Raw genomic sequence first — 54506 nt, forward strand, 5'->3', positions numbered from 1 at the left:
GTCGAGAAGATCTTCGAAGTGGTGCGCGAGATCTCGAAGGAGGGCATCACGGTGCTGCTGGTCGAGCAGAACGCGCGGCTCGCGCTGCAAGCGGCCGACCGCGGCTACGTGATGGATTCCGGCACGGTCACGATGGAAGGCGACGCCAAGCAGATGCTCGACGATCCGAAGGTGCGGGCTGCGTATCTGGGTGAGTAAATGAGCGGGCCCGGCGCGGCGGCGGATGCCGGCGTGCCGCGCAAGGGCTTTCGAAAGGCTGTCACGGGATACCGTGACAGCCTTTTTTTCGTGCGGCGCGCCCGGCGGCGAACTGCGCACGCGGATGCGACTCCATGCATTCGACCGTGACGCCGACCATGCGGTGCGGGACACGGTAGCACGAACGCCGTCCGCTACCTGCCGTCCACCAACCGTCACGCAGGCTGCGTAGCATGGTCGGTTCATCGGGACACGGAGAGCACCCATGAGTCTGGATTACGGTTTCGTGAAGGCGAAGGTGACGTCGGTGGCGCAGCTGAAAGGCTCGCCACACGGCAGCGAGATCCAGTATCACATCCACCTGACGCTCGCATTGCCGTCCGGCGACTGGGACGTCGCGATCAACGTCGGCACCAACGACGCGGACGACCTGCTGAACTACAAGCTCGTCTACGATTTCCATCATCCGGTCACGGCGACGCTCGCGGCCGCGGCCGAAGGCTATACCGATCTCACCGGGCAAACCGCGCTGCCGGCGCTCGACTATCTGCGCAGCGACATCCTGAACGAGACGGGCGCATGGCGTGCCAGCGCGGTGATGGACGGCACCGAGAACGCGGAGCCGATCCCGTCGCTGCTGCGACTCGTCAATGCCGCGCAGTCGCAGGGGCTCGACGTCGTCGTGTTCGGCCGCACGTATAGGGAGGGCAACGGCATCCACGACACGCACATGAACCAGGGTTCGACAGGCGCGAACTACCTGCATCGCGCGGGCAACGACCACAACGATCACAACGACGTTTGGCAGGACGGCGCGTTGATCGTGCGCGTGAGCGAGTCGCAGTGGGCCGCGTATTTCGCGGCGTTCGAGCAGCAGGCCGTGCCGACCGACGCGCTCGGCAATCCGCTGCCGGACGCGGGGCCGATCACGCGCTGAACGCGGCGGCTGCCGGCGGCGTCACGCGGCCGGCAGCGTCTTGCCGAACGAGATGCGTTCCTCGACGCGATAGCCGAGCGCCGCATAGAAGCGGCATGCATCGTCGTTGCCGGGCAGCACCTGCAGGTTGATCTTCAGGCAGCCGCGCGCGGCGAGCGCGCGTTCCGCATGCGCGATCAGCGCGCGGCCGATGCCGAGCCGCCGCGCGTCGTTCGACACGCCGAACGAGTAGAGCCAGCCGCGATGTCCGTCGAAACCCGCCATCAGCGTGCCGACGACCCGCGCGCCGCACGTCGCGACGAAGAACAGCTCCGGCTGCGTCGCGAGCTTCAGCTCGATCGAGCGCAGCGGATCGCGGTGCGGCGGCGCGCCGGCTTCGTCGTACTGCGGGAACGCATCGCGCCACACGGCCAGCACGGCATCGGTGTCGGTGCGTTCGAACGGGCGGATCGCGACAGCATCGGCGGCGGCATCCATCGCGGTGGTTTCCTTAGAGCGTGTCGAGGATCGACCGCAGCATCGCCATCATCTGGTCGATTTCCTCGGTCGTGACGTTCAGCGCGGGCATGAAGCGCAGCAGGTTCGGGCGCGCAGCGTTCAGCAGCAGGCCGTCGGGCTGCATGTCGCGGGCCTTCTCGACGATCTGCGGGCCGATGTCCTTGCCGAGCAGCAGCGCGCGCAGCAGGCCTTCGCCGCGTTCGCCCTCGAAGCCGCGTTCCTCCGACAGTTCGAGCAGCCTGCGCTTCAGGTATTCGGCGCGCTCGCGCACGCCTTCGAGGAAGCCGGGCGCGACGAGCTGCGAGATCACCGAATAGCCGACGGCCGTCATCAGCGGGTTGCCGTTGTACGTGCCGCCCTGGTCGCCGGCCTCGAACACCGCGACGTCGGCCTTCGACAGCAGCGCGCCGAGCGGTGCACCGCCGCCGATGCCCTTCGCGAGCGTCATGATGTCCGGCTCGATACCGGACAGCTCGTACGCGAACAGCGTGCCCGCGCGGCCGCACCCGCTTTGCACTTCGTCGACGATCAGCAGCAGGTCGTGCTGCTTCGTCAGCGCGCGCAGCGCCTGCATGAATTCGCGCGTCGCCGGGATCACGCCGCCTTCGCCCTGGATCGGCTCGAGCATCACCGCGACGGTCTTGTCGGTGATCAGCTTCTCGACGGAGTTGATGTCGTTCAGCTCGGCCTTCGGGAAGCCCGGCACCTGCGGTGCGTAGATCGTGTCCCAGCCCGGCTTGCCGCTGGCCGACATCGTCGCGAGCGTGCGGCCGTGGAAGCTGTGGTCGAACGTGATGATCTCGTACGCGCCGTTCTTGAACTTGCGGCCCCACTTGCGCGCGAGCTTGATCGCGCCTTCGTTCGCTTCCGCGCCGCTGTTCGTGAAGAACACCTTGTCGAATACGCTGTGCTGCGTGAGCAGGCCGGCGAGCTTCGCCATCGGTTCGTTGTAGAACGCGGGCGACGGGTTCAGCAGCTTCTCCGCCTGCGTCTTCAGCGCTTCGACGATGCCGTCGTTGCAGTGGCCGAGGCTGTTGACGGCCCAGCCCTGAATGAAGTCCAGATAGCGCTTGCCCGTGTGATCGTAGAGCCACGAACCCTTGCCGTGCGTAAACACGATGTCGGGGCGGTTCGTGATGTACATCAGCGAGTCGATCGGGTAATCGTTCAGGGGCATGGCAGCAGACTCCAGCGGACGTTGAAAGGTAAGCGGGCAATAAAAAAGCCACGGAAGGCCGTGGCTGGTGGGTCGAACAGCTTGTGCGTAACCGGTGAAGCGGAGGAGTAGGTTACGCGCGAGTCCGTGACGAGCCGGCGGCATCCGGGCGGAGCGGCGAGCGGCGACGTCGAAGTGCGGACAGGAAGCGGTTCATGTGCGCAAGCATAAGGCATCCCGCGCCCCACTGTAAACCGCCGCGATGCCACGGATGTGACACGGCGGCGCGCAGCGGGGCGCGCGGGCGCGCCCGGGGCTCAGACCGGATGCGCGAGATCGGCGGCGCTCGTGAACGAGTCCGCGTAGAACTCGTCGGCCGGCAGCGCGTGGTGCTGCGTGAAGTCGCGCTGTGCGGATTCGACCATCACCGGCGCGCCGCATGCGTACACCTGGTGGCCCGACAGATCGGGCAGGTCCTCGATCACCGCGCGATGGACGAAGCCGGTGCGGCCGGTCCACTGGTCGGCGTCGTCCGGCTCGGACAGCACCGGCACGTACTTGAAGTTCGGGATCTCGCGCGCCCATTGCTCGGCGAGCTCGCCGAGGTAGATGTCCTTCTTGCGGCGTGCGCCCCAGTAGAGCGTCATCGGACGCGTGATGCCCCGGTGCTTCACGTGCTCGACGATCGCCTTGATCGGCGCGAAGCCGGTGCCCGATGCGAGCAGCACGATCGGCTTGTCGGAGTCCTCGCGCAGGAAGAACGTGCCGAGCGGGCCTTCGAAGCGCAGGATGTCGCGTTCCTTCATCGCGCCGAACACGTGGTCGGTGAACTTGCCGCCCGGCATGTGGCGGATGTGCAGCTCGATCGGGCCTTCCTCGTGCGGCGCGTTCGCCATCGAGTAGCTGCGGCGCGAGCCGTCCTTCAGGATGAACTCGACGTACTGGCCCGCGAGGTATTGCAGGCGCTCGTTGGCCGGCAGCTGCAGCTTCACGACCATCACGTCGTCGGCGCGGCGCTCGAGCGCGGCGATCCGGCACGGCAGCTTCTTCACCTGCACGCCGTCGACACCGGCGATTTCACGCACGTCGATCTCGAGGTCGCATTGCGCCTTCGAGCAGCACAGCAGCGCGAGGCCGCGCGTGCGCTCGTCGTTGGACAGTGCCGACGCGGCGTGCGGGCCCTGTTCGATCTGGCCCGACACGATCTGGCCCTTGCAGGAGCCGCACGCGCCGTTCTTGCACCCGTACGGCAGATGGACGTTCTGGCGCAGCGCCGCCGCCAGCACGGTTTCGTCCGACTCGACCTGGAACTGCCGGCCGCTTTGCTTGAGAGTAACGTTGAATGCCATAGAACCAAATAGAACAAAATGTGGGGACCGTGCATATCGCGCACGGCAGCTACAATGCAAACCCGTTGCGCGCCGCGCAACGGTGGCTACTGATTTCGCAACCAACATGATCGCGACTCGAATCCTGCGCCGGCCGCGCGTCCTGATCGTCGGCTGCGGCGACGTCGGCCTGCGCTGCGTCGCGCAATGGCGCGATGCGCGCCGCAACCTGCGCATCGTCGCGCTGACGAGCCATCCGGGCCGCCGCGACGAACTGCGCGCGGCAGGCGCGACGCCGCTCGTCGGCGACCTCGATCGCCGGGCGACGCTCGGACGTATCGCGGGCCTCGCCCGCACGATCCTGCATCTCGCGCCGCCGCAATCCGACGGCCGCGACGATCGCCGCACCCGTGCGCTGATCGCCGCATTGTCCGTGCCTGCGCGGCGGCCGTCCGCACCGGCGGTGTCGTCGGTCGGCCGGCTCCGCACGCTGCGCGCCGCGACCCGACAGGCCGGCGTGCCGGTGCGGGAAGCGCGTATTGTACCCGACGCCCTTCGCGCGCCGACGCTCGTCTACGCCAGCACGACGGGCGTCTACGGCGACTGCGGCGGCGCGCGAATCGACGAAACGCAGCCGCTGCGCCCCGCGAATCCGCGCGCGTTCCGGCGCGTCTCGGCCGAGCGTCAGCTGCGGGCGGCGACGGTGCGCGGCGTGCTGTCCGCGCGCATCGTGCGCATTCCCGGCATCTACGCGGCGAACCGGCTGCCGCTCGCGCGGCTCGAGCGCGGCACGCCGGCACTCGACGCGGCCGACGACGTCTACACGAACCACATCCACGCCGACGATCTCGCGGCGATCCTGCGTCGTGCGGCCGTGCGGGGCAAGCCGGCGCGCGCCGTGCACGCGTCGGACGACAGCGAACTGCGGATGGGAGAGTATTTCGACCGGGTCGCGCAGGTGTTCGGCCTGCCGCCGCCGCCGCGGATCAGCCGCGCGGACGCCGAGCAGCAACTCGAGCCGGCGCTCCTGTCGTTCATGCGCGAGTCGCGGCGCCTGTCCAATGCGCGGCTCAAGGCCGAATTGTGCGTGACGTTGCGCTATCCGACCGTAGACGAATTCCTTCAAACGCTCGCGCCGCGCGGCGCGTCAGGTCAGCGCCGGTAACGCCTCGATCAGCAGGAAGCACAACAGCGCGCCGATCAGCGCGCCGATCAGGTTCGGATGGTATTTGTGCTTCATGTGCATCGCGGCCAGCAGCGCGCCGATCACGATGGCGCCCACGACCGCGAACGCGATCGTCACGTACGACAGTTCGAAAGAATGGTTGAAGTTCATGATGTCTCCCCTGCATTGCTGCTCGTACAGCTTGTGATTTCAGTATAGCGGGGGATCGGGCGGCCGCGACGCGGCCCGACATCGAACGATCGTGCGGATTTTCCCTTACAGGGTTTTGACGGGATTGCGCAGGGCTGAAAGGTCGTCTTCCCCGAGCCAGCGCCACGCGCCCGGCGCCAGGTCGTCCGGCAGCGTGAACCCGCCGATGCTTTCGCGGTGCAGCGCCTCGACGCGATTGCTCGCGGCCGCGACCATGCGTTTCACCTGATGATATTTGCCTTCGAGGACGGTCAGCGCGAGCGCGTGCGTGTCGCGCGCGTCGGCGGCGACCGCCGCGATCGGCTTCGGCTCGCCGTGGAGCTGCACGCCGGCGCGCAGCGCGTCCAGCTGCGTGTCGTCGAGCGGGTGGCGCACGGTGGCGACGTAGGTTTTCGGCACCTTGCGCTTCGGCGACGTGTACGCGTGCACGAACTGACCGTCGTCGGACAGCAGCAGCAGGCCCGTCGTGTCCTGGTCGAGGCGGCCGACGCATTGCACGCCGCGTGCGACGAGCGGCGCGGGCAGCAGGCTGAACACGCTCGCGTGGTGTTGCGGCTCGCGCGAACACTCGTAGCCGGCCGGCTTGTTGAGCGCGAGATACGCGCGGGCGTGGAACGGCCACGCGGTGTCGTCGACCGTGAACACGAGGCCGTCGGTGTCGAACGACGCGTCGGGGTCGGTCGCGCTCGCGCCCGCGACGGTGACGCGGCCCGTTTCGATCAGGCCGCGGCACTGGCGGCGCGAGCCGAAGCCCTGCGTGTAGAGAATGCTTTCGAGATCCATAGCGCGCGCATTCTATCAAGCCACGCGCCGGCACCGGCACGAACCCGCCCGCGCTGGTAAGCTGCCGGAGCGCCGCGCCGCACGTTTGTTCTTCACGGAAAGTGGACGTCGCATGCAAGGGGCGTACGGCTTCAGCGTGAAGTCGCGCCACGACGGCGGCACGCCCGTACCCGGGCTATCGCCGTCTCCATCCGACACGGAGTTCGCCGCATGAATCCGACGACGCTCGATGCACTCGCCGATTTCCCCCGTCAGCTCGAAGCCCATTTCGCCGCCGTGCCGGACGGCTACGCGCGCTGGACCCCCGACGACTGGAGCGGGATCCCGAGCGAGCATTTCTCGCCGCTCGGGCAGCTCTGCCACGTGCGCGACATCGAAATCGACGGCTACCACGTGCGGCTGCGGCGGATGCTCGACGAAGATCACCCGCTGCTCGTGTCGGTCGACGGCGATGCGCTCGCGCTCGAGCGCCGCTACGACGCCGCGTACGCGTCCGACGTGCTCGCGGCGATTCGCGACGCGCGGCGCGAGACGCTCGACCTCGTGTCGCGCCTCACGCCCGGGCAGTTTGCGCGCACCGGCGAGTTCGAAGGCTACGGCGCGCTGACCGTGCGCGGTCTCGTCCATTACCTGTGCAGCCACGACCAGCAGCATCTGGCCGGCATGCAGTGGCTGCTTGGCAAGATCGACGCGGCGCTGTACGCGCGCTGAACCGTACGGCCCGGCGGCCGTGCATCGTGTCGCGTCGAGCGGATTTCGTCGCGTTCGTCGGTGGGGCAGCCCACCGTTCCGGATGCCTGATTGGATCGTTTTTCTGGATAATTCATCCAGCCGTGCCCGGCTGACCGGCACGTCGCGCGTGCCTACACTCCTAGCTTCATTCAACGCAAACAGGAGTCAACCGTGGCTACTCATACGCTCGCAGACAAGGTCGTCCTGATCGCAGGCGGCGCCAAGAATCTCGGCGGGCTGATCGCCCGGGACCTGGCCGGCCACGGCGCGAAGGCGGTGGCGATTCACTACAACAGCGCGGCATCGCAGGCGCAGGCCGAAGAGACGGCCGCTGCCGTGCGCGCGGCCGGCGCGGAAGCCGCGACGTTCCAGGCCGACCTGACGACGGCCGCCGCGGTCGAGAAGCTGTTCGGCGATGCGAAGCAGCGCTTCGGCAAGATCGACATCGCGATCAATACCGTCGGCAAGGTGCTGAAGAAGCCGTTCACCGAAATCACCGAGGCCGAGTACGACGAGATGTTCGCGGTGAACAGCAAGTCGGCGTTCTTCTTCATCAAGGAAGCGGGGCGGCACCTCGAGGATCACGGCAAGCTCGTCACGCTCGTGACGTCGCTGCTCGGCGCGTTCACGCCGTTCTATGCAGCCTACGAAGGATCGAAGGCGCCGGTCGAGCACTTCACGCGCGCGGCGTCGAAGGAGTACGGCGCGCGCGGCATCTCGGTGACGGCGGTCGGGCCCGGCCCGATGGATACGCCGTTCTTCTACCCGGCCGAAGGTGCCGACGCGGTCGCGTATCACAAGACGGCCGCCGCGCTGTCGCCGTTCAGCAAGACGGGCCTCACCGACATCGAGGACGTCGTGCCGTTCATCCGTCATCTCGTGACCGACGGCTGGTGGATCACCGGGCAGACGATTCTGATCAACGGCGGCTATACGACCAAGTAACCGACGCGGTAACGGGCCGTGCCGGCGGTCGTCGTGTGCGCGGCGACCCGCAATGGACCGTTTGCATGGACAATGGACGGGCGCGCGGACACAACGCCGCGCGCCCGTTTCATCTGTGCCGCCGGAATCGGCCGCGACGCGCGGCGCCTGCCGGCCGCGGTCGTCCGAACCCACGTTCTCTGCCTGCCGATGGACAAGCTGGATCAGGTCAGAATCTTCCTTCAGGTTGCCGAGATGGGCAGCTTCATCAAGGCCGCCCACGCGCTCGACGTGCCGCGCGCGACCGTGTCGGCCGCCGTCCAGCAGCTCGAGACCGCGCTCGGCACGCGCCTGTTGCACCGTACGACGCGGCAGGTCCAGCTGACTGCCGACGGCGCGCTGCTGCTGGAGCGTGGCCGGCGCCTGCTCGCGGAAGCCGACGAGCTCGACCGGCTGTTCCGGCGTCGCGATCGCGACGTGATCGGGCGGCTGAACGTCGATGCGCCGAGCCGGATCGCGCGCCGCGTGATCGCCCCCGCGCTGCCGTCGCTGTTTCGCCGCTACCCGAAGCTGCAACTGTCGCTCGGCTCGACCGACCGCTCGATCGATCTCGTGCAGGAGGGTGTCGACTGCGCGATCCGGGTCGGGCGGCTCGCGGACAGCAGCCTCGTCGTGCGGCCGCTCGGGCAGTTCGCGCTGATCAACTGCGCGAGCCCCGACTACCTGCGCGAATGCGGCGTGCCCGAGCATCCCGATGCGCTTGCGCACGGGCACTGGGCGATCGGCTATGCGTCGCCGACGACCGGCCGCGAGCTCGGCTGGGAATACTGCGCGGACGGCGGGCGGCATACGCTGACGCTGCCGAGCCGCGTGATCGTCAACAACGCTGAAACCTATATCGCGAGCTGCATCGCAGGCATGGGGCTGATCCAGATTCCGCGCTTCGACGTCGTGCATCTGCTCGACAGCGGAGCGCTGGTCGAGGTGATGCCCGGCCATCGGGCCGCGCCGATGGACGTGTCGGCCGTATATCCGCATCGGCGGCACCGGTCGAGACGGCTCAACGCGTTCATCGAATGGTTCGGGGAGTTGATGGCGGATGCATTGAACGACACGGGCGCGGCCGGCAGCGGCGACTGAAAGCGGCGTCGTGGCCGCAACTGCGGGCCGCCCGCCATTCGCCGGCCGGTGACGCCGATCGATCGGCGTCGGTGCGACGCGGCATGCGCGGTACGTCCGGCACGTGCGGCCATCGCGTCGCGCACTCAGGCGGCGAACTGCCGCGTGCGCCCGGTCGCCCGCACCGCGTCGATCAGCGCGGCGCAGGCGCCGTCGGGCTTCGACGCGAACGCGTAAAAGCACGCGGCCGGCAACGCCGGCAGGCCGTCATTCGCCCCACATGCGCGCAGGCCGTCGCGCAGCTGGCTGCGCGCGAGCGCCGTGACCGCGAAGCCGGCCAGCGCGGCCGATATGCAGCCGGCCATGCTGGCGCTTTCGAACAGCACGCGAAACGGCCGCAGCGCGGCGGCGAGCGAGGACACCGCGGCTTCCCGGTACACGCACGGCTCCGGGAACAGCGCGAGCGGCACATCGCCTTCGGTGTCGATTGCCATATCCGACGCGAACGCCCATACCAGTGGTTCTTCCCACAGCAGTTCGCCCGGCGCGTCGACCTGCCTGCATTGCTTGCCGAACACGACGTCGAGCCGGCCCAGCGTCTGCTCGCGCAGCAGCGCCGCGGTGATCCCGACCTTCAGTTCGATCGATGTGCGCGGATGACTGTCGCGAAACGTGCGCAGCACCTGCGGCAACCATGCGCCCGCGAAATCCTCCGACGCGCCGACCCGCAGCCGGCCATGCGCCGGCGCGCCGCGCAGCCTCGCGCGCACTTCGCGCTCCATGTCGACGATGTTGCGCGCGTACGCGTACAGCGTGTCGCCGGCCGGCGTGAGCGCGATGCGGCGCGTCGTGCGCGCGAGCAGCACCGTGCCGGCCGCCTGCTCGAGCCGCTTGATGTGGCCGCTGACCGCGGACGGCGTCAGCGCGAGGCGCTCCGCGGCCGGCGCGAAGCCGCGGCTGTCGACGACTTCGAGGAAGGTACGCAACAGCGCGATGTCGAGCGCGGTCGACGCGGGATCGGTCAGCGGTTCCATCGGTTGATTCACCACGATACTTGAAGAATGAGTCATGATACGCCGCGAATCGTGATGAGAGACGGGCCTACCATCGGGCATTCAGGCTGACCAACCGGAGTGCACATGACCGCTTACCGCTATGCGACAACCGCGTCGCTCGAACTCGCCTATCTCGAATGGAACCCGCGCGGCGAACGCGTGGCCGTGCTGCTGCACGGCTGGCCGGACAGCCCGGTCGGCTGGGAGGCCGTGGCTCGAACGCTGGCCGCACGCGGCTACCGCGTGCTCGCGCCCGCGCTGCGCGGTTTCGCGCCGACCCGCTTTCGCGATCCCGCGACGCCGCGCAGCGGCCGGCTCGCAGCGCTTGGCCGCGACTTGCTCGAATTCATCGACGCGCTCGGCATCGAGCGGCCCGTGCTGGTCGGGCACGACTGGGGTGCGCGCGCGGTTGCGAACGCGTGCGGGTTGCGCGACGGCGCGGCCTCGCATCTGGTGATGCTGTCGGTGGGATACGGCACGAACGACCCGGCCCAGCCGTTGTCGCTGCCGCAGGCGCGCAACTACTGGTACCACTGGTTCCTGGCGACGCCGCGCGGCGAGCAGGCGCTGCGCGACGATCGCCGGGCGTTCGCGCGCCTGATGTGGGATACGTGGTCGCCGGCCGGTTGGTACGACGAACGCGACTTCGACGCGGCCGCGACTGCCTTCGACGGCCCGGACTGGATCGACGTGGTGCTGCACTCGTACCGTTATCGCTGGGGATTCGTCGACGGCGGGGCCGCATACGCGGAAGACGACGCGCAACTGATACCCGCACCGGTGCTGTCGGTGCCGACGCTCGTGCTGCACGGCGGCGCGGACGCCTGCACTGCACCGGAGACCTCTGCAGGGCGCGAGCGGTTCTTCACCGGCCGCTACGAGCGCGTCGTGCTGGACGGCGTCGGGCATTTTCCGCAGCGCGAGGCGCCGGCGGTCGTTGCCGACGCGATTCTGCGGTTCTGCGAGCGCGGTTGACGGGCCGGCCGGCGCGGCGCGCAAACGGCGCTCAACCGCCGACCCGGGGCGCGAGCAGATCGGCGAGCCCGATATTCCTGAACATTTCGCGGCGGATTCGATCGCCGATGCGGAACACTTCCTCCGCGCCGTCCTGCGACGGATCGACGAATACGCGGTAGGGGCGCTTGCCGGGCTGCGCCGCGACGAGCTCGACAATCGCCGTCGCGACGGCGCCGGCGTCGGCGTCCGCCGGTTCAAGCGCGGCGAGGCCGCTCAACGCCTGATCGGCGACGCCCGCGTACGGCCCGCTGTCGTAGGCAGCCTGCACGGCGGTATCGGCCGGCTTGCCCGCATGGAGGAAGTGATTCGTGCCGCGGGTGAACGCGCCCGGCACGACGATCGATGTTTCGATACCCCAGCGGGCGAGTTCGGCGGCGTAGGACACCGCGAGCGAGTCCATCGCGGCTTTCGCGGCGAAGTAAGGGGCAAGGAACGGCGGGGTGCCGCCGCGCGCCGACGACGACGAAACCCACACGAGCAGACCGCGGCCCTGACGGCGCAGGTGCGGCAGCGCCGCGCGGTTGACGCGCTGGGTCGACACGACGTTGACGTCGTAGAGCTGCGTGAGCTGCTCGGGCGTGAATGCTTCGGCCGGCCCGAACGCCATGTGGCCGGCGTTGTGAATGACGACGTCCAGACGATCGTTGTCGGCGATCACGCGGTCGATTGCTGCGCCGACCGATGCGTCGTCGCCGACGTCGAGTTCGAGGCTGCGCAGGTCGACGCCGTGTTCCTGCGCATAGGCAGCGATGGCGGCGACGCGCGGCGCATTGCGCCCGGCGCTCTCGCGCATCGATGCATAGACCGTGTGACCGGCGCGGGCGAGCGCCTGGGCCGTCAGCAAGCCGAAGCCGCTGGACGCGCCGGTGACGAGGACAACTTGCTTCATGAGCGATCTCCTGGAGGAAAGCGAGGCGGCTGCGAGCGGTCCGTCAGCACATCCCGCCGTTGGCGCGGAGGATCTGGCCGTTGATCCACGCGCCGTCCGGGCTGGCGAGGAAGGCGACGACGCGCGCGATGTCGTCGGGCTGGCCCAGCCGCTCGAGCGGGTTCAGCTTCGCGAGCCGATCGACCAGCTCGGGGCTCTTGCCCTGCAGGAACAGTTCGGTGGCGACCGGCCCCGGCGCGACGGCGTTCACGCGGACACCGCGCCCGCGCATTTCCTGCGCGAGTACCTGCGTGAGGCTTTCGACCGCCGCCTTGCTTGCCACGTACACGCCGTAAGTCGGCATGCGCATGCCGATCACGCTGGTCGACAGGTTGATGATGCGTCCGCCGTCGCGCACGCGCCTTGCCGCTTCGCGGCATACGTTGAACGCGCCTTTCACGTTGATGGCGATTGTTTCGTCGAAGAGCGCATCGTCGCAGTCGGCGATCGCCGCCAGCTTCATCACGCCCGCGGAATTGACCACCACATCCAGGCCGCCGAATGCCTCGTGGGCGGCGTCGAACAGCGCGGCCACGGCCGCCGGGTCGGCGACGTTCGCCTGCACGGCGACGGCATGGCCGCCGTCGGCGAGGATCGCATCGACGACTTCGCGGGCCGGCCCGGCGCCGCCGGCATAGTTGACGACGACCCGGAAGCCGTCCCGGGCGAGCTGGCGGGCGATTTCCGCACCGATGCCGCGCGACGAACCTGTGACGAGGGCGACCTGTTCCGATGTGCTCATTTCCTGCTCCTGATGAGGGTTGAATGCCGTTCCATCCGGCGACAGGACTAATGTAGGCTTCTTCGATCAATAAAAATAATGAATAATGGTCAGTCAATGAATGACTGGAAGTATGTCTTATGGGGTTCGACAGCAGGCTGCTCAGCGGTATCGGCGTGCTCTCCGCGGTGATCGAGGCCGGCACCTTCGCGCGGGCAGGCGAGGCGATGGGACTGACCCAACCGGCAGTGAGCCGCGCCGTCGCCCGACTGGAACAACGCGTCGGCATCCGCATCTTCAACCGGACGGCGCGTGCGATCACGTTGACCGACGAAGGGCGACGCTTTTACGAGGCGGTCGCGCCGCTGCTGGCCGGCATCGAGGAGGCGGCGCTCGACGCCGGCCAGTCGAAGGCGCGCGTGAGGGGGCGGCTGCGCGTGAACGTGGACGGCACGTTCGGCCACTACGTGCTCGCGCCGCGGATGGCGGAATTCCTCGACCGCTTTCCCGACCTGTCGGTCGAGATCAGCGCGCGGGATCGGATGGGCGACCTCGTCGCCGACGGATTCGATGTGGCAGTGCGCTTCGGCATCCCGGAGCCGTCGTCATATCGTGCGCGACTGCTGCTCGAGACGCGCGTGCTGACCTGCGCGTCGGCCGCGTACGTCGCGCGTCATGGCGAACCGCGACACCCGCGGGATCTCGCGGCCGGTCACCGGTGCGTGCTGATTCGCGATCCGGTGACGGGGCGACCGTACGAATGGGAATTTCATCGCGGCAAGGAAGTCGTGCCGGTCGACGTCGCCGGCAGACTGATGGTGAATGACACCGGCGGGTTGCTCGGCGCGTGCGTTGGCGGCGTCGGCATTGCGCAACTGCTGGAACTCTATGCCCGCGACGTCGTGGCCGAAGGGCGGTTGGTCCAGCTGCTGCCGGAATGGGCGGACGAGACGTTCCCGCTTTATGCGTATCACCATGCGTCGAACCTCGTTGCCGCGAAAGTGCGGGTGTTTCTGGAGTTCGTCCGCGAGTTGATGGCCTGAGTGCGTCGGGCGGCGGGGCGCCATCGGTTCACTCGGTGCGGTGCGGGATGCTGTCCGGGAACGGGTAGGGCGCGTGCGGCCCTGGCCAGTCGGGCACGGGCGGCTCGCGCAGCAGGTCGCATCCGCCCAGCATGATCGACAACAGCGCGGCAAGCACGCAGCGGCGGATCGGGCTCGAAAAGAAGACGCGCGTGGACATGAGCGGCCTCCGTGCTTGCGTGTCCTGATGCTTGGACCGCCGGGCAAGGGCGTGCGTTGCGGCGTGCGTGGCGCGCGCAACAAACAAAAAACCCGCGAAGCGGCGAGCTTGCGCGGGTTTCGACAGTGCAGCGCATTGACGCTGCGAAAGACTGGTGCCCAGGGCCGGAATCGAACCGGCACGCCTTGCGGCGGGGGATTTTGAGTCCCCTGCGTCTACCAATTTCACCACCTGGGCTTTGATCCTGGCCGCGCGTGCGATTCGTACGGATTGTGCGCGGCGAAACGCGAATTATGGCGGAAAACGGGGCACCGGGCAAGCTGTCCGGCGACCGCCCGTGCGTTACTGGCTCAGATAGACGAATCGGCCCTGCTTCACGATCCCCATCACGCTCGCGCGCTGATCGAGCCCCACGTGATCCTTGTCGCTGGTGTTGACGACGCCGTTCGGCACGACGAGTTCGTGCGCGCGTTCGAGTTCGCGCCGCAGCGCCGCGCGGAAGCCCGGCGTGCCGGGCTGCGCGGCCTTGAGCGCGCGGCCGACCGCGTCGGCGAGGCGCGGGTACACGCCCGCCGCGTCGCCCGCGAACTGGGTGACCGTGCCGGCGCCGTATTTCGCTTCATACGCATCGACGAACGCGAGCGCGGCCTTGCGTGCCGGATGGTCGGCAGGCAGCGTGCGCGCGACGACCACCGGCTGGGTCGGGAACAGCGTCCCGTCGACGTCCTTGCCGCCGAGCTTGATGAATTCCGGCGTGGCGATCCCGTGCGTCTGGTAGATCGCGCCCTTGTAGCCGCGCTCGATCAGCGTGCGTTGCGGCAGCACGGCCGGCGTGCCCGAGCCGGCGATCAGGATCGCGTCGGGCTTCGCGGCGATCAGCTTCAGTGCCTGGCCGGTGACGCTCGCGTCGGTGCGGTTGAAGCGTTCCGTCGCGATCACGCGGATCTTGCGGACTTCCGCGAAGCGCGTGAATTCGTTCAGCCAGCTGTCGCCATAGCTGTCCGCGAAGCCGATGAAGCCGACCGTCTTCACACCGTGGTTGGCCATGTAGCGCGTCATCACGTCGGCCATCGCGCTGTCGCTCTGCGCCATCTTGAATGCCCAGGTCCGCGCGCCTTCCTGCGGCTCGACGATCGCGCCGGAGCCGACCAGCGTGATCATCGGCGTCTGGGCGGCGGCTACCGCGTCGAGCGCCGCGAGCGCGGCCGGCGTGATGTTCGGCCCGACCACGACGTCGACGCGATCCTCGTCGACCAGCTTGCGGATGTTGCGCACGGCCGCGCCCGGGTCGGACGCGTCGTCGAGCACCGTCACCTGCACCGGCTGCCCGGCGATCGTCTTCGGCCACATCAGGATTGCGTTCTTGCTGGTGATGCCGATCGCGGCGGCCGGGCCGGTCGACGACAGGTCGACGCCGACCTTCAGGTCGGCATGCGCGGCCGCGCAGGCGAGCATGAGGGCGGCGCCGGCGGCGCGGCGCAACAGGGCGGGAAGCGTCATGCGGAAATCTCCGTCGGGCAATAAAAAGGGGCGCGATTTGCGCCCCTGTCGTTATACCTGTCTGTCAAAGCTCGTACGATTCGGATTCGCCCTTGAGCGCCTGCTCGATCAGCTTGCGGTTCAGCGTCGGCGACAGCAGCTCGACGAGCGTATACACATAGCTGCGCAAATAGGCGCCCTGCTTGAGCGCGACACGCGTCACGTTGCTGCCGAACAGGTGGCCGACCGGAATCAGCCGCAGGTTGCGGTCGCGCTCCGGGTTGAATGCGATGTCGGCCATGATCCCGACGCCCAGGCCGAGTTCGACGTAGGTCTTGATCACGTCGGCGTCGATCGCCTCCAGCACGATGTCCGGCGACAGCCCGCGCAGCGCGAACGCATGATTGATCTTCTTGCGGCCGGCGAACGCGTCGTCGTACGTGATCAGCGGGTACTGCGCGAGATCGTCCAGCGTGACCGGCTTGCGTTCGAGTAGCGGATGGTCGGCCGGCACCACGGCCGCGTGATGCCACTGGAAGCAGGGCAGCGACACGAGTTCCTTGTAGTCGGCGATCGCCTCGGTCGCGATCGCGAGATCGGCCTGGTCGTGGATCACCATCTCGGCGACCTGCGTCGGGCTGCCCTGCAGGATCGACAGGTGCACCTTCGGGAAGCGCTTCTTGAACTCGGCGATCGCGGCCGGCAGCGAGTAGCGGGCCTGCGTGTGGGTGGCGGCGATCGTCAGGTTGCCCTGATCCTGCGCCGCGTAATCTTTTCCGACCCTTTTAAGGCTTTCAACTTCCTGCAGGATCCGCTCGACCGATGCGAGGATGATCCTGCCCGGCTCGGTGAGCGAGCGCACGCGCTTGCCGTGCCGCGTGAAGATCTCCACGCCGAGCTCGTCCTCGAGCTCGATGATCGCCTTCGACACCCCCGGTTGCGACGTGTAGAGCGCCTTGGCGGCCTCGGTGAGGTTGAAATTCTGCCGGACGGCCTCGCGCACGAAGCGAAATTGGTGCAGGTTCATTTATAACCCTTCCGCATATCAACAGAATTTTTTAGTCGTTTGAAATATAAGGCGAGTTTATTACGATTCACCGGAGTTTTTCAAATATGGATATCTGTTTTCGTCATTAGCAATCCAGCCGGGCCGCGCAAGGCCGGCGATGGCGGCGGAACGGAGATTCGGGCGCGACGTGGCTAGGACGTCGCGCGGTCACCACGAAAACCCCTGGGGTCCCCGAATGTATCAGTACGACCAATACGACCAGACGATCGTCGACGAGCGTGTCGCGCAGTACCGCGATCAGGTGCGCCGCCGGCTGTCGGGCGAGTTGAGCGAAGAAGAATTCCGTCCGCTGCGCCTGCAGAACGGCCTGTACATGCAGCGCCACGCATACATGCACCGCATCGCGATTCCGTACGGCAACCTGCGCAGCGACCAACTGCGGATGCTGGCGCGCATCGCCCGCGAACACGACCGCGGCTACGGCCACTTCTCGACCCGCTCGAACATCCAGTTCAACTGGATCCAGCTCGAGGAAACGCCGGAGATCCTCGCGAAGCTCGCGTCGGTGCAGATGCACGGCATCCAGACCTCGGGCAACTGCATCCGCAACATCACGGCGGACCAGTTCGCGGGCGTCGCCCAGGACGAGGAAATCGATCCGCGTCCGTGGTCGGAAATCCTGCGCCAGTGGTCGACGTTCCATCCCGAATTCGCGTGGCTGCCGCGCAAGTTCAAGATCGCGGTGTCGGGCTCGACGCACGACCGCGCGGCCGTGCAGATCCACGATCTCGGCGTGTACCTGAAGAAGAACGCGCAGGGCGAGGTGGTCGCGAGCATCCTCGCGGGCGGCGGCCTCGGCCGTACGCCGATCATCGGCGCGGTGATCAAGGAAGACCTGCCGTGGCAGCACCTGCTCACCTATTGCGAAGCCGTGCTGCGCGTATACAACCGCTACGGCCGCCGCGACAACCTGTACAAGGCGCGTATCAAGATCCTCGTGAAGGCGCTGTCGCCCGCGAAGTTCGCGCAGCAGGTCGAGGAAGAGTGGCAGCACCTGAAGGACGGCCCGTCGACGCTCACGCAGGCGGAAGTCGACCGCGTGTCGCAGTACTTCCAGCCGCCCGTCTACGAGAAGCTGGCCGACACCGACGCGTCGTTCGAACAGCACCTGCTCGAGAACAAGGCGTTCGCGCGCTGGGTCGAGCGCAACGTCGCGCCGCACAAGGTGCCGGGCTATGCCGCGGTCACGCTGTCGCTGAAGGACCACCGCGTCGCCCCGGGCGACGCGACCGACGCGCAGATGGACCTGGTGGCCGACTGGGCAGACGCGTACTCGCTTGGCGAACTGCGCGTGTCGCACGAGCAGAACCTGATCCTCGCGAACGTGAAGAAGCGCGACCTGTTCACGGTGTGGGAAAAGGCGAAGGCGGCCAGCTTCGCGACGCCGAACGTCGGCCTGCTGACCGACATCATCGCGTGCCCGGGCGGCGATTTCTGCTCGCTCGCGAACGCGAAGTCGATCCCGATCGCGCTGGCGATCCAGCAGCGTTTCGAAGATCTGGACTACGTGTACGATCTCGGCGACCTGTCGCTGAACATTTCCGGTTGCATGAACTCGTGCGGTCATCATCACGTGGGCAACATCGGCATCCTCGGCGTCGACAAGGACGGTGCCGAGTGGTACCAGGTGTCGCTCGGCGGCGAGCAGGGCACGGGCCGCAACGGCGCGCGCCTCGGCCGCGTGATCGGGCCGTCGTTCTCCGCGGAGGAAGTGCCGGGCGTGATCGCGAAGCTGATCGACACGTTCGTCGAGGCACGCATCGACGGCGAGCGCTTCATCGACACGTACGACCGCATCGGCATCGCTCCGTTCAAGGAGCGCGTGTATGCGGCGCGCCAGGCAGTCAACGCGTAACCAACCGGGTAGAAGGAATTTGCAGATGGCTTCGATTATCAAGAACCGCGCAGTGATCGACGACGCATGGCAGGTCGTGCGCGCGGCGGAAGACGGTGCGCTGCCCGCGGTCGACGCATTGCCGGCCGGCAAGGTGCTGGTGCCGTTCACCCTGTGGCAGGCCGAGCGCGCGGCGCTCGTCGCCGCGAAGACGAAGGACGAACTCGGCGTGTGGCTCGCGCCGGACAGCGAGCCGGCCGATCTCGTGGCCGACTTCGGTGCGATCTCGCTGATCGCCGTCGATTTCCCGCGCTTCGCGGATGGCCGCGGCTACAGCATCGCGCGCCTGCTGCGCGAGCGCCACGGCTGGACCGGCGAGCTGCGCGCGATCGGCGACGTGCTGCGCGACCAGCTGCTGTACATGTCGCGTTGCGGCTTCGACGCGTTCGCGGTGCGTGCCGACAAGGACATCCACGATGCGCTGAACGCGTTCGGCGAATTCACGCAGCGTTACCAGGGCGCATTCGACGAGCCGGCGCCGCTGTTCCGCCGCCGCGCGGCCGCGGCCGACGCGAAGGTGAGCGCATGAGCGCCGCGACCGCACTGACGCCCGAACTGGCCGCGAAGGTCGAGCGCCTCGACGCGCTGCTCGCGCAGATCGGCGCGCGCCACGAGAAGGTGAAGTTCGCGAGCAGCCTCGCCGCGGAAGACATGCTGCTCACGCACGCGATCCTGTCGAAGGGCGTGTCGATCGGCATCTTCTCGCTGAACACCGGCCGCCTGCATGCGGAAACGCTGGGCATGATCGACCGCGTGCGCGAGCGCTACGGCTACGAGATCGAGCAGTTTCATCCGCAGCAGGACGCGGTCGACCAGTACGTCGCCGAGCACGGCCTGAACGCGTTCTACGAAAGCGTCGAGCTGCGCAAGTCGTGCTGCCACATCCGCAAGGTCGAGCCGCTGAACCGCGCGCTGGCCGACGTCGGCGCGTGGGTCACGGGCCAGCGTCGCGAGCAGTCGGTCACGCGTGCGGAGCTGCACGAGGAAGAACAGGACGAAGCGCGCGGGATCGCGAAGTACAACCCGCTCGCAGACTGGACGGAAGCCGACGTGTGGGCGTACCTGAAGGCGTTCGACGTGCCGGTCAACCCGCTGCACGCGCGCGGCTATCCGAGCATCGGCTGCGAGCCGTGTACGCGCGCGATCCGCCCGGGCGAGGACAGCCGGGCGGGCCGCTGGTGGTGGGAGTCGCGCGACACGAAGGAATGCGGGCTGCACATCACGATCACGCCGATTCCCGCGAACGCCGAAGCCGGCGCCGCGCACTGAAAGCCGACAAGAAACCGAATATTGCGCCGCCCGCGACAGCGGGCGGCACGAACCCAGAAGAGAAGGACTGAAATCATGAGCACGACGCTCGAGCAATCCGCCTTTGCCCCGCCCACCGGTGCCGACGACCGCATGGGCCACCTCGACTGGCTCGAAGCCGAGTCGATCCACATCCTGCGCGAACTCGTTGCCGAATGCAGCAAGCCGGCGCTGTTGTTCTCGGGCGGCAAGGACTCGGTCGTCGTGCTGCACCTTGCGCTGAAGGCGTTCGGCCTCGGCGCGAACCGCAAGACGACGCTGCCGTTCCCGCTCGTGCACATCGACACGGGCCACAACTACGAGGAAGTGATCGACTTCCGCGACCGCCGCGCGCAGGAGCTCGGCGCCGAGCTGGTGGTCGGCCACGTCGAGGATTCGATCAAGCGCGGCACCGTCGTGCTGCGCCGCGAAACCGATTCGCGCAACGCCGCACAGGCCGTCACGCTGCTCGAGACGATCGAACAGCACGGCTACACGGCGCTGATCGGCGGCGCGCGCCGCGACGAAGAGAAGGCGCGCGCGAAGGAGCGGATCTTCTCGTTCCGCGACGAATTCGGCCAGTGGGATCCGAAGGCGCAGCGCCCGGAACTGTGGAGCCTGTACAACGCGCGCCTGCACAACGGCGAGCACCTGCGCGTGTTCCCGATCTCGAACTGGACGGAACTCGACGTGTGGCAGTACATCGCGCGCGAAAACCTCGAACTGCCGTCGATCTACTACGCGCACCAGCGCGAGATCGTGCGTCGCAACGGGCTGCTCGTGCCGGTCACGCCGCTCACGCCGATGCGTGACGGCGAGACGAGCGAACTCGCGCAGGTGCGCTTCCGCACGGTCGGCGACATCAGCTGCACGTGCCCGGTCGAGAGCGACGCGGACGACGTCGAGAAGATCATCGCCGAGACGGCGGTGACCGAGATCACCGAACGCGGCGCGACCCGGATGGACGACCAGGCATCCGAAGCCGCGATGGAACAGCGCAAGAAGCAAGGTTATTTCTGAAGCACACGAGGACATTCACATCATGAGCATCATCGAGAACACCGAAGACCTCGGCGTGTTGCGTTTCATCACGGCGGGCAGCGTCGACGACGGCAAGAGCACGCTGATCGGCCGCCTGCTGTACGACAGCAAGGCCGTGTTGTCGGACCAGCTGTCCGCGCTGTCGCGCGCGAAGAACAAGCGCACGGTCGGCGACGAGATCGACCTCGCGCTGCTGACGGACGGGCTCGAAGCCGAGCGCGAGCAGGGCATCACGATCGACGTCGCCTACCGCTATTTCGCGACCGCGAAGCGCAAGTTCATCATCGCCGACACGCCGGGCCACGAGCAGTACACGCGCAACATGGTGACGGGCGCATCGACCGCGCATGCGGCGATCATCCTGGTCGACGCGACGCGCGTGACGATCGAGAACGGCGTGGCGGAACTGCTGCCGCAAACGAAGCGTCACAGCGCGATCGTGAAGCTGCTCGCGCTGCAGCACGTGATCGTCGCGATCAACAAGATGGACCTGATCGACTACAGCGAAGCACGCTTCAACGAGATCCGCGACGCGTACGTCGCGCTCGCGAAGCAGCTCGGCCTGAAGGACGTGCGTTTCGTGCCGGTGTCGGCGCTGAAGGGCGACAACATCGTCGGCGCGAGCGAGCGCATGCCGTGGTACGCGGGCGAGCCGCTGCTCGACGTGCTCGAATCGCTGCCGGTCGAGACGCAGGCGCATGACGCGCTGCGCTTCCCGGTGCAGTGGGTCGCACGCCAGGACGGCAGCTCGGCCGACGATTTCCGCGGCTACATGGGCCGGATCGAATCGGGCGAGGTGAAGGTCGGTGACGAAATCGTCGTGCTGCCGTCGAACCGCACTGCGACGGTCGCCGAGATCATCGCGCCGGTGCCGGGCGGCACGGCGGCGGTCGCGCACGCGTTCGCGGGCCAGACGGTGACGATTCGCCTCGAACAGGACGTCGACGTGTCGCGCGGCGACATGTTCGTCACGACCGCCGAGACGGTCGCGCCGGCGAAGAAGCTCGAGGCGGACCTGTGCTGGTTCGACGAGACGCCGCTGTCGCCGCAGCGCAAGTACCTGCTGAAGCAGACCACGAGCACGGTGTTCGCGAAGATCGGCGCGGTCAAGGAAGTGCTCGACGTGCATACGCTGTCGCACGCGACCGACCGCCAGGAACTGAAGATGAACGACATCGGCCGCGTCGCGCTGACGCTGCAGAAGCCGATCGTCTGCGACACCTACGATGCGCACCCGGGCACGGGCGCGTTCGTGCTGATCGACGAGGCGACGCACCACACGGTCGCCGCCGGCATGATTCGGGCGTTCTCGGCGTAACGGGCTTAACCGGCGGTCAGCGCCGCCCTCGCGGCGGCGCGGGCCGGCCGCCGTCCGCACGAGCAGGACCCCAAGCGAAGCGACAAACATGGGCAAGGTATATCTGATCGGAGCAGGGCCGGGCGCCGCGGACCTCATCACGGTGCGCGGCATGCGGCTGCTCGAACAAGCCGACGTCGTGCTGCACGACGCGCTCGTCGAGCCGGCGATGCTCGACTACGCACCGAACGCGCGCAAGATCGCGGTCGGCAAGCGTTGCGGGCAGCGTTCGACCGCGCAGCATTTCATCAACAAGCAGATCGTCGACGCGGCGCGCGAGCACGCGTGCGTGGTGCGCCTGAAGGGCGGCGACCCGATGCTGTTCGGTCGCGCCGAAGAGGAAATGCGCGCGCTCGAAGCGGCGGGCATCGACTACGAGGTCGTGCCGGGCATCACCGCGGCGCTGGCCGGCGCGGCGACGCTGAAGCGCTCGCTGACGTTGCGCGGCGTGTCGCGCAGCGTCGCGTTCGCGACGCACAGCCGCGCACCGGGCAGCGACGAGATTCGCGAGGCCGCGCGCGCCGATTCGATCGTCTACTACATGGGCCGCGACAGTGCGCCGGGCATCGCGCAGGAACTGATCGACGCGGGCCGTGCGAGCGCGACGCCGGTGGCGATCGTCGAGGCTTGCAGCACCGCGCGCGAGCGCACGCTGACGCTGACGCTCGGGCAGATGGCGGCGGGCGGCGCGCAGGCGTGGCTCGACCCGGCGGAACCGAGCCTGCTGATGATCGGCGATGCGTTCGCCGAACGCGTGCGGCACGTGAAAGAGGGCGGTGCGTTGCAGGATGCGGCCTGAGTCAAACGTGCGATCCGCAGGCAAAAAAAGCGCCGGCTTCCGAAGCCGGCGCTTTTTCGTTTGGGCTCGCCGCTTCGGCCAGCGATGCGCTTACGCGTCGCGGCCGACCTGGTCGATGCAGTAGCGCGCGATCGCATCGAGCACGCCGTCGTCTTCCCCGACAGCCGTCGCGCAACGGATCTCGACGCCCGGATGCGTGGCGCGGCACGCGTCGACGAGCTGCGGCAGGTCGCGGCGGACGTGCCCGCCCTGACCGAAGAACACGGGCACCACGGTGATGCGCGTGCAGCCGGCCGCGACTTGCGCGGCGACGGCCGTATCGAGCGACGGCGTCATCAGTTCGAGAAACGCGAGCGACACGTGCGGAGCAGGGGAGCCGGCCCCGCGCAGCCGCGCGGCGAGCCGCTCGAACGGCTCGGCCCAGCGCGGATCGCGTGCGCCGTGGCCGAACAGGACGATGCCGTGCGAACTCATGTCGAAGCCTCCGTCGTGACCGCGCTCAGTGCCGGTCGACCCACTTGAGCGCGAACAGGCCGAGCGCGAGATAGATGAGGCCCGGCGTCGCCGCGGTCAGCGGCGCGGGCCACGTGTTCAGCGTGCCGATGTGCGAGAACAGCGTGTTGAGCAGCTGGAAGCTCATGCCGAGCATGATGCCGCCGAACACCTTCACGCCGACCACGCCGGCACGCGTGTGCAGGTACGCGAACGGCAGCGACAGCACGAGCATCACGAACACCGCGAACGGGTAGAGCAGCTTGCGCCACAGCGCGATGTCGTAGCGCTGCGTGTCCTGCTGGTTTTCGCGCAAGTGCTGGATGTAGCGGAACAGGTTGATGAGCGACATCCGTTCCGGCGACACGAGCAGCACCGACAGGATCTGCGGCGTCAGGTCCGAGCGCAGCCGGTATTCGGGCAGCGTCACCTGCTGCGACCGGTACACGGGGTTCAGCGCGTCGGCCGGTTCGCCGCCGATCGGCTTGATCGGCGTCAGTTCGGTTTCCGTGACGCCCTTGAGCAACCAGTGGCCGGGCGGCTCGTAGCGGCCCGTCTGCGCGATCCGCACGTTCTGCAGCTGGAATTTCGAGTCGAACTCGTAGATGCGCACGTTGCTGATCGTCGAGTCGGGCGACAGGCTGCCGACGTTCACGAAGCGCGTGACCTGCTCGCCGTTCTCGCGGGCCGCGAGCGTGTCCTTCACCCACACGCCCGACTGGAAGTTCGACGACACCGACGCGCCGAGCGCCTGCAGCCGCACGCGTTCGGACAGCTGGTCGGCGTACGGGCCGACGAACTCGCCGATCAGGTAGGTGATGATCACGAGCGGGACGCCGATCTTCAGCAGCGAGCGCAGCGCCTGGTTGGTCGCGAGGCCCGACACGCGGAAGATCGTGAATTCCGAGTTCGCGGCCATCTGCGCGAACACGTAGATCGCGCTGATCAGCGCGGCGACCGGGATGATCTCGTAGAAGCGCGACGGGGTTTGCAGCGCGACGCGCAGCACCGCGTAGCCGAATTTGTAGTTGCCGTGCCCGACCGAGTTCAGTTCGCTGATCAGGTCGAAGAAGAAGAACAGGCCCGAGAACGCGAACAGGATGAAGATGAACGTGACGTAGATCTGCCGCGCGAAGTATTTTTCATAGAGCCGCATCGATCATGCTCCCGAGCGGCCGAACAGCGCGCGTGTAAACAGCGGACGATTGCGCACGCGCAACCAGAAGATGAACGCGACGATCGCCGCGACGACCAGGTGCAGGCCGACGAGGCCGACGCCGAACGACATCTTGCCCTGCTCGATCTGTGCCTGCACGACGTTCAGCAGGTTCGAGTACGTCAGGTAGATCAGCACGGCCATCACGAGGTTGATCGTGCGGCTGCGGCGTGGGTTCTGGTACGACAGCGGAATGCCGAGCACCATCAGGTTGATCGCGATCAGCGGCAGCCCCGCGCGCCACGCGAATTCCGCGAGGTTGTCGCGCGTCGGGTTGCGCAGCAGGTCCGGTGTCGGCGTGCTGTTGGTGGTCGGCACGTTGGTGACCGGGGTGCTCGTGATCTTCACGCCGTAGCGCTGGAACTCCATGATCTTGAAGTTCGGCTGGCCGGGCGTGCCGTCGTAGCGGCGGCCGTCTTCCAGTACGACGAAGCGATCGCCGTCCTTCGTTTCGGTATGGCCGGTGTGCGACACGACGACGTTGACCTTGCCGTTCTCGGTCGACGTGACGAACACGTTCTGCACCTTGCTCTGGTCCGGCGACATCTTCTCGATGAAGAACACGCGATGGTTCGAGGCCGATTCGCGGAACTGGCCCGGCGCGAGCAGCGAGATCTCGTCGCGCTGCTGGAAGCGCGCCTTGATCATCTTGCTCTGCTGGTTCGACCACGGCCAGCCGACGAACGCGAAGAACGCGATCAGCAGGACGATCGGCGTGGCGAACACGCCGATCGGCTTGATCAGGCGCGTGAGGCTCACGCCGGATGCAAGCCAGACCACCATTTCGGAGTCCCGGTACCACCGGGTCAGCACGAACAGGATCGACACGAACAGCGTGACGACGAGCATCACGGCGAGGTAGCCGATCACGGTCAGGCCGATCAGCACGAGCACGTCGCGCGGATCGATTTCGCCGGACGCGGCATAGCCGACGATGCGGATCATCATCGTCGTGAGCATGATCGTGAGCAGCACCATGAACACGGCGCCAGCCGTATACGCAAGCTCGCGCTGGAGGGAGCGTTCGAAGATCATTCTTGATGAGAAGAGGGCGGGAGGCTGCGCACGCGTGGTGGAGCGCTCGCGCCGCCACGGGAAAAATAGCGGATAATTGCGGCTTTCATCCTTAGCCCAGATTTTATCCGAGGACAAGCGCGATGGACTTTAGCATAAAAGGCTGTGATTGGAGCAAAGGCGAGGCCAAGGGGTTCCTGACCGGGAAGTCCGACTGCATCGTGCTCGGCATCTTCGAGGCGCAGACTCTCTCGGGCGCGGCGCTCGACATCGACACGGCCACCAAGGGGCTGATCTCGCGCGTGGTGAAGGCCGGCGACATGGACGGCAAGCGCGGCAAGACGCTGTTCCTGCACGAAGTGTCGGGCATCGGCGCATCGCGCGTGCTGCTCGTCGGCCTCGGCAAGCAGGATGCTTTCAATCAGAAAGCCTACAACGACGCAGTGACGGCCGCATGGCGCGCGCTGCTCGCGACCAAGGTCGGCCAGGTCACGTTCTCGCTCGCGCAACTGCCGGTCGACGAGCGCGGCTCCGACTGGGGTGTGCGGGCGGCGATTCTCGCGCTGCGCAACGAGACCTACCGCTTCACGCAGATGAAGAGCAAGCCGGAACCGGCGTCGCACACGCTCAAGCGCGTCGTGTTCAGCGTCGATCCGGCCGATGAGAAGGCCGCCAAGCTGGCGGTCAAGCAGGCCGTCGCGCTGGCGAACGGGATGGATCTCACGCGCGACCTCGGCAACCTGCCGGGCAACGTGTGCACGCCGACCTATCTCGGCAACACCGCGAAGAAGATCGCGAAGGATTGGGGTCTGAAGGTCGAGGTGCTCGGCCTGAAGCAGATCCAGGCGCTCAAGATGGGCTCGTTCCTGTCGGTCGCGCGCGCGTCGGTCGAGCCGCCGCAGTTCATCGTGCTGCACTACCAGGGCGCCGCCGCGAAGGCCGCGCCGGTCGTGCTGGTCGGCAAGGGCATCACGTTCGACACGGGCGGCATCTCGCTGAAGCCGGGCGAGGGCATGGACGAGATGAAGTACGACATGTGCGGCGCGGGTTCGGTGCTCGGCACGATGCGTGCGGTCGCCGAAATGGGCCTGAAGATCAACGTCGTCGCGATCGTGCCGACCTGCGAGAACATGCCGGGCGGCAACGCGACCAAGCCGGGCGACATCGTCACCAGCATGAAGGGGCTGACGATCGAGGTGCTCAACACCGACGCCGAGGGCCGCCTGATCCTGTGCGACGCGCTCACTTATGCGGAGCGCTTCAAGCCAGCCGCGGTGATCGACGTGGCGACGCTCACGGGCGCCTGCGTGATCGCGCTCGGCGCCCACAACAGCGGCCTGTTCTCGAAGGACGACGCACTCGCTGGCGAACTGCTCGACGCATCGCGCGAAGCGAACGATCCGGCATGGCGCATGCCGCTCGACGATGAGTACCAGGATCAGCTGAAGTCGAATTTCGCGGACATCGCGAACATCGGCGGGCGTCCGGCCGGTGCCGTGACGGCGGCGTGCTTCCTGTCGCGCTTCACCGACAGCTATCCGTGGGCGCACCTGGACATCGCCGGCACCGCATGGAAGGGTGGCGCGGCGAAGGGCGCGACCGGCCGTCCGGTGCCGCTGCTCGCGCAGTTCCTGATCGACCGCGCCGGCCAGTGATGGCAGGTCTCACGACGATGCGGGTACGCGGGCAATGACGCGAATCGATTTCCATTCGAACGTCGGCGATTCGCTCGCATACGCATGCCGGCTGCTGCGCAAGGCCTACCAGGCCGGGCAGCCGGTCGTCGTGCTCGCGGAGCCCGCGCGCCTGCGTGCGCTCGACGAGCGGCTCTGGACGTTCTCGCCGCTCGATTTCATTCCGCACTGCGGCGTCGACAGCGCGCACGCGGCCGGCACGCCGATCGTGCTGGCCGCCGATCTCGACCAGGCGCCGCATCATCATGTGCTGCTGAACCTCGGCGCGGCCGTACCCGCGCAGTTCGCCCGCTTCGAGCGCCTGCTCGAAGTGGTCGGCAATGCGCCGGACGAGCTGGCCGCGGGCCGCGACCGCTACCGCTTCTATCGCGATCGCGGCTACGCGCTGAACAACTACAAGCAGGGCAGTTAGCCGAAACCGTCGACGGAGCGTTCCCGTGACACAAGCCGAATCCTCTTCGATCCCGACGCTGACCGACGTGCTGGTGCCGGGCAAGCCGGTGCCGGCGCGTTCGTCCGCGGCCGACGCGCCGCCGCACGACGTTGCCGCGGTGCCGGTGCTGACCGACGTGCTGGTATCAGGCCATCCGGCTCGGGCGTCCGCCGCGCCGGAGCAGCCGGGCACCGACCCCGAGTTCGTGGTGGTCGAGCCGGTGCCGACGCCGGACATCCCGACCGTCGAATTGCCGGGCGACAGCGATGCGCCGGCGCAACCCGGTGCCGCCGGGCACGTCGTCGCCGAGGAGTCGGCCGCGGCGCAGGCGCCGCTGCGCTCCGCGCTGGCCGCCGACGACGCGCAGCAGGCCGGCGTTGCCGCGATGCCGCGCGATGCTGGCGAAGCGATGCTGTCCCACGTGATTGCACCGGCTGCCGGCGGGCTGGCTACCGCTCAACTCACCGGCGCGTCGCATCCGGACGCGCATGTAGCCGCCGCGCTGACGGTGGAGGACACGCAGCATATCGCCGAGCGTCTGCGCAATCGGCTGACGAATTATCTGACCGGCGAAGGGCGCGAGGCCATCGAGGCCCGCTGTCGCGACGCGTTGCACGACCATACGGCCTGGCTCGTCGGCCAGATCACGCGCGAAGTGGCGCTGGCGCTCGAAACCGAAGTGATGGAGTGGGTTCGCGACGCGGTCGATGCGGAGATCGCCCGCCGCCGGACCGGTCATTCAGGCTGAGCCCGCCGCACGTTTCGTGCGCAGGGGCCGCGGGCGCGGCTCCAGTCATCGTCGCTGACGATTGCCGGCCGGTTGCAACGACAAGCGCGGAACGCTGCCGGGCGCAAGGCGCGGTGTACGCATCCGGTCATCCGGTTCAGCGCAGCGACAGCACCCATTGCGAGAGCGTGTGCGCTTCTGCGCTCGTCAACTGCGTATTGGCGGGCATCGGCACGCCACCCCACACCCCGACGCTGCCTTTCACGATCGATTGCGCGAGGTAATCGACGGCGTCGGTGCGCGCCACGTACTTGCCGGCGATGTCGTGGAACGACGGGCCCATCAGCGGCTTGCCGACCGCATGGCAGGCCATGCAGTTCTTGCGCTGCGCGAGCGCGAACCCGTCGCCGGCCGAGTCGGCGTGTGCCGCCGCCGCGCTGCCGGTCAGCAGCGCCACGAGCAGCGCGCGCAATATCGTCTGTTTCATGCGGTTCTCCGCCGGCGGAGACGGCCGGCTTCACGGTCCGCGCATTATAAAAGCAAAGGGAAAGCGCGTTTTGCGCGTTTCCCCGGCGGCCGTTCGCAATGGGGTCGCATGCCCCGCGCGCCGCATCAGCCGGTGACGGCGCCCTGGTTCGCCGGACGCGCGAGCGCCGCGAACTTGGCGAGCACGCCGCGCGTGTAGCGCGGCGCCGGCTGCTTCCACGCGGCGCGCCGGCGCGCGAGTTCCGCATCGTCGACGTTCAGCTGCAGCACCAGCCGGTGCGCGTCGATCGTGATCGAGTCGCCTTCCTGCACGAGCGCGATCGTGCCGCCGACGAACGCTTCGGGCGCGACGTGCCCGACCACCATCCCCCAGGTGCCGCCCGAGAAGCGGCCGTCGGTGATGAAGCCGACCGATTCGCCGAGCCCCTTGCCGATGATTGCCGACGTCGGCGCGAGCATTTCCGGCATGCCGGGGCCGCCTTGTGGGCCGAGATAGCGCAGCACCAGCACGTCGCCCGCGCGGATCCGGTCGCCGAGGATCGCGTCCATCGCGCTTTGCTCGTCGTCGAACACGCGCGCCGGGCCCGTGATCACCGGGTTCTTCAGACCGGTGATCTTCGCCACCGCGCCGTCTTCCGCGAGATTGCCCTTCAGGATCGCGAGATGGCCTTCCCTGTACAGCGCGCGATCGATCGGGAAGATCACTTTCTGGTCCGCGCGCGGCACGCCCGGCACGTCCTTCAGCTCCTCGGCGATCGTGCGGCCGGTGATCGTCATGCAGTCGCCGTGCAGCAGCCCCGCATCGAGCAGGATCCGCAGCACCTGCGGGATGCCGCCGGCCTGGTGCAGGTCGGTCGCGACGTACTGGCCCGACGGTTTCAGGTCGCAGATCACCGGCACGCGCTTGCGGATGCGCTCGAAGTCGTCGATCGTCCAGTCGACCTCGGCCGCGTGCGCGATCGCGAGATAGTGCAGCACCGCATTGGTCGAGCCGCCGGTCGCCATGATCAGCGATACCGCGTTCTCGATCGACGCCTTGGTGATGATGTCGCGCGGCTTCAGGTCGCGCTTCACGGCCTCGACCAGCACGCGTGCCGATTCGGCGGCCGAATCGACCTTCTCCTGATCGGGGTTCGCCATCGTCGACGAGTACATCAGCGACATGCCGAGCGCCTCGAACGACGAGCTCATCGTGTTCGCGGTGTACATCCCGCCGCACGAGCCCGACGTCGGGCACGCGTTCTTCTCGACCCCTTCGAAGTCTTCCTGCGACATCCGGCCCGCGGTGAACTCGCCGACCGCCTCGAACGACGACACGATCGTCAGGTCGCGGCCCTTCCAGTGGCCGGGGCGGATCGTGCCGCCGTACACGTAGATGCCCGGCACGTTCAGGCGCGCGAGCGCGATCATCCCGCCCGGCATGTTCTTGTCGCAGCCGCCGACCACCACCACGCCGTCCATCCACTGGCCCTGTACGCAGGTCTCGATGCAGTCGGCGATCACCTCGCGCGACACCAGCGAGTACTTCATCCCCTCGGTGCCCATCGACATGCCGTCCGAGATCGTCGGCGTGCCGAAGATCTGCGGGTTGGCATCGGCCGCCTTCACCGCCGCGACGGCGGCATCGGACAGCCGCTGCAGGCCCGAGTTGCACGGCGTGATCGTCGAGTGGCCGTTCGCGATGCCGATCATCGGCTTGTCGAAATCGTCCTTCTGGTAGCCGAGGGCGTAATACATCGAGCGGTTCGGCGAACGGGCCACGCCTTGCGTGATGTGCTTCGAGCGACGGTTGTACGGCATGGGGGACTCCATCGTTGTATTGGCGACGCCCGCGATCGGCGCACCGGTTCGGATCAGTCAAGCATGGAGTTTCCGGTTTGGGATGTCCAATATATTATTTGTCGCTTATTAAGTCGTTTTACGAATGAGTGAGAGATGGCCGAACCGACGCCGGACCTGCGCCAGTGGCGCTATTTCGTGACCGTGGCCGACGAGCGCCATTTCGGCCGCGCGGCCGAGCGCCTGTCGATGACGCAGCCGCCGCTGTCGCAGGCGATCCGGGCACTGGAGGACACGCTCGGCGTCGCGCTGTTCGCGCGCACCAAGCGCTCGGTCGCGCTGACGGCGGTCGGTGCGGCGCTGTTGCCCGACGTGCGCCGGCTGCTCGCGTCGGCCGACGCGCTGCCGCCGCTCGCACGGCGCCTCGCGCGCGGCGAAGCCGGTTCGCTGTCGCTCGCGTTCGTGTCGACCGCCGATTACGGGCTGCTGCCGTCGCTGCTGCGCGCGTTCGGCGCGCGTTATCCGCAAGTGCGGCTGCAGCTCGCGGAGGCGACGAGCGACGTGCAGATCGACGAACTCGTCGCGGGCCGCATCGACGCGGGGCTCGTGATTCCGCCGGTGCCGCCGCGCCACGCGGCTGGGCTGTCGTACCTGCCGGTCGTGCGCGAGCCGCTGGTGGTCGCGATGCCGGCGGCCGCGGCGCACGGCGTGTCCGAAGACGAACCCGTGCATCTGGCCGACCTGGCCGCGCTGCCGCTCGTGATCTTCCCGCGTCGTTTGGCGCCCGGCTTTTATGACATCATTACGGGCTGCTACGGCGCGGCGGGGGAAACCCCGCGCATCGGCCAGGAGGCGATCCAGATGCAGACGATCGTCAGCCTCGTGTCGGCCGGCATGGGTGTCGCACTGGTGCCGCAGTCGCTGCGTAACCTGCGGCGCACCGGCGTGGTCTACCGGCCGCTCGCCGGCGACGCGCCGGTCGTCGAAACCGGCCTCGTGTGGCGCACGGGCGACGTCAGCCCCGTGCTCGCCGGCTTCATCGACGTCGTGCGCGCGCAGGGGCTGGCCACGTGACGCGAACGATGGCGCGCCGGCGCCGTCCAATGCGCGGTGCGGCGCCGGTGCGAGCGCCGTACCGCATTCGAAAACTTCATCGCTAACCCATGATCATTCACCCGAATTTCGACCCCGTAGCGATCCACCTCGGGCCGCTGGCCGTGCGCTGGTACGGCCTCATGTATCTCGTCGGCTTCATCGCGGCGATCGTCGTCGGCCGGATCCGCCTGAAGCTGCCGCACGTCGCGGCGCAGGGCTGGACCGCGAAGGACATCGACGACATGATGTTCTACGGCGTGCTCGGCACCGTGCTCGGCGGCCGGCTCGGCTACGTGCTGTTCTACAAGGCCGACTTCTACTTCTCGCATCCGCTCGACGTGTTCAAGGTGTGGGAAGGCGGGATGTCGTTCCACGGCGGCTTCCTCGGCGTGACGCTCGCGATGGCGCTGTTCGCATGGCAGCGCAAGCGCCACTGGCTGCAGGTCACCGACTTCGTCGCGCCGATGGTGCCGACCGGGCTCGCGGCCGGGCGGCTCGGCAACTTCATCAACGGCGAGCTGTGGGGCCGCGTGACCGATCCGAACGCGCCGTGGGCGATGCTGTTCCCGGGCGCGATGCGCGATGACGCGGCATGGCTGCCGAAGCATCCGGCGCTCGTCGAGAAGTGGCATCTGGCCGACGTGTTCATGCAGTACCAGATGCTGCCGCGCCATCCTTCGCAGCTCTACGAAATCGCGCTCGAAGGCATTGCGCTGTTCTTCGTGCTGTTCTTCTTCTCGCGCAAGCCGCGGCCGATGGGTGCGATCTCCGCGCTGTTCCTGATCGGCTACGGGCTCGCGCGTTTCACGGTCGAATTCGCGCGCGAACCGGACGACTTCCTCGGCCTGCTCGCGCTCGGCCTGTCGATGGGGCAGTGGCTGTCGTTGCCGATGATCCTCGCGGGCGTCGCGTTGCTGGTGTGGGCGTATCGCCGTCGCGCGGCGAATGCGGTCGCGTGATGTCGCGGCGTGATGCGGTTGCGTCACGTGCGAGTCGTGTGATGCATGGCACGTGATGCGTGATGCCTGATGCGATGCGGACGCGCACGATCGGCGTGCGCGTCGATCGCAGGATCGCAAACGAAAAACGCCGGCCCGAGGGCCGGCGTTTTCACATCTGCCGCGTGTTGCGCAATGCGCGTTACTTCATCTGCACCGAGCCGTTGACCGTGACCGACACGGTCGCCTTGCCGCCTTCGACCGAAATCGGCGCGCTCATCTTCGCGCTGTCCATCGGTGCGGCGGCCATCGCCATCATGCGCGGGTACGGCTGCACGTTGCGGCTGCCGCCGACGTTCACGTCGCGAATCGAGTAGCTGTTGTAGCCGAACGCCTTCGCGGCTTCGTCCGCGCGTGCGCGGAACGACTTGATCGCTTCGGTCGTGAGCTTCTGCTCGGCCGCGCGCTGCGCTTCGGGTGACAACGAGAACTCGACGTTCGCGATCTGCATCTGGTTCGACAACTGGCCCGCGAGCTTCGACGCCGCCGCGAAATCGCGCGATTCGAGCACGACTTCGGTACGACCGCGCCATGCGGAGATCTTCCCGTCGCGATCGGTGCTCGGATAGACGGAGAACGCGCCGGTGTGCGCGGTGACGCCCGACACGCCCTTCGCCTGCGCGAGCGCGGCGTCGGCGCGCTGGTTCAGCGCCGACGTCAGGCTGCCCGGGTCTTTCGCCTGCTGTTCGTAGAACAGCGTGATGTGGATGATGTCCTGCGGCACGTCGGCGCTGGCCTGCGACGACAGCGACAGCACGCCCGCCGGCTCCGGGAAGTGCGGGTTCGCGGTCTGCGCATGCGCGGCGGGCGACGCGAGCGTCAGCGCGACGGGCACGGCGGCGGCGAGGGCGAGCGACAGCGCGAGTGCGGATTTCTTGGTCATTGTTGGACTCCTTGTGCGAGGGCGCGCACGCGGATCACGCGTGCGCGACGCGGGCGTACCGCGCGACGAAAAACGGCCGCCGCCCGATCGCGGCGACAGCGGTTGCTTAGGCTGCGCGAACGCGCCGCGAGTTCCGTGGCGGTGGCGCGTGTTGACCGGATTTGACCTTTGGCGTGTGCTTGCTGCGTACGCCTACTTCATCAGCTTTTCGGTGATGAAGCGCCACTCGGCACGCGTGACGGGCGTGATCGACAGCCGGTTGCCGCGTGCGAGCACGCGCATGTCGGCGAGTTCGTCGTGTTCGCGCAGCGCGGCGAGCGGCACGAGCGGCGACTTCTTCACGAAGCGCACGTCGACGAGCAGCCAGCGCGGTGCCTCCTGCGTCGACTTCGGATCGTAATACGGGCTTGCCGGATCGAACTGGGTGGGGTCGGGGTAGGGCGTCGACGAGACTTCGGCGAGGCCCGCGATGCCCGGTTCCGGGCAGCTCGAATGATAGAAGAGCACGCCGTCGCCGATCTTCATCGTGTCGCGCATGAAATTGCGCGCCTGATAGTTGCGCACGCCGGTCCACGGCAGCGAGTGCTGCGGCGCGTGCGCGAGATCGTCGATGCTTGCTTCGTCCGGTTCGGACTTCATCAGCCAGTATTGCATGGATCGTGATCGACGCAGAAAGGGCTGCTGCAAAAGGAAACGGCATCGGGACTTCCCGATGCCGTTGAATAGGCCCCCGCCTTGGCCGCTAGGCCGGCATCCTGAACCTGGGGTTCAGAATTGGTCGCAGTTAGCAGCACTTCGGGTACATCAGACAGAGTGACGCGCGCGCCCGTGCTACAAATTTCCGCAACCGTGCACATGGCATTGGTTCAAGGAATATATGACCTTGGCGAACCAGGCAGGGAAGCTGACTGAACTGTGTTTCGTTGCGCCAATTTGACCACCGTTGATCGCCGAGATCAAGGGGAATCGACGCATCGATCAAACGTTACTGCGTCTCGTGCTGTGCGAGCACCGCGCCGAGTTGTTCGTTCATCTGGTGCATTGTACGACGGATTTCTTCCGCCGGAAATGCTTCACCGTGACGCACGCTCGTTTGCAGCCGCAGCAATTCGGACGCGAGCGACAGCGCGGCCATGACCGCGATGCGGTCGGTGCCGCGCACCGAGCTGTTCGCGCGGATCTTCGACATTTCTGCGTCGACGCGTGCGACGGCCTCGAGCAGCGCCGCTTCGGTCTCGGCCGAACAGGCGAGCCGATAGGGCTGACCGAGAATCGAGACTTCGATCTGCTTGGTGCTCATGCATGTTCTCCGTGGCTGGCCGCGTCGTCGCTGTCCGTGCGCGCCTGCGCATCCAGCAGGTCGAGCTGGTTGTCGGCTTGCTCCGCGCTCTTCGTGCGCGGCAGCTTTTCGAGAATCGCATTCAGTTTGACCTGGGCGTCGTCGATCTTTGCCGACAGCGTGTCGCGCTCGGCCGCGAGCGCATTGCGTTCGTCGCGCAGTTGCGCGAGTTCCGCGCGGACCGTGTCCGCTTCCGCGCGCAATTGCGCGACCTGCTCCTCGAGCGCGAGCCGTTCCGAGTGATAGCGCTTGTTCAGCGAGATCAGACGGCCAATATTTTGAGATAAAGTTTCGAGTTCGTTGAGCATTTGCTGCGTCCTCTAAAGACCCAGCATTTTAGCGCGGAATAACGCGCATTCCGACATCTGTAACGTTTCCAGTCGTAACACCCCCGCTTCTTGCCGCGAATACACGGGTCCGGCACGTGTTCCGCATGCGTCCGGACGCTTCCTTGACGCTCGCGCGGCCCGCTCCTAAACTGGCGCCGCCTCGGTGCTCGCGCGTGCGTCGCGCGGTTAAACGGGAAGCAGGGCGCGTGCTCCGCCCGGAGTTCGCCAACCTGCGCTGCCCCCGCAACGGTAAGCGGCCGCGTCGCATGACGCAGGCCGGCTCGGGTGCGTTTCGCGTGCAGGTCGCACGCTGGCGCGGGCCACTGCGCGTGATACGCGCGGGAAGGCGAGCCGGTACGCCGCCAGCCCGGATACCGGCCGAGGCGAGGAGCCTGCACGGCTTCATGACGCACGGCCCGCGGGGAAGCGGGGCGCGCAGTGCTTCACGGGACTTGTCTTCGATGCTGACCCCAATCGTTCGCACGGCGTGCGGCGCACGCTGCGCAATGTCGCCTGCCGCCATCGCGCGGAGCGCAGCGCACGCCGATTCGTCCGGATCGGCGACGACGCCGGTCGTCGCGGCACCGCGCCCGGTCGCGTGGCGCGACGCTGTCCCCTTGCTGCCGGCCGCCGTGGTTGCCGCACCGAGCGTGCCTGACGGTGACGCAAGCGCGATGCCGATCGACCCGCTGCGGCGGCTTCCACTATATTGCGCAGAACGTGGGCCGTGCGAGGATGCGGCGCGACGGATCGCGCGCGTGTCACGTCGGTGCGACCGGCACGCGGCCGGCCGCCGCATCGCGGGTCCCGGGCGACGAAATGCGGAATCCGGGTGCCGATCGTCGCGCGCGGTATGGGGCGTCGCCGGCCGTGAATCATGCGTCATGCCGCGCATGGCATCCTGACCGTGCGTGCGATGACATCACCGGGCACGGTTCGTCCGTGCACGCATCAACAACCTGTTCGACGAGGATGACGAGCTTGCGTATGCCTACGACACGCCGGAGCGCGACGCCGGTGCCGCGCCCGGCCGGCCATGACGGTCAGCGAAAGCGTCACGCGTCATGCGCGATGCCGTGCGGCGCATGAGCGCCGCACGTGCCGCCGCGATCTGGGTCGCGCTCGCGGCCGTGGTCGCGTTGCTGTTCGTCGCGTCGCTGTCGATCGGCAGCGTGCCGATGTCGCCGTGGCAGGCGCTCGCGTCGCTCGTGCCGCACGGCGGCGACGCACTGCTCGCCGACATCGTGCGCACGTTGCGGCTGCCGCGTGCGCTCGCGGGCTTCGCGTGCGGCGCGCTGCTCGCGCTGGCCGGTGCGCTGCTGCAGGTGCTGTTGCGCAATCCGCTCGCGGAACCGTACGTGCTCGGCGTGTCGGGCGGCGCGGCCGGCTTCGCGCTCGTCGCGATGATCGCGGGCGCCGCGTGGTGGCTCGTCGATGCGGCCGCGTTCGCCGGCGCGCTCGTGTCGGTCGCGCTCGTGCTCGGGCTTGCGCGCCGCGAACTGTGGCGCGGCGATGCGCGCGACGCGTCGCCGCGGCTGCTGCTCACGGGGGTCGTGATCGCGGCCGGGTGGGGCGCGCTCGTCACGCTGCTGCTGTCGCTCGCGCCCGACGCGCGGCTGCGCGGCATCATCTTCTGGCTGACGGGCGATCTGAACGGCGTGACGGCGCCCTGGTTCGCATGGGGCGCGCTGCTGCTGGCCGCCTGCGTCGCGCTGCCGGCCGCGCCGCAGCTCAACGTGCTGCTGCGTGGCGACGCGACCGCGCTCGCGCTCGGCGTGCCGGTCGCGCGGCTGCGCATGCGGATCTACCTCGTCGCGTCGCTGGCCGCCGCGGCCGCGGTGACGACGGCCGGCACGATCGGTTTTGTCGGCCTCGTCGTGCCGCACGCGCTGCGGCTCGCATTCGGCAACGACCAGCGCATGCTGCTGCCCGCCGCGATGCTCGCGGGCGGCGGCGGCGTGATGGCGGCCGACCTGCTCGCGCGCACCGCCATCGCGCCCGCGCAATTGCCGGTCGGCGTGATGACCGCGTTGATCGGTGTGCCGGTGTTCCTGTGGATGTTGCTGAGGAGACCGATGCGATGACGCATGTCTCGCCGCACACCGCCGGCGACATGACCTATGCGGCGCTCGACCTCACGCTGAGGGCCGGCGCACGGACCCTGCTCGACGGCTTCACGCAGGTGTTCCGGCCCGGCGAGATCTGGTGTGTCGCGGGGCCGAACGGCGCCGGCAAGACGACGCTGCTCGCGACGCTGGCGGGCCTGCAGCGGCCCGCCGGCGGGCAGGTCGAGATCGACGGCCGGCCGCTCGCCGCCTGGCCGCCCGAACAGCTCGCCCGGCGCCGCGCGCTGATGCCGCAGCAACTGCACGACGCTTTTAGCGCGACGGTATTCGACACGGTGCTGCTCAACCGCTTTCCGTATCTCGGCGGCTGGGGCTGGGAGCGCGAGGCAGACCGCGCGGCAGCGCGCGACGCGCTCGCGACGTTCGGGCTGAGCGCGCTCGCGTCGCGCGACGTGCTGTCGCTGTCGGGCGGCGAGCGGCAGCGTGTCGCGCTGGCCGCGACGCTGTGCCAGGACGCGCCGCTGATGCTGCTCGACGAGCCGCTCGCGCATCTCGACCTGCATCACCAGATCGACGGCCTGACCGCGTTGGCCGCGTGGCTCGACGCGGGCCCGCGCACGGTGCTGTTCTCGTGTCACGACCTGAATCTCGCGCGGCGTTTCGCGACGCACGCGCTGTTGCTCGACGGCCGCGGCCATGCGTGGGCGGGCCCCGTGCTCGACGTGCTGACGCCGGCGCGCGCGAGCGACGCGTTCGGCTATCCGCTCGTGCTGATCCGCGAGAACGGTCGCGATGCGCTGCTGCCCGCGTGGCCCGAGCGACGATGAACTTCCTTCTTTCGATGCGCGGCAGCGGCCGCACCAACGAGGCAACCTTCCGATGACGAACCCGACCGACTTCCCGCCCGCGATCGCGCCGCTCGACGACACGCTGCGCAAGCGTCTGCAGCATGTGATCGATCACAAGACCAAGCCGCCCGGCAGCCTCGGCCAGCTCGAGGCGCTCGCGCTGCAGATCGGCCTGATCCAGCGCACCGAGCGGCCGCACGTGCAGCGTCCCGTGACGATCGTGTTCGCCGGCGACCACGGGATCGCGGCCGAGGGCGTGAGCCCGTATCCGCAGTCGGTCACCGCGCAGATGGTCGCGAACTTCCTGGCCGGCGGCGCGGCGATCAATGCGTTCTCGGGCGTCGCGCAGAGCGTGCTCGAGATCGTCGATGCGGGCGTCGCGTCGCCGCTGCCGGTGTCCGACCGGCTTGTGTCGCTGCCGGTCGCGCGCGGCACGCGCAATTTCGCGGTCGAACCCGCGATGACGCACGACGAGGCGAAAACGGCGCTCGCCGCGGGTGCCGCGCGCGTGCGCGTGCACGCGTCGCTCGGCACGAATGTGATCGGCTTCGGCGAAATGGGGATCGCGAACACGTCGTCGGCCGCGTGCCTGATGAGCCGTCTGCTCGACGTGCCGATCGACGCGTGCGTCGGGCGCGGCACGGGTCTCGACGACCAGGGGCTCGCGCACAAGCGCGCGGTGCTCGGCCGCGCGCTCGTCCGGCATTCGCATGCGATCGCGCCGCTCGACGTGCTCGCGACGTTCGGCGGCTTCGAGATCGCGATGATGACGGGCGCGTATCTCGCGGCTGCGAGCGAGCGGATGACGATCCTAGTCGACGGCTTCATCGCGACGGCCGCGTTGCTCGTCGCCGAGCGCATCGCGCCCGGCGTGCGCGACTACTGCGTGTTCTCGCATGCGTCGCACGAGGCCGGGCACCGGCGCATGCTCGAGCATTTCGGCGCGAAGCCGCTGCTCGCGCTCGACCTGCGGCTCGGCGAGGGCACGGGCGCCGCGCTCGCGCTGCCGCTGGTGCGCGCGGCGGCTGCGTTCCTCACCGAGATGGCGAGCTTCGAATCCGCGGGCGTCGACAATCGTGACGCCTGAACGCGCGCAGGGCGTACGCGCCGAACTGCGCTACTTCTTCGTCGCGCTCGGCTATTTCACGCGCGTGCCGGTGCCGCGCGCGATCGGCTACGCGGCCGGCGATCTCGATCAGGCCGCACGCTACTTCCCGCTGGTCGGTGCGTGCGTCGGCGCATGGGGCGCGCTCGTCTATCTCGCGGCGCTGCGCGTGCTGCCGGCGTCGATCGCGGTCGGGCTGTCGATGGCCGCGACGCTGCTCGCGACCGGCGCATTCCACGAGGATGGCCTGGCCGACAGCTGCGATGCGTTCGGCGGTGGCTACGCGCGCGACGACGTGCTGCGGATCATGCACGATTCGCGCATCGGCACGTTCGGCGCGGCCGCGCTCGTGATCGCGCTCGGCCTGAAATGGCAGGCGCTCGCGGCCATGCCGCCGCTGCGCGCCGCGTGGACGATGATCGCCGCGCATGCGGCGAGCCGCGCGGCGGCCGTGAGCCTGCTGATGTCGCTCGACTACGTCCGGCCGGAAGGCAAGGCAAAACCGGTTGCACAGCGCATGGGCGCGCGCGCGGCCTGCGTCGTGGCCGCATTCGGGTTGCCGTGGCTGTTCTGGCCGGACTGGCGCGCGGGCGTCGCGGCCGTCGTCGCGCTCGTGCTCGTGCGCGCATGGGCGGCCCGCTATTTCGTGAAGCGGATCGGCGGTTATACGGGCGACTGCCTCGGCTTCGCGCAGCAGTTGAGCGAGCTGGCGATCTATCTCGTGGTGCTCGGATGGATCTCGTCCTGATTCGCCATCCGGCCGTCGCTGTCGAGCAGGGCGTGTGCTACGGACGCAGCGACGTGCCGCTCGCCGCACCGGCCGAGGCGGGGGCGCGGACCATGCGCGAGCGTCTGGCGGCGCTCGGGGCGCCGTTGCCCGCGCAGGTCTGGACGAGTCCGCTCACGCGTTGCGCGTCGGTCGCCGAGCGGCTTGCGCACGCGTTCGACGTGCCGCTGCGGCGCGACGCGGGCTGGCAGGAAATGGACTTCGGCGCGTGGGAACTGCAGCGCTGGGACGACATCGACCGCGCCGCGCTCGATGCGTGGGCGGCCGACCTGATGCATGCGTGCGCGCATGGCGGCGAAAGCGTCGCGCGGTTCGTCGAGCGCGTGGCGCGCGTGGCCGGCGAGGTCGCACAGGCCGACGCGCCGCAATGGGCGATCACGCACGCGGGCGTTATTCGCGCCTTCGCATCGCATGCGCTGCGCGTGCCGCTCGATACGCTGCTGTCACGACCGGTGCCGACGGGCGGCGTCGTCTGGTTGCGCATGGAGGATGCCGCCCGCACGTGGGAAGTCGTCCACTGGGACGCGTAGGCAGTCGCGTGCTCGTCTGACGCGGGCGAGCGCATCAAGGCCCGAAATCAGCGCGCCGGCCGCCGCGTCCGCGCCGCGTCGAGATCCTCGCACAGCGCGGCCGCGCCTTGCGCGATCCGCGGCGACGGCCGCGTCAGCAGATCGCCGTCGATCGCGAACAGGTTGTTGCGCGCCACGGCCGTCAGCGCGGGCCATGCACGCCAGCGCGCGAGGCTCGGCAGCGGCGCGTCCGAGCGTGTCGCGCCGGCGCTCGTCGTCACGATCGCTTCCGGATTCGCCGCAAGCACGGCCTCGTCGGTGACGGTCGGCGCGAGCGGCTTCAGCGCCGCGAACACGTTACGGCCGCCGCACAGCGTGACGACGTCGTTGAACAGATGCGCGCCGTTGAGCGTCGTCAGCGGCCGGTCCCATACCTGGAAGAACATCGTGACGGGCGGGCGCGCCGCGTAACGCGCGCGCAGCGCCGCGATGTTGCGCGAAAACGATGCCGCGGCCGCGTCGGCGACCGGTTCCGTGCCGAGCAGCGTGCCGAGACGGCGCAGCGACGTCGCGACGTCGTCGAGATGCTTCGGTTCGCTGAAGAACAGCGGAATGTGCAGCGCACGCAGCGCATCGGTCTGCCGCTCGGCATTGCCGTGCCGCCAGACGACGATCAGGTCGGGCTTCAGTGCGGCGATCCGCTCGAGGTCGAGCGCCTTGTTGTCGCCGACGCGCGGCACGGCCTGCGCGGCGGGCGGGTAGTCGCTGTACGTGACCGTGCCGACCAGCTTCGTGCCGCCGCCGGCCGCATAGACCAGTTCGGTCGCATGCGGCGCGAGGCTGATCACGCGTTGCGCCGGTGCGGGCAGCGTGACGGCATTGCCTGCATCGTCGCGGGTCGTGATGTCGGCGTGAGCGAAGGGCGCGAGCGCGACCAGCATCGCGAGCGCCGGCAACCGGCGCAACGGGCGGGCGTTCATGCGGATGCCCGTTGCAGCGTCGGCACGCACTGCGCGAGCGCGTCGGCGACGCGCAGCCATTCGGCTTCGTTGCCCGGCAGGCCGACGCGCACGCTCGACGGTTGCGCGAAGTGCCGCGTCCAGATTCCGTGCGTGGCGAGTGCCGTATGCAGCGCGGCGGCGCGCGGGTCGTCTGTCCAGCTGAACAGCGGCGTCGCGTGCACCGCGAAGCCGTGTGTGCGCAGCAGCGCGGCGAGGCGTGCGCCGTCGGCCGCGAGCCGCTCGCGCGCGGCGGCCTGCCATGCGCGGTCGGCGAACGCGGCGGCGACCGCGTGACGCGCGGGGCCGCTGACGGTCCACGCGCCGAGCATGTCGCGCAGCGCGGCGATCAGCTCGGGACGCGCGAGCACGAAGCCCGCGCGAATGCCGGCGAGCCCGAAGAACTTGCCGACCGAGCGCAGCACGACGAGGCCCGGACGATCGGCGTACTGCGCGAGCGATGGCGTGGCGCCCGTATCCGCGAAGGCCTCGTCGACGATCAGCGTGCCGCCGCGTGCCGACAGTTGCGCATGCCAGCCGAGCAGCCGTTCGGTCGGAACGAACTCGGCAGTCGGATTGTTCGGATTCCCGACGATGACGTGACGCAGCGTCGCAGGCAACGCGTCCGAGGCGATGTCGAGCGGGACGACACGATGGCCGTGGCGCGCGAAGGCAGGCGCGTATTCGCCGTACGCGAGCGGCGCGACGCCGGCGTCGCCGGCCGGCAGCAGCGCGGGCAACGCGCGGATCGCGGCCTGGCTGCCGGCGACCGGCAGCACGTGCGCGGCATCGGGTGCGCCGTAGTAGCGGGCCGCGCATGCGGCGAGCGTGTCGCCGTCGTCGGGCAGCCGGCGCCATGCGTCGGCCGGGACCGGCGGCACCGGATAGCCGACCGGATTGATGCCGGTCGACAGGTCGAGCCAGGCGTCATACGGAATGCCGTGGCGGCGCGCGGCTTCGTGCAGGTTGCCGCCGTGCGGGATGCGTGCGTCAGACATGATGGGTTGCGAGGATGAGTGCGCCGCTCGCGACGAGCAGTGCGAGCCACAGCGCGAGCGTGCGCGTGACGAGCGACAGCGCGGCGACGACGTGCGCGGCCGTCGCCGGTGCGCCGGTGCCGAGCGCGGGACGGTCTTCGATTTCGCCGTGATAGACGGCCGGGCCGCCGAGCTGCACGTTCAGGCTGCCGGCGCCCGCGGCCATCACGGGGCCCGCGTTCGGGCTGTCCCAGTGGCGCGCCTGCGTGCGCCAGCAGCGCCACGCGGCGGCCGTGTCGCCGAGCAGCGCGTAGCTCGCGGCGGTGACGCGTGCGGGAATCCAGTTGAGCGCGTCGTCGAGTCGCGCGGCGGCCCAGCCGAAGGTCAGGAAGCGCGGCGTGCGATAGCCCCACATCGCGTCGAGCGTGTTCGCGAGCCGGAACAGCAGCGCGCCGGGGCCGCCGGCGACGACGAACCAGAAGAGCGCGCCGAAGATCGCGTCGTTGCCGTTCTCGAGGGCCGATTCGACGGCCGCGCGCGACAGCGCGCCTTCGTCGGCTGCGCTCGTGTCGCGCGACACGATCCGTGCGGTCAGCGCGCGTGCGGCATCGAGATCGTGCCGCAGCAGCGCGGCGGCGATCGGCGCGACGTGGTCGGCGAGGCTCTTCGCGCCGAGCGCGAACCACAGCAGCGCGACGTGCAGCGCGGCCGCGAGCGGCCAGGGCAGCACGGCCGCGAGCCACGCGGCGACGGCCACCGGCGGCACCACGGCCGCGACCCATGCGGCGACGCCGACCACGCGGCCGCGCCGGCCCGTGTTCAGCGCGCCTTCGATGCGCGCGGCAAGCCGGCCGAACGCGACGAGCGGATGCCAGCCGGCCGGTTCGCCGATCACACGATCGACGATCGCGGCCGCGACCGCGAGCATCGCGACGAGCGGCAGCGACAGCATCAGCATGACGGCGCTCCGGCCTTGAGTTCGAGCGGCAGCCCGGCGACCAGCAGCGTCACGCGCGTCGCGAGCGCGGCGACGCGCTGGTTCAGGCGCCCGAGTTCGTCGACGTAGCGGCGCGTGACCGACCCGAGCGGCACGACGCCGAGCCCGATTTCGTTGCTGACGACGATCACCTTCGCACGCGCGCCGCGCAATGCGTGCTCGAGCCGCCCGACCTGCGCCGCGTACTGCGCATCGTCGAGCGGTTCGCCGTCGAGCGGGCACAGCAGGTTCGTGAGCCACAGCGTCAGGCAGTCGACGAGCAGGCACGCGTGCGGATCGTCGAGCCGCGCGAGCGTGCCGGCGAGGTCGACGGGCGCGTCGGCGAAACCCCAGTCGGCCGGCCGGCGCGCGCGGTGATGCGCGATGCGCCGTTCGAATTCGGCGTCGGCGGCCGTCGCGGCCGCGGTCGCGATGTAGGTGACGGGGCGGCCGCTGTCGGCGGCGAGCCGCTCGGCGTGCGCGCTCTTGCCCGAGCGCGCGCCGCCGAGGACGAAGGTGAGGTCGTGCGGAATCATCGCGTGATTGTAACGGCGCGGGCGGCCGCACGCGGGCGATAATGCGCGTTTGCTTCGCCACGACTTTGCACACGATGAACGCACCCGAACCGCAGCCGCACGGCACGTTGATGATCCAGGGCACGACGTCCGACGCGGGCAAGAGCACGCTCGTCGCGGGCCTGTGCCGCCTCGCGCGCCGTGCGGGCGCGCGGGTCGCGCCGTTCAAGCCGCAGAACATGGCACTGAACAGCGCGGTGACGGCCGACGGCGGCGAGATCGGCCGCGCGCAGGCGCTGCAGGCGCTGGCCGCCGGCGTCGCGCCGCATACGGATTTCAATCCGGTGCTGCTGAAGCCGACCAGCGACCGCGGCGCGCAGGTGATCATTCACGGCAAGGCGCGCATGAACCTCGACGCGCGTGCTTACCACGACTACAAGCCGGTCGCGTTCGACGCGGTGCTCGAGTCCTACGCGCGGCTGCGCGCCGGCTACGACACGGTGCTCGTCGAAGGCGCGGGCAGCCCGGCCGAAATCAACCTGCGCGAAGGCGACATCGCGAACATGGGCTTCGCCGAGCGCGTCGACTGCCCGGTCGTGCTGGTGGCCGACATCGACCGCGGCGGCGTGTTCGCGCACCTGGTCGGCACGCTCGCGTGCCTGTCGGACAGCGAGCGCGCGCGCGTGCGCGGCTTCGTCATCAACCGCTTTCGCGGCGACATCAGGCTGCTCGAACCGGGCCTCGACTGGCTGCGCGCGCAGACGGGCAAGCCGGTATTCGGCGTGCTGCCGTACCTGCACGGGCTGATGCTCGATGCCGAGGACATGCTGCCGTCGCAGGCGCGCAGCGCCGCCGCGCGCGGCGATGCCGGCGTGCTGCGCGTGGTGGTGCCCGCCTTGCCGCGGATCAGCAACCATACCGATTTCGACCCGCTGCGTGCGCATCCGCAGGTCGAGTTCACGTACTGGAAGAGCGGCCCGGTGCCGGACGCCGACCTGCTGATCCTGCCCGGCTCGAAGAGCGTGCAGCGCGATCTCGCGTGGCTGCGCGACGCGGGCTGGGACGCGGTGATCCGCCGGCACCTGCGCTATGGCGGCAAGGTGATCGGCATCTGCGGCGGGATGCAGATGCTCGGCCGCACGCTGGACGATCCGCTCGGCCTCGAAGGGGCGCCCGGCAGCGTGGCGGGGCTCGGGTTGCTCGATTTCGACACGACGCTGCAGCCGGACAAGACGCTGAAGAACGTGACCGGGCAGCTCGCGCTGCCGGGCGCGGCCGCGGTGCACGGCTACGAAATCCACATGGGCGACACGCGCGGGCCCGCGCTCGCGGCGCCCGCGCTGGAACTGGCGACGGGCGACGCACCGGGCGGCGTGCGCCCGGACGGCGCACGGTCGGCCGACGGGCAGATCCTCGCGACCTACGTGCACGGGCTGTTCGACGCGCCCGACGCGTGCGCGGCACTGCTCGCATGGGCGGGGCTCGACGGCGCGGAACGCATCGACTATCCGGCGCTGCGCGAGGCGTCGCTGGAGCGGCTGGCCGATTCGTTCGCCGAGCATCTCGACCTGCGCGCGCTGTACGCCGAGTTCCGCTGACGCATGGCGTGCCGGCCTGGCATTTTGCGGCGGATCGCGTACAACTCAGATGGGCGGAGGTCCGCCCGAAGGAGCGCGACGATGAAGGGTCGATGGTGGTTGAGTGTGCTGCTCGCGGTGCTGCTGGGCGCGTCGGCGTTTGCGCACGCGTGTGATTCGTATGCACCGGGCGGCGGGCCGGCCGGCTCGGGCGACGCCGCCCAGGGCAAGAGCGGCGGCTGAGGTTCGCAGGGGTGCAGGCATCGGGGCATGATCGGTCATGCCCTTTTTCATGATCCGATTCGTTCCATTCGGGAATCAGTTAAAGCCGAAATGCATATTTATTGGTCGAATCGATTCGAATAGAGTGCGATCCATTCCCATCCACTCACGAAGGAATTCGCCATGAACCCCAATCGCCTGAACGATCTCGGCGCGACGCTGCTGCGTGTCGCACTCGGCGTGCTGTACCTCGCGCACGTCGCGCAGAAGGTGTTCGTCTTCACGCTGCCCGGCACCGCGCAGTTTTTCGCGTCGATCGGCCTGCCGGGCTGGCTCGCGTATGTCACCACCGTCGTCGAACTGGCGGGCGGCCTCGCGCTGCTCGCGGGCTTCCGCGTGCGGATCGCCGCACTCGTGCTGCTGCCGTTCATGCTCGGCGCGGTGTCCGCGCATCTGCCGAACGGCTGGAGCTTCGCGTCGCCGAACGGCGGCTGGGAATACCCGGCGTTCTGGGCCGTCACGCTGGCCGTGCAGGCGCTGCTGGGCGGCGGTGCGTTCGCGCTCGGCGCACCGCGCGCCGCGACGCGGACCGCATAAACGGGGGGGCTTCGGCGCAACCCGTTCCGGTGACACCCCGTTTGCCGATATCATCGCTCCCTGTATCCGCAATCGAGCGGCGCCTGCCAGGGCGGCAGGCGCCGCACGGCTTTTTCGGGGGAATTCATGACGGTCATCGTGGTGGCGAATCCGAAGGGCGGCGTGGGGAAGAGCACGCTGTCCACCAATCTTGCCGGCTATTTCGCGGCGCAGGGCGCATGGGTCGCGCTCGCCGATCTGGACCGGCAGCAGTCCGCGCATGCGTGGCTCGACCTGCGGCCGGCCGGCCTGCCGCCGATCGAGGCGTGGGAGCTCGACCCGGATGCGCCGTCGAAGCCGCCGCGCGGCCTCGAATATGCGGTGATCGACACGCCGGCCGGGCTGCACGGCAACCGGCTCAACGTCGCGCTGCAGCTCGCCGACAAGGTGATCGTGCCGCTGCAGCCGTCGATGTTCGATATTCTCGCGACCCAGCAGTTTCTGGAGCGCCTCGCCGGCGAGAAGGCCGTGCGCAAGGGCAGCGTCGAGGTCGGGATCGTCGGGATGCGGGTCGACGCGCGCACGCGCTCGTCCGACCAGCTGCACCGTTTCGTCGAAGGGCTCGGGCTGCCGGTGCTCGGCTACGTGCGCGACACGCAGAACTACGTGCAGATTGCCGCGCACGGCCTGACGCTGTGGGACGTCGCGAAGAGCCGCGTCGAGAAGGATCTCGAGCAGTGGCGGCCGATCGTCGAATGGGCCGAGCGCCGTGCACCGAAAGCGGAGAAGGTCGCGAAGGCGTCCTGAGCGCGCGAGGCGAACCCGCGCGGCGCAGCCGGTCGAATTCGGTCGGTTCCCGCTCCAATGAAGAAGGGCCTGATTCGGCAGCGTGCCGGATCAGGCCCTTCGTACGTATGCGGCTGCGCGGCTTCGGCCGCCCCGGCGCGCGGGGCGCCGCGGCAGCGATCCGGCGCGCCGCGATACGCCGGCCGCCGCGTGAATCAGGTCCAGTTCTGCGTCGGCACGTGGTCGCGGTGGCCCTTGATCTTGTTGCCTTCGTCGATGAACACGAGCTTCGGCTTCCAGCCGGCCTGCAGCTCGGCTTCGTCGACCATCGCGAACGCAGCGATGATCACGAGGTCGCCGAGTTGCGCGCGGCGCGCGGCCGAGCCGTTCAGCGAGATCATCCCGCTGCCGCGCTCGCCCTTGATCGCGTAGGTCGAGAAGCGCTCGCCGTTGTTGATGTTCCAGATGTCGATCCGTTCGTTTTCGATCAGGCCCGCCGCTTCGAGCAGGTCTTCGTCGATCGCGCACGAGCCTTCGTAATGCAGCTCGCAGTGCGTGACGGCCGCGCGGTGGATCTTCGATTTGAGCATGTGGCGCTGCATGGTATCTCCGTGATGCGTGTGAGGCGAGGGCGGGCGGCCCGTCAGATTTCCAGGTTGTCGATCAGGCGCGTCGCGCCGAGCTTCGCGGCCGCGAGCACGACGAGCGGCTCGCCGGCTTCGAGCTCGGCGGCGCTCGGCGCGATCAGGTTCGCGCGGCGGCGGATCGCGATGTAGTCGGGCGCCCAGCCGCGCTCGGCCAGATGCGTGCGCGCGTGCTGCTCGAGCGTGCCGAGGTCGCGCTCGCCGCCGAGCACGCTCTCGCGCACGCGTTGCAGCGTCTTCGCGAGCTCGGGCGCTTCCTTGCGCTCGTCGGTCGTCAGGTAGCGGTTGCGCGACGACAGCGCAAGGCCGTCCTCGTCACGCACGGTCTCGGCCGCGATGATCTCGACCGGCAGCGCGAGCTGCTGGCACATGCGGCGCACGATCATCAGCTGCTGGTAATCCTTCTTGCCGAACACGGCGACGCGCGGCTGCACGCAGGACATCAGCTTGGTGACGACCGTGCACACGCCGGCGAAGAAGCCGGGGCGGAACTCGCCCTCGAGAATCCCGCCGAGGTCGTCGGGCGGCAGCACGCGGTACTCCTGCGGCTCCGGATACATGTCGCGCTCGGTCGGCGCGAACAGCACGTAGACGTTTTCCTTCTGCAGCTTCTCGATATCGTCCTGCAGCGTGCGCGGATATTTGTCGAAATCCTCGTTCGGGCCGAACTGCAGCCGGTTGACGAAGATGCTCGCCACGACCGGGTCGCCGTGCTGGCGCGCGAGGCGCATCAGCGACAGGTGACCTTCGTGCAGGTTGCCCATCGTCGGCACGAACGCCGTGCGGTTCTGTCCGCGCAACTGGTCGCGCAGTTCCTGGATCGAGCTGATGACTTTCATGATCGGGTAGCGGGTTCCTCGCGCAGGCGCGCGTTGGCGCCGCAACAGCGGCGTCGGGGTCGAAGCGGAGAACGCCGGCGCGCGGGCGGCGCATCGGGCGTCGGCGGATTGTAGAGGATTTGGCCGCCGGACGCATCGAAAAAAGTACGATCGTTCACTTTTTACGCGGGCGCGCCGCAGGCAGTCCGCGCGGGCGGGCCCGGCGGCGGGATGCGGCGTGTTTCGGTGTGCGGGGTGAGGCGGGGGCGGCGGGCGCCTTACGCGGGCAGGTACGCGAGGCGCACGTAGATCGGCGCGAACGGTTCGGGCTGCGTGATCTCGACGAGCGATTCGCGCGCGAGTTCGAGCATCGCGATGAAGTTCACGACCACGACCGGCACGCCGCGCGACGTGTCGAACAGGTCGGCGAACTCCATGAAGCGTGCGTTCTGCAGCTTGCGCAGGATCAGGCTCATGTGTTCGCGCACCGACAGCTCCTCGCGGGAGATCTTGTGGTGCTGGACGAGCTTCGCGCGCTTGAGCACGTCGGCCCACGCGGCGCGCAGGTCGTCCGAGTTCACGTCGGGAAAGCGCGGCGTGATGCTCTGCTCGATGTAGACCTCGGCGCGCAGGAAGTCGCGGCCGAGCTGCGGCAACTGGTCGAGACGTTGCGCGGCGAGCTTCATCTGCTCGTATTCGAGCAGGCGGCGCACGAGTTCCGCGCGCGGATCCTCGGCTTCCTCGCCCGTGTCGGCCTTCTTGACCGGCAACAGCATCCGCGACTTGATCTCGATCAGCATCGCGGCCATCAGCAGGTATTCGGCGGCCAGCTCGAGGTTCGACGTGCGGATCTGGTCGACGTAACCCAGATATTGCGCGGTGACCTGCGCCATCGGGATGTCGAGCACGTTGAAGTTCTGCTTGCGGATCAGGTACAGCAGCAGGTCGAGCGGGCCTTCGAACGTCTCGAGGAACACCTCGAGCGCATCGGGCGGGATGTAGAGGTCCTGCGGCAGCTTGAAGAGCGGCTCGCCGTACAGGCGTGCGAACGCCGCGACACCGTCGACCGTGTCGGGCGTCGAATCGGCGCCCGCGGGCGCGGCGATCGCGTCGTCCTGCCGGGCGGCGCTGGCCTCGTCGGCGGCGCTCACGTCGTCAGAAGTTCTGGTAGTAGACGTAGGACGTTTGCTTCACGCGCGATTCCTGCTGCTCGGCACGCTCGTCGAGGTCGATCGGCTGCTTGTCCCACAGCAGGGAGCGGCCCTTGCGCTGCTCTTCTTCGAGCGTCGGCTTCTGTTGCTTGAGCTGGTTCAGGAATTGCGTGACGTCGGACTGGTACGGCATGGCTTGGCTTTCCGTTTCGGGCGGCGCACGATGCGCCGGATTCGCGATGGCGGGATTTTACCGCATCGCGGGGAACAGCCGGCGGCAATCGCGCGTCGAATCCGCTGGCCGGTGCCCGCGGCGCGGCCGGCCGCGCCCGTGCGCGCGTCGTTGCGCGCAAGCGTCAAAGCGGGGCCCGCGCGGGCAGGGCCGCCGCCTTGTGGTCAAATACAGGGTTTTCCACGGAATCACGACAACCGAGGGTGAGGTCATATTTGGCGGGTCACGCGAACCAGCAAGCACACACGACGCATGAGACGAGCCCGCGCGCGGCCCGACACCCCGGTCGTCGCGCACGGCGCGGCGCCGGTGCGGCGGCCCGGGCAGCCCTCGTCGGCTGTCTCGCCGCGTTCGTCGTGCTGCCGGCCTACGCGAAGTACGACGTCGACATCGACGCGCCGCGCTCGATCCGCAAGCTCCTCAAGGCCCATCTCGACATCGCGCGCTTCGCGAAGCGCGACGACATCAGCGACGACCAGTTCGACTTCCTCGTGACCGCGACACCGCAGCAGGTGCGCGACCTGACCGCGACGGCCGGCTATTTTTCGCCGGTCGTGCGCACCGACGTGCGCACGCGCGACGGCAAGCGGGACGTGCGCGTCGCCGTCGATCCGGGGCCGCAGACCGTCGTGTCGACGGTCGACCTGACGTTCAAGGGCCCGGTCGGCACCGAGGATCCGAAGCAGGAGGCCGCGACCCGCTTCGCGTTTTCGCTGAAGCCGGGCGACCCGTTCACGCAATCGGACTGGGACGTCGCGAAGGGCGCGGCGCTCAGGCAATTGCAGGCGCGCCGCTACCTGGGCGCGAAGATCGCGTCGTCGGAGGCGCGCATCGACCCGCGCACGCAGCGCGCGACGCTGGCCGTCACGTTCGACAGCGGCCCGACATTCACGATCGGCAAGGTCGATGTCGATGGCGTGCGCCGCTACCCGGAGAAGATCGTCACGAACGTCAATCCGCTGTCGGAAGGCGAGATCTACGACGTGCAGCGGATCACCGAGCTGCAGCGGCAACTGCAGAACACGCCGTACTACGCGAGCGTCGCGATCGACGTCGGCGACGATACGTCGAAGCCCGAGCGTACGCCCGTGCACGTGAAGGTCAGCGAGTTCCCGTACAACAACATTCGCGGCGGCGTCGGCTACGCGACCGATACGGGCCCGCACGTGCAGGGCTCCTACACGTATCTCGACACGTTCGGCGCCGCGTGGCCGTTCACCGTGTCGGGCCGGCTCGACCAGATCCAGCAGTACGGCCAGGTCCAGCTGTCGATGCCGCCCGGCGCGAAAGGGTGGACCAACAGCGTGCTCGCGTCGTACACGAACACCAACGTGTCGGACACGCGCATCTACAGCGCGCGGGTCGGCGTGCAGCGCACGCGCACCGGCCAGTTCATCGACTACGCGTACTCGCTGATGTTCTACCAGGACCGGCTCGACCAGAACGGCGCCGGCCCGACCACGAGCCGCGCGCTGGTGCCGCAGTGGGCATGGACGCGCCGCAACGTCGACGATCCGCTGTTCCCGCGCTCGGGCAACCTGATCCACGCGGAGGCCGGCTTCGCGATCAAGGGCGTGTTGACCGACCAGACCTTCATCCGCGGTTACGCGCGCGGCCAGCAGTACGTGCCGATCGGCAAGCGCGACCTGTTCGTGTTCCGCGCGGAGCTCGGCGGCGTGTTCACGAGCGGCAGCTCGACCGGCGTGCCGGCATCGCTGCTGTTCCGCGCGGGCGGCTCGAACTCGGTGCGCGGCTACGGTTACCAGAGCATCGGCAACAGCGTCGCCGGCTCCGTGCTGCCGACCAAGTACCTGATGACGGGCACCGCCGAATACCAGCACTGGTTCAACCGCGACTGGGGCGCCGCGACCTTCTTCGACATCGGCACCGCGACCGATGCGTGGGGCGAGCGCGTGTTCTACCCGGGCGTCGGCATCGGCGCGCGCTGGCGCAGCCCCGTCGGCCCGATCAACGTCGACGTCGCGTACGGACTGCGCAACCACAGCGTGCGCCCGTACCTGACGCTCGGCATCGCCTTCTGACCTTGTTGCACGAGCCACGACGAACCGCATGACGAAGGACCCGAACGACACGCCGCCGCCGAACGATCCGGACTCGCCCGAGCGCGCGCCCGGTGCGCCGCCGCGCGGGCCGCGGCGCGGGCGTGCGGGCCGGATCGTCGCGTGGACGCTCGTGACGGCCGTGCTGCTCGTCGTGCTGGCGGCCGGGCTCGTGCTGGCCGCGGCGACGACCGAGCGCGGCACGCGGCTCGCGTGGCAGACGGCCGTGCGCGTACTCGGCGGCCGGCTGGCGGGCACGCTGGACGGCGGCGCGCTCGCGACCGGCGTGCGGCTGCGCGGCTTCGCATGGACGAGCCCCGGCGGCACGAGCACCGAAGTGCGGATCGACCGGCTCGAGGGCCGCTGGGTGCTGACCCGCGCGCCGTGGCGGCTGTCGGTCGCTTACCTGCGCGCGGGCACGGTCGACGTGCGGATCGTGCCGGGGCCGTCGAAGCCGGCCGCGACGCCGCAGGACCTGAGCCTGCCGCTGCAGTTGCGGATCGACGACCTGCGTGTCGACCACCTGGCGATCCACGAAGGCGGCTCGACGACGCAGCTCGACCATCTCGCGCTGAACGGCCGCAGCGACGGCCGTCACCATGAACTCGCGCTCGATGGCGTCGACACGCCGTACGGCGCGCTGACCGCGCGCGCGAAGCTCGACGGCGCGAAGCCGTTCGCGCTGACGGGCAACGCGACCTACGTGGGCAAGCTGGCCAACGAAGCGGTCAACGCGAGCGCGAACGTATCGGGTTCGCTCGAAGCGCTCGTCGCCGACGTGACCGCGAGCGGGATGAAACTGAACGGCCGCGCGCACGTCGAGGCCGCGCCGTTCGGCACGGTGCCGCTCACGCGCGCGTCGCTCGCGTTCGATCACGTGAACCCGCAGGCGATCGCGCCGGGCGCGCCGGCCGCCGATCTCGCGGTGCGCGCGGAGCTGGCGCCCGTGACCGCGCCGGCCGGCACTGCCCCGGCGAAGGGGTTCGCGGTGACCGGCCCCGTGTCGATCGTCAACGCGAAGCCCGGCACGTTCGGCGAGCACCTGCTGCCGGTCGTCGACGCGCATGCGACCGTCCATCTCGACGCGCACGCGCAGCGAATCGACGGCCTCGCGCTGAAACTGATCCGCGACGGCAGCGTGACCGGCAACGGCACGCTGACGGGCGGCAAGGGCCGCTTCGACCTGAAGGTCGCGAATCTCGACCTGAACGCCTTCATTGCCGAGTTGCGGCCGATGCGCCTGGGCGGGCCGCTCGGCGTGACGCTCGCCGGCGACGTGACGACCGTCGATTTCGACCTGAACGATCCGAAGCTCGCGCTCGGCGCGCGTGCGAAGGTCGCGCTGACGCCGCAGCAGACGGTGCTGACCGATGCACGCGTGACGGCGGGCAAGGGCCGTATCGACCTGACCGGCGTGTTCCGTCACGATGCGCATTCGAGCTACGACGCGAAGGCGACGCTGACCGCGTTCGATCCGCTGCTGCTCGCGGCGATGGGCGCGCCGAAGGCCGGTAGCGGCAAGCCGGCGGCAAAAGTGGCCAAAACAGCGACCAAAACAGCGACCAAAACCGCCGCCGCGGCCAAGGCGCCGGCCAGGCGCGGCGAGACGCGCGTATCGGGCACGCTGACGGCATCCGGCGCGTTCGCGCCGCAGGTGTCGACGAAGGCGACCTTCAAGCTCGGCGACAGCCTGTACGACGGCGTGCCGCTGACCGGCGCGGGCGTCGTGCAGTTCGCCGGCTCGCGGATCCTGCCGAGCAATGCGACGCTGTCGATCGCGGGCAACCACGTCGATCTGCGCGGCAGTTTCGGCGCGCCGGGCGACCGGCTGCGCTTCGTCGTCGACGCACCGGAGCTCGACCGGCTCGGCTTCGGCGTGCAGGGGCTCGTGCAGGCGCAGGGCGAGCTGACCGGCAGCTTCGCGCATCCGAACGTGACGGCCACCTACAAGGCCCAGCACGTCGTGGTCGGCTCGAACCGGATCGGTGCCGCGCAGGGGCGCGCCGACATCCGCGACGGCGCGCACGGCGCGCTCGTATTCACGGCCGACGCGACCGACATCGCACTCGGCTCGCTGCAACTGAAATCGCTGCGCGCGAACCTCGACGGCACGCGCGCGAAGCACACGCTCGACGCGTCGGCGATGGGGACGGCCGGCGGCCGCGTGATCGACCTGACGCTCGCGGCGAACGGCGGCGTGGTCGAGAGCCGCGACGGAACGCGCTGGGACGGCAC

Annotated in this window: 57 protein-coding genes, 1 tRNA gene, 1 other RNA gene, 1 pseudogene and 1 riboswitch (1 of these 61 running past the window's edge); of the genes and pseudogenes, 30 read left to right on the plus strand and 30 right to left on the minus strand. The window is 68.8% G+C overall.

The annotated features are described in order from the left end of the window. Both DIE04_RS24990 and DIE04_RS24995 read left to right on the plus strand, forming a co-directional pair. Positions 1-198 (plus strand): annotated as a pseudogene (locus tag DIE04_RS24990) (ABC transporter ATP-binding protein); the annotation flags it as partial. 265 nt (positions 199-463) lie between these two features. Continuing rightward, a complete protein-coding gene (locus tag DIE04_RS24995) occupies positions 464-1135 on the plus strand; it encodes a DUF2278 family protein (RefSeq protein WP_124521516.1) in 672 nt (223 codons plus the stop codon). Between the two features lie 21 nt (positions 1136-1156). Here DIE04_RS24995 and DIE04_RS25000 read toward each other — a convergent pair whose 3' ends face one another. From DIE04_RS25000 to DIE04_RS25010, 3 genes are all read right to left on the minus strand, one after another. Then, entirely contained in the window at positions 1157-1612 is a 456-nt protein-coding gene (locus DIE04_RS25000) for a GNAT family acetyltransferase (protein ID WP_124521518.1), read from the minus strand. A 13-nt stretch (positions 1613-1625) separates the two neighbouring features. After that, complete coding sequence (locus DIE04_RS25005) at positions 1626-2810, minus strand: acetylornithine transaminase (RefSeq protein WP_044845607.1); 1185 nt, start codon at positions 2808-2810, stop codon at positions 1626-1628. A 296-nt stretch (positions 2811-3106) separates the two neighbouring features. Then, positions 3107-4138, minus strand: coding sequence for a CDP-6-deoxy-delta-3,4-glucoseen reductase (locus tag DIE04_RS25010; protein WP_044845608.1), 1032 nt, complete (start codon positions 4136-4138; stop codon positions 3107-3109). Between the two features lie 106 nt (positions 4139-4244). Here DIE04_RS25010 and DIE04_RS25015 point away from each other — a divergent pair, with 106 nt between their 5' ends. Further along, positions 4245-5282 (plus strand): NAD-dependent epimerase/dehydratase family protein, encoded by a 1038-nt coding sequence (locus DIE04_RS25015; protein WP_124521609.1) that lies wholly within the window; start codon positions 4245-4247, stop codon positions 5280-5282. On the opposite strand, the gene DIE04_RS25020 is transcribed toward DIE04_RS25015, so the two are convergent. Both DIE04_RS25020 and DIE04_RS25025 read right to left on the minus strand, forming a co-directional pair. Next, positions 5265-5453 carry a hypothetical protein gene (locus DIE04_RS25020; RefSeq protein ID WP_124521520.1) on the minus strand — a complete coding sequence of 63 codons (189 nt, stop codon included), beginning with the start codon at positions 5451-5453 and terminating at the stop codon, positions 5265-5267. The two genes, DIE04_RS25015 and DIE04_RS25020, sit on opposite strands and share 18 nt — an antisense overlap. Before the next feature lie 105 nt (positions 5454-5558). After that, on the minus strand, positions 5559-6275 hold the full coding sequence (locus DIE04_RS25025) for a pseudouridine synthase (RefSeq protein WP_124521522.1): 717 nt from the start codon (positions 6273-6275) through the stop codon (positions 5559-5561). Positions 6276-6485: 210 nt separating this feature from the next. Between DIE04_RS25025 and DIE04_RS25030 the strand changes: the two genes are divergently transcribed. The 3 genes from DIE04_RS25030 to DIE04_RS25040 all read left to right on the plus strand — a co-directional run bounded on the left by DIE04_RS25030 (position 6486) and on the right by DIE04_RS25040 (position 9071). Next, entirely contained in the window at positions 6486-6986 is a 501-nt protein-coding gene (locus tag DIE04_RS25030) for a DinB family protein (protein WP_044845612.1), read from the plus strand. A 192-nt stretch (positions 6987-7178) separates the two neighbouring features. Continuing rightward, the gene (locus DIE04_RS25035; protein ID WP_044845613.1) at positions 7179-7952 is read left to right on the plus strand and encodes an SDR family oxidoreductase; all 774 of its coding nucleotides are present in this window, start codon (positions 7179-7181) and stop codon (positions 7950-7952) included. Positions 7953-8141: 189 nt separating this feature from the next. Then, on the plus strand, positions 8142-9071 hold the full coding sequence (locus tag DIE04_RS25040) for a LysR family transcriptional regulator (protein ID WP_124521524.1): 930 nt from the start codon (positions 8142-8144) through the stop codon (positions 9069-9071). A 125-nt stretch (positions 9072-9196) separates the two neighbouring features. On the opposite strand, the gene DIE04_RS25045 is transcribed toward DIE04_RS25040, so the two are convergent. After that, entirely contained in the window at positions 9197-10084 is an 888-nt protein-coding gene (locus DIE04_RS25045; RefSeq protein WP_124521526.1) for a LysR family transcriptional regulator, read from the minus strand. Between the two features lie 105 nt (positions 10085-10189). Between DIE04_RS25045 and DIE04_RS25050 the strand changes: the two genes are divergently transcribed. Next, positions 10190-11080, plus strand: a complete 891-nt coding sequence (locus tag DIE04_RS25050) for an alpha/beta fold hydrolase (protein WP_124521528.1) — start codon at positions 10190-10192, stop codon at positions 11078-11080. 31 nt (positions 11081-11111) lie between these two features. Here DIE04_RS25050 and DIE04_RS25055 read toward each other — a convergent pair whose 3' ends face one another. Continuing rightward, positions 11112-12011, minus strand: coding sequence for an SDR family oxidoreductase (locus DIE04_RS25055; protein ID WP_124488480.1), 900 nt, complete (start codon positions 12009-12011; stop codon positions 11112-11114). Positions 12012-12054: 43 nt separating this feature from the next. Continuing rightward, positions 12055-12792 (minus strand): SDR family oxidoreductase, encoded by a 738-nt coding sequence (locus DIE04_RS25060; protein WP_124488479.1) that lies wholly within the window; start codon positions 12790-12792, stop codon positions 12055-12057. A 119-nt stretch (positions 12793-12911) separates the two neighbouring features. On the opposite strand from DIE04_RS25060, the gene DIE04_RS25065 reads away from it, so the two are divergent. Further along, positions 12912-13814, plus strand: a complete 903-nt coding sequence (locus tag DIE04_RS25065) for a LysR family transcriptional regulator (RefSeq protein ID WP_124488478.1) — start codon at positions 12912-12914, stop codon at positions 13812-13814. A 28-nt stretch (positions 13815-13842) separates the two neighbouring features. On the opposite strand, the gene DIE04_RS29895 is transcribed toward DIE04_RS25065, so the two are convergent. The 4 genes from DIE04_RS29895 to DIE04_RS25080 form a co-directional block, all read right to left on the minus strand. Then, positions 13843-14013, minus strand: a complete 171-nt coding sequence (locus DIE04_RS29895; protein ID WP_185500424.1) for a hypothetical protein — start codon at positions 14011-14013, stop codon at positions 13843-13845. Positions 14014-14165: 152 nt separating this feature from the next. Then, a tRNA-Leu gene (locus DIE04_RS25070) sits at positions 14166-14250 on the minus strand. 105 nt (positions 14251-14355) lie between these two features. Beyond that, positions 14356-15513: an ABC transporter substrate-binding protein gene (locus DIE04_RS25075; protein ID WP_124521530.1), complete on the minus strand. Its 1158-nt coding sequence runs from the start codon at positions 15511-15513 to the stop codon at positions 14356-14358. 64 nt (positions 15514-15577) lie between these two features. Further along, positions 15578-16519, minus strand: a complete 942-nt coding sequence (locus DIE04_RS25080; protein ID WP_009689198.1) for a CysB family HTH-type transcriptional regulator — start codon at positions 16517-16519, stop codon at positions 15578-15580. Between the two features lie 217 nt (positions 16520-16736). Between DIE04_RS25080 and DIE04_RS25085 the strand changes: the two genes are divergently transcribed. From DIE04_RS25085 to cobA, 6 genes are all read left to right on the plus strand, one after another. Continuing rightward, on the plus strand, positions 16737-18416 hold the full coding sequence (locus tag DIE04_RS25085; RefSeq protein WP_044845617.1) for a nitrite/sulfite reductase: 1680 nt from the start codon (positions 16737-16739) through the stop codon (positions 18414-18416). A 25-nt stretch (positions 18417-18441) separates the two neighbouring features. Then, positions 18442-18984, plus strand: coding sequence for a DUF934 domain-containing protein (locus DIE04_RS25090; protein ID WP_044845618.1), 543 nt, complete (start codon positions 18442-18444; stop codon positions 18982-18984). After that, entirely contained in the window at positions 18981-19724 is a 744-nt protein-coding gene (locus DIE04_RS25095; RefSeq protein ID WP_044845619.1) for a phosphoadenylyl-sulfate reductase, read from the plus strand. Before DIE04_RS25090 ends, DIE04_RS25095 begins: the two co-directional genes overlap by 4 nt. A gap of 75 nt (positions 19725-19799) precedes the next feature. Continuing rightward, positions 19800-20762: a sulfate adenylyltransferase subunit CysD gene (gene cysD / locus DIE04_RS25100; protein WP_044845620.1), complete on the plus strand. Its 963-nt coding sequence runs from the start codon at positions 19800-19802 to the stop codon at positions 20760-20762. A 22-nt stretch (positions 20763-20784) separates the two neighbouring features. Beyond that, a complete protein-coding gene (locus tag DIE04_RS25105; RefSeq protein ID WP_124488475.1) occupies positions 20785-22101 on the plus strand; it encodes a sulfate adenylyltransferase subunit 1 in 1317 nt (438 codons plus the stop codon). Between the two features lie 88 nt (positions 22102-22189). Continuing rightward, the gene (cobA, locus tag DIE04_RS25110) at positions 22190-22939 is read left to right on the plus strand and encodes a uroporphyrinogen-III C-methyltransferase (protein WP_124521532.1); all 750 of its coding nucleotides are present in this window, start codon (positions 22190-22192) and stop codon (positions 22937-22939) included. Positions 22940-23029: 90 nt separating this feature from the next. On the opposite strand, the gene DIE04_RS25115 is transcribed toward cobA, so the two are convergent. From DIE04_RS25115 to lptF, 3 genes are read right to left on the minus strand one after another with little or no spacing between them, the layout of a single operon-like run. Next, on the minus strand, positions 23030-23413 hold the full coding sequence (locus DIE04_RS25115) for a sirohydrochlorin chelatase (RefSeq protein ID WP_124488473.1): 384 nt from the start codon (positions 23411-23413) through the stop codon (positions 23030-23032). A 25-nt stretch (positions 23414-23438) separates the two neighbouring features. Beyond that, positions 23439-24587 (minus strand): LPS export ABC transporter permease LptG, encoded by a 1149-nt coding sequence (lptG, locus tag DIE04_RS25120; RefSeq protein WP_124488472.1) that lies wholly within the window; start codon positions 24585-24587, stop codon positions 23439-23441. Positions 24588-24590: 3 nt separating this feature from the next. After that, on the minus strand, positions 24591-25682 hold the full coding sequence (lptF, locus tag DIE04_RS25125) for an LPS export ABC transporter permease LptF (protein ID WP_044845625.1): 1092 nt from the start codon (positions 25680-25682) through the stop codon (positions 24591-24593). A gap of 122 nt (positions 25683-25804) precedes the next feature. Between lptF and DIE04_RS25130 the strand changes: the two genes are divergently transcribed. Genes DIE04_RS25130 through DIE04_RS25140 form a run of 3 tightly spaced genes read left to right on the plus strand, consistent with a single transcriptional unit; the run spans position 25805 to position 28536 of the window. After that, entirely contained in the window at positions 25805-27316 is a 1512-nt protein-coding gene (locus tag DIE04_RS25130; protein WP_124521534.1) for a leucyl aminopeptidase, read from the plus strand. A 34-nt stretch (positions 27317-27350) separates the two neighbouring features. Then, the gene (locus DIE04_RS25135) at positions 27351-27767 is read left to right on the plus strand and encodes a DNA polymerase III subunit chi (RefSeq protein ID WP_006757287.1); all 417 of its coding nucleotides are present in this window, start codon (positions 27351-27353) and stop codon (positions 27765-27767) included. Between the two features lie 25 nt (positions 27768-27792). Next, complete coding sequence (locus DIE04_RS25140; protein WP_124521536.1) at positions 27793-28536, plus strand: DUF2486 family protein; 744 nt, start codon at positions 27793-27795, stop codon at positions 28534-28536. Positions 28537-28672: 136 nt separating this feature from the next. On the opposite strand, the gene DIE04_RS25145 is transcribed toward DIE04_RS25140, so the two are convergent. Both DIE04_RS25145 and ilvD read right to left on the minus strand, forming a co-directional pair. Next, positions 28673-29002: a c-type cytochrome gene (locus tag DIE04_RS25145; protein ID WP_124488469.1), complete on the minus strand. Its 330-nt coding sequence runs from the start codon at positions 29000-29002 to the stop codon at positions 28673-28675. Between the two features lie 125 nt (positions 29003-29127). Continuing rightward, the gene (gene ilvD / locus DIE04_RS25150) at positions 29128-30801 is read right to left on the minus strand and encodes a dihydroxy-acid dehydratase (protein WP_124488468.1); all 1674 of its coding nucleotides are present in this window, start codon (positions 30799-30801) and stop codon (positions 29128-29130) included. Between the two features lie 135 nt (positions 30802-30936). Here ilvD and DIE04_RS25155 point away from each other — a divergent pair, with 135 nt between their 5' ends. Both DIE04_RS25155 and lgt read left to right on the plus strand, forming a co-directional pair. Beyond that, positions 30937-31854 (plus strand): LysR substrate-binding domain-containing protein, encoded by a 918-nt coding sequence (locus tag DIE04_RS25155; protein WP_044845631.1) that lies wholly within the window; start codon positions 30937-30939, stop codon positions 31852-31854. An 89-nt stretch (positions 31855-31943) separates the two neighbouring features. After that, a complete protein-coding gene (lgt, locus tag DIE04_RS25160; RefSeq protein ID WP_044845632.1) occupies positions 31944-32834 on the plus strand; it encodes a prolipoprotein diacylglyceryl transferase in 891 nt (296 codons plus the stop codon). A gap of 181 nt (positions 32835-33015) precedes the next feature. Here the strand turns inward: lgt and DIE04_RS25165 are convergent, their stop codons facing one another. From DIE04_RS25165 to DIE04_RS25185, 5 genes are all read right to left on the minus strand, one after another. After that, a complete protein-coding gene (locus DIE04_RS25165; protein WP_044845633.1) occupies positions 33016-33756 on the minus strand; it encodes an SIMPL domain-containing protein in 741 nt (246 codons plus the stop codon). A gap of 192 nt (positions 33757-33948) precedes the next feature. After that, positions 33949-34410, minus strand: coding sequence for an EVE domain-containing protein (locus DIE04_RS25170; protein ID WP_044845634.1), 462 nt, complete (start codon positions 34408-34410; stop codon positions 33949-33951). A gap of 69 nt (positions 34411-34479) precedes the next feature. Next, positions 34480-34661: non-coding RNA, 6S RNA (gene ssrS, locus DIE04_RS25175), on the minus strand. 80 nt (positions 34662-34741) lie between these two features. After that, positions 34742-35056, minus strand: coding sequence for a cell division protein ZapA (locus DIE04_RS25180; protein ID WP_011885730.1), 315 nt, complete (start codon positions 35054-35056; stop codon positions 34742-34744). After that, the gene (locus DIE04_RS25185) at positions 35053-35403 is read right to left on the minus strand and encodes an ATPase (RefSeq protein ID WP_044845635.1); all 351 of its coding nucleotides are present in this window, start codon (positions 35401-35403) and stop codon (positions 35053-35055) included. The genes DIE04_RS25180 and DIE04_RS25185 overlap by 4 nt, the downstream gene beginning before the upstream one ends. Positions 35404-35568: 165 nt before the next feature. Beyond that, a riboswitch (cobalamin riboswitch) is annotated at positions 35569-35822 on the plus strand. A gap of 687 nt (positions 35823-36509) precedes the next feature. Between DIE04_RS25185 and DIE04_RS25190 the strand changes: the two genes are divergently transcribed. Genes DIE04_RS25190 through cobC form a run of 5 tightly spaced genes read left to right on the plus strand, consistent with a single transcriptional unit; the run spans position 36510 to position 40760 of the window. Further along, positions 36510-37508 (plus strand): iron ABC transporter permease, encoded by a 999-nt coding sequence (locus DIE04_RS25190; protein ID WP_124488465.1) that lies wholly within the window; start codon positions 36510-36512, stop codon positions 37506-37508. Beyond that, the gene (locus DIE04_RS25195; RefSeq protein ID WP_124521539.1) at positions 37505-38317 is read left to right on the plus strand and encodes an ABC transporter ATP-binding protein; all 813 of its coding nucleotides are present in this window, start codon (positions 37505-37507) and stop codon (positions 38315-38317) included. Before DIE04_RS25190 ends, DIE04_RS25195 begins: the two co-directional genes overlap by 4 nt. Before the next feature lie 52 nt (positions 38318-38369). Next, on the plus strand, positions 38370-39425 hold the full coding sequence (gene cobT / locus DIE04_RS25200) for a nicotinate-nucleotide--dimethylbenzimidazole phosphoribosyltransferase (protein WP_124488463.1): 1056 nt from the start codon (positions 38370-38372) through the stop codon (positions 39423-39425). Further along, positions 39415-40191: an adenosylcobinamide-GDP ribazoletransferase gene (locus DIE04_RS25205; RefSeq protein WP_124521541.1), complete on the plus strand. Its 777-nt coding sequence runs from the start codon at positions 39415-39417 to the stop codon at positions 40189-40191. Before cobT ends, DIE04_RS25205 begins: the two co-directional genes overlap by 11 nt. After that, positions 40176-40760, plus strand: coding sequence for an alpha-ribazole phosphatase (gene cobC / locus DIE04_RS25210; RefSeq protein ID WP_124521543.1), 585 nt, complete (start codon positions 40176-40178; stop codon positions 40758-40760). The genes DIE04_RS25205 and cobC overlap by 16 nt, the downstream gene beginning before the upstream one ends. Before the next feature lie 47 nt (positions 40761-40807). Here the strand turns inward: cobC and DIE04_RS25215 are convergent, their stop codons facing one another. From DIE04_RS25215 to cobU, 4 genes are read right to left on the minus strand one after another with little or no spacing between them, the layout of a single operon-like run. After that, positions 40808-41719, minus strand: coding sequence for a cobalamin-binding protein (locus DIE04_RS25215; RefSeq protein ID WP_124521545.1), 912 nt, complete (start codon positions 41717-41719; stop codon positions 40808-40810). Further along, positions 41716-42735: a threonine-phosphate decarboxylase CobD gene (gene cobD, locus DIE04_RS25220; protein ID WP_124488459.1), complete on the minus strand. Its 1020-nt coding sequence runs from the start codon at positions 42733-42735 to the stop codon at positions 41716-41718. Before cobD ends, DIE04_RS25215 begins: the two co-directional genes overlap by 4 nt. Beyond that, positions 42728-43672, minus strand: coding sequence for an adenosylcobinamide-phosphate synthase CbiB (cbiB, locus tag DIE04_RS25225; protein WP_124521547.1), 945 nt, complete (start codon positions 43670-43672; stop codon positions 42728-42730). Before cbiB ends, cobD begins: the two co-directional genes overlap by 8 nt. Further along, entirely contained in the window at positions 43666-44226 is a 561-nt protein-coding gene (gene cobU / locus DIE04_RS25230) for a bifunctional adenosylcobinamide kinase/adenosylcobinamide-phosphate guanylyltransferase (RefSeq protein ID WP_124488457.1), read from the minus strand. The genes cbiB and cobU overlap by 7 nt, the downstream gene beginning before the upstream one ends. Before the next feature lie 74 nt (positions 44227-44300). On the opposite strand from cobU, the gene DIE04_RS25235 reads away from it, so the two are divergent. The 4 genes from DIE04_RS25235 (at position 44301) to DIE04_RS25245 (ending at position 47387) form a co-directional block, all read left to right on the plus strand. Then, positions 44301-45803: a cobyric acid synthase gene (locus DIE04_RS25235; RefSeq protein ID WP_124488456.1), complete on the plus strand. Its 1503-nt coding sequence runs from the start codon at positions 44301-44303 to the stop codon at positions 45801-45803. Positions 45804-45884: 81 nt separating this feature from the next. Continuing rightward, positions 45885-46025, plus strand: a complete 141-nt coding sequence (locus DIE04_RS29900) for a hypothetical protein (RefSeq protein WP_185500425.1) — start codon at positions 45885-45887, stop codon at positions 46023-46025. A gap of 162 nt (positions 46026-46187) precedes the next feature. Next, on the plus strand, positions 46188-46601 hold the full coding sequence (locus tag DIE04_RS25240; protein WP_044849223.1) for a DoxX family protein: 414 nt from the start codon (positions 46188-46190) through the stop codon (positions 46599-46601). A 126-nt stretch (positions 46602-46727) separates the two neighbouring features. Then, entirely contained in the window at positions 46728-47387 is a 660-nt protein-coding gene (locus tag DIE04_RS25245; RefSeq protein WP_044849222.1) for a ParA family protein, read from the plus strand. A gap of 194 nt (positions 47388-47581) precedes the next feature. Here DIE04_RS25245 and panD read toward each other — a convergent pair whose 3' ends face one another. The 4 genes from panD to DIE04_RS25265 form a co-directional block, all read right to left on the minus strand. Beyond that, the gene (gene panD / locus DIE04_RS25250; RefSeq protein ID WP_006484038.1) at positions 47582-47968 is read right to left on the minus strand and encodes an aspartate 1-decarboxylase; all 387 of its coding nucleotides are present in this window, start codon (positions 47966-47968) and stop codon (positions 47582-47584) included. A gap of 41 nt (positions 47969-48009) precedes the next feature. Then, on the minus strand, positions 48010-48849 hold the full coding sequence (panC, locus tag DIE04_RS25255; protein WP_124521549.1) for a pantoate--beta-alanine ligase: 840 nt from the start codon (positions 48847-48849) through the stop codon (positions 48010-48012). 257 nt (positions 48850-49106) lie between these two features. After that, positions 49107-49979: a ScpA family protein gene (locus DIE04_RS25260; protein ID WP_044849220.1), complete on the minus strand. Its 873-nt coding sequence runs from the start codon at positions 49977-49979 to the stop codon at positions 49107-49109. A gap of 4 nt (positions 49980-49983) precedes the next feature. Then, the gene (locus tag DIE04_RS25265) at positions 49984-50172 is read right to left on the minus strand and encodes a DUF3460 family protein (protein WP_044849219.1); all 189 of its coding nucleotides are present in this window, start codon (positions 50170-50172) and stop codon (positions 49984-49986) included. A gap of 254 nt (positions 50173-50426) precedes the next feature. Between DIE04_RS25265 and DIE04_RS25270 the strand changes: the two genes are divergently transcribed. Both DIE04_RS25270 and DIE04_RS25275 read left to right on the plus strand, forming a co-directional pair. Then, a complete protein-coding gene (locus DIE04_RS25270) occupies positions 50427-52253 on the plus strand; it encodes an autotransporter assembly complex family protein (RefSeq protein ID WP_124521611.1) in 1827 nt (608 codons plus the stop codon). Positions 52254-52281: 28 nt separating this feature from the next. Next, positions 52282-54506, plus strand: the 5' portion of a protein-coding gene (locus DIE04_RS25275; RefSeq protein WP_124521551.1) for a translocation/assembly module TamB domain-containing protein. The gene runs 1861 nt beyond the window's last position; the window shows 2225 of its 4086 coding nt (coding positions 1-2225); the start codon lies at positions 52282-52284; the stop codon falls past the right edge of the window.

The sequence above is a fragment of the Burkholderia sp. Bp8994 genome, assembly GCF_003853805.1.
GTDB lineage: Bacteria > Pseudomonadota > Gammaproteobacteria > Burkholderiales > Burkholderiaceae > Burkholderia.

Excerpts from the sequence above, each read along its gene's own strand:
- DIE04_RS25130 (WP_124521534.1), top strand. The coding sequence starts at position 25,805 with ATGGACTTTAGCATAAAAGGCTGTGATTGGAGCAAAGGCGAGGCCAAG.
- cobC (WP_124521543.1), top strand. The coding sequence starts at position 40,176 with ATGGATCTCGTCCTGATTCGCCATCCGGCCGTCGCTGTCGAGCAGGGC.
- DIE04_RS25020 (WP_124521520.1), bottom strand. The coding sequence starts at position 5,453 with ATGAACTTCAACCATTCTTTCGAACTGTCGTACGTGACGATCGCGTTC.
- DIE04_RS25170 (WP_044845634.1), bottom strand. The coding sequence starts at position 34,410 with ATGCAATACTGGCTGATGAAGTCCGAACCGGACGAAGCAAGCATCGAC.
- DIE04_RS25195 (WP_124521539.1), top strand. The coding sequence starts at position 37,505 with ATGACGCATGTCTCGCCGCACACCGCCGGCGACATGACCTATGCGGCG.
- DIE04_RS25045 (WP_124521526.1), bottom strand. The coding sequence starts at position 10,084 with ATGGAACCGCTGACCGATCCCGCGTCGACCGCGCTCGACATCGCGCTG.
- cbiB (WP_124521547.1), bottom strand. The coding sequence starts at position 43,672 with ATGCTGATGCTGTCGCTGCCGCTCGTCGCGATGCTCGCGGTCGCGGCC.
- DIE04_RS25005 (WP_044845607.1), bottom strand. The coding sequence starts at position 2,810 with ATGCCCCTGAACGATTACCCGATCGACTCGCTGATGTACATCACGAAC.
- DIE04_RS25245 (WP_044849222.1), top strand. The coding sequence starts at position 46,728 with ATGACGGTCATCGTGGTGGCGAATCCGAAGGGCGGCGTGGGGAAGAGC.
- DIE04_RS25060 (WP_124488479.1), bottom strand. The coding sequence starts at position 12,792 with ATGAGCACATCGGAACAGGTCGCCCTCGTCACAGGTTCGTCGCGCGGC.
- cobD (WP_124488459.1), bottom strand. The coding sequence starts at position 42,735 with ATGTCTGACGCACGCATCCCGCACGGCGGCAACCTGCACGAAGCCGCG.
- DIE04_RS25135 (WP_006757287.1), top strand. The coding sequence starts at position 27,351 with ATGACGCGAATCGATTTCCATTCGAACGTCGGCGATTCGCTCGCATAC.
- DIE04_RS25265 (WP_044849219.1), bottom strand. The coding sequence starts at position 50,172 with ATGCCGTACCAGTCCGACGTCACGCAATTCCTGAACCAGCTCAAGCAA.
- DIE04_RS25085 (WP_044845617.1), top strand. The coding sequence starts at position 16,737 with ATGTATCAGTACGACCAATACGACCAGACGATCGTCGACGAGCGTGTC.
- panC (WP_124521549.1), bottom strand. The coding sequence starts at position 48,849 with ATGAAAGTCATCAGCTCGATCCAGGAACTGCGCGACCAGTTGCGCGGA.
- lptG (WP_124488472.1), bottom strand. The coding sequence starts at position 24,587 with ATGCGGCTCTATGAAAAATACTTCGCGCGGCAGATCTACGTCACGTTC.
- DIE04_RS25030 (WP_044845612.1), top strand. The coding sequence starts at position 6,486 with ATGAATCCGACGACGCTCGATGCACTCGCCGATTTCCCCCGTCAGCTC.
- DIE04_RS29895 (WP_185500424.1), bottom strand. The coding sequence starts at position 14,013 with ATGTCCACGCGCGTCTTCTTTTCGAGCCCGATCCGCCGCTGCGTGCTT.
- DIE04_RS25065 (WP_124488478.1), top strand. The coding sequence starts at position 12,912 with ATGGGGTTCGACAGCAGGCTGCTCAGCGGTATCGGCGTGCTCTCCGCG.
- DIE04_RS25050 (WP_124521528.1), top strand. The coding sequence starts at position 10,190 with ATGACCGCTTACCGCTATGCGACAACCGCGTCGCTCGAACTCGCCTAT.
- cysD (WP_044845620.1), top strand. The coding sequence starts at position 19,800 with ATGAGCACGACGCTCGAGCAATCCGCCTTTGCCCCGCCCACCGGTGCC.
- DIE04_RS25155 (WP_044845631.1), top strand. The coding sequence starts at position 30,937 with ATGGCCGAACCGACGCCGGACCTGCGCCAGTGGCGCTATTTCGTGACC.
- DIE04_RS25055 (WP_124488480.1), bottom strand. The coding sequence starts at position 12,011 with ATGAAGCAAGTTGTCCTCGTCACCGGCGCGTCCAGCGGCTTCGGCTTG.
- DIE04_RS25185 (WP_044845635.1), bottom strand. The coding sequence starts at position 35,403 with ATGCTCAACGAACTCGAAACTTTATCTCAAAATATTGGCCGTCTGATC.
- DIE04_RS25115 (WP_124488473.1), bottom strand. The coding sequence starts at position 23,413 with ATGAGTTCGCACGGCATCGTCCTGTTCGGCCACGGCGCACGCGATCCG.
- DIE04_RS25080 (WP_009689198.1), bottom strand. The coding sequence starts at position 16,519 with ATGAACCTGCACCAATTTCGCTTCGTGCGCGAGGCCGTCCGGCAGAAT.
- cobA (WP_124521532.1), top strand. The coding sequence starts at position 22,190 with ATGGGCAAGGTATATCTGATCGGAGCAGGGCCGGGCGCCGCGGACCTC.
- DIE04_RS25090 (WP_044845618.1), top strand. The coding sequence starts at position 18,442 with ATGGCTTCGATTATCAAGAACCGCGCAGTGATCGACGACGCATGGCAG.
- cobT (WP_124488463.1), top strand. The coding sequence starts at position 38,370 with ATGACGAACCCGACCGACTTCCCGCCCGCGATCGCGCCGCTCGACGAC.
- DIE04_RS25025 (WP_124521522.1), bottom strand. The coding sequence starts at position 6,275 with ATGGATCTCGAAAGCATTCTCTACACGCAGGGCTTCGGCTCGCGCCGC.
- DIE04_RS25190 (WP_124488465.1), top strand. The coding sequence starts at position 36,510 with ATGAGCGCCGCACGTGCCGCCGCGATCTGGGTCGCGCTCGCGGCCGTG.
- ilvD (WP_124488468.1), bottom strand. The coding sequence starts at position 30,801 with ATGCCGTACAACCGTCGCTCGAAGCACATCACGCAAGGCGTGGCCCGT.
- DIE04_RS29900 (WP_185500425.1), top strand. The coding sequence starts at position 45,885 with ATGAAGGGTCGATGGTGGTTGAGTGTGCTGCTCGCGGTGCTGCTGGGC.
- DIE04_RS25075 (WP_124521530.1), bottom strand. The coding sequence starts at position 15,513 with ATGACGCTTCCCGCCCTGTTGCGCCGCGCCGCCGGCGCCGCCCTCATG.
- DIE04_RS25235 (WP_124488456.1), top strand. The coding sequence starts at position 44,301 with ATGAACGCACCCGAACCGCAGCCGCACGGCACGTTGATGATCCAGGGC.
- lptF (WP_044845625.1), bottom strand. The coding sequence starts at position 25,682 with ATGATCTTCGAACGCTCCCTCCAGCGCGAGCTTGCGTATACGGCTGGC.
- DIE04_RS25095 (WP_044845619.1), top strand. The coding sequence starts at position 18,981 with ATGAGCGCCGCGACCGCACTGACGCCCGAACTGGCCGCGAAGGTCGAG.
- DIE04_RS25180 (WP_011885730.1), bottom strand. The coding sequence starts at position 35,056 with ATGAGCACCAAGCAGATCGAAGTCTCGATTCTCGGTCAGCCCTATCGG.
- DIE04_RS25165 (WP_044845633.1), bottom strand. The coding sequence starts at position 33,756 with ATGACCAAGAAATCCGCACTCGCGCTGTCGCTCGCCCTCGCCGCCGCC.
- DIE04_RS25000 (WP_124521518.1), bottom strand. The coding sequence starts at position 1,612 with ATGGATGCCGCCGCCGATGCTGTCGCGATCCGCCCGTTCGAACGCACC.
- DIE04_RS25215 (WP_124521545.1), bottom strand. The coding sequence starts at position 41,719 with ATGAACGCCCGCCCGTTGCGCCGGTTGCCGGCGCTCGCGATGCTGGTC.
- lgt (WP_044845632.1), top strand. The coding sequence starts at position 31,944 with ATGATCATTCACCCGAATTTCGACCCCGTAGCGATCCACCTCGGGCCG.
- DIE04_RS25105 (WP_124488475.1), top strand. The coding sequence starts at position 20,785 with ATGAGCATCATCGAGAACACCGAAGACCTCGGCGTGTTGCGTTTCATC.
- DIE04_RS25240 (WP_044849223.1), top strand. The coding sequence starts at position 46,188 with ATGAACCCCAATCGCCTGAACGATCTCGGCGCGACGCTGCTGCGTGTC.
- panD (WP_006484038.1), bottom strand. The coding sequence starts at position 47,968 with ATGCAGCGCCACATGCTCAAATCGAAGATCCACCGCGCGGCCGTCACG.
- DIE04_RS25145 (WP_124488469.1), bottom strand. The coding sequence starts at position 29,002 with ATGAAACAGACGATATTGCGCGCGCTGCTCGTGGCGCTGCTGACCGGC.
- DIE04_RS25010 (WP_044845608.1), bottom strand. The coding sequence starts at position 4,138 with ATGGCATTCAACGTTACTCTCAAGCAAAGCGGCCGGCAGTTCCAGGTC.
- cobU (WP_124488457.1), bottom strand. The coding sequence starts at position 44,226 with ATGATTCCGCACGACCTCACCTTCGTCCTCGGCGGCGCGCGCTCGGGC.
- DIE04_RS25040 (WP_124521524.1), top strand. The coding sequence starts at position 8,142 with ATGGACAAGCTGGATCAGGTCAGAATCTTCCTTCAGGTTGCCGAGATG.
- DIE04_RS25015 (WP_124521609.1), top strand. The coding sequence starts at position 4,245 with ATGATCGCGACTCGAATCCTGCGCCGGCCGCGCGTCCTGATCGTCGGC.
- DIE04_RS24995 (WP_124521516.1), top strand. The coding sequence starts at position 464 with ATGAGTCTGGATTACGGTTTCGTGAAGGCGAAGGTGACGTCGGTGGCG.